Below are 56,267 nucleotides of genomic sequence, written 5' to 3'. Positions count from 1 at the left end.
CTGCAGCAAGGCCGGCAGGCGTTCTGCCACCGCCAGAAGCGCAAGGTCGTCACGGTTGTCCGCTGGCTTTTCACCCGCCTCATCATAGACTGTGACGACGCAGGACATGAGCGCAATCGAAGAAAGGCGGCACGCCTCCCACTCGTTGTCGCGCCATCCCTTCAGGTAGCGGCACACGCGGCGGACCTGCTCGCCGTGGCGCCGAAGTGCCTCCCTGAACCAGTCCTCCAGCTTGCGAGGATCAGAGGGTTTCCATCCCTCCTGACGATGCGCAAGCATAATTTGGTCTTCACGCAGACCACGATAAACGTCTTCAGCGAATTCGATCTGCTCTCGCAATATCACGCCGTCCTGCGCGGTAATAGATTTTGCCAAGATCTCCGCTTCGACTAACTGTCGAAATTCTTCGTCGGGGATCGCGTATAGCGCAAAATCGATGTGGGCGTCGGATGAGATCTCGACCCGCACACAAGATGGTTTGTCGGTGATAAGTCTCCAACTATTCCGATCGCACACGGGAGCGAGTAGTGCCTCAACTGCAGCGAAATAGCCGGAACTGAGCAGAGCCGGATGAACTTGTCCGTTATTTTTGAGATAAGAAATCGGCACAAAGACCCCGTCGTCGAGGTCAATCTCCTGCGGCGGACTTTGGGCGGGGTTGTTCAGGGTGCGATAGGCGAAGCTTCCCTGCATTCTGAACTTCGGTTTCAGTGAACTCGGAGCGCTTCCTGCAATTACTGCTTCAAAAAGCGCCTTGCTCTGGAACTGGCTCTCCCACGCCCGAAGGCCCGACCGAATCGCATTTCGGCAGGCATCCCGCGCGGCTCTCAGTATGTCCTCCCGCCGCTTCTCGAGCGTCAACGCGGCCAGGTAGTGGTCAGCGTCAGCAGGGCCCGTGAAAACGCGATGAGCGTTGAGCGCCATGAACCCGCACCCTTCGAACCTAAGCAGATCAAGCCTACATAAGTGGCCAACGGCCCGCGAACAAGGCGTGAACGGCGAATGTATCAGATCCTTGGCATCAAACGCGCCCTGACGCTCGCAGGATTCCTGTGGGCCGGTGTAACCGCCGTTTGGTTTTGGCTTGCACCTCCCGCGGACCATGCCTCGATCCTCCAGTGGTGGAAGCTGCTGTCTGGCTCAGCGTCCACAACCGCCTTGGTGATCACCCTGATCGGCCAAAGCTTTCTCTTCCCGTTGCTCTGCCGGCTCCCCTTAGTCCGTAGTTGGTTTCCACCTCTTGACGGCGAATGGATCGCTTCGCAGGAATCGAACTGGCCTGCCATCGAGCAGCGATCTAAGCCATTCGCTACACCGGTGCAGTTATCGCCCAAGAAGGCAAAGGTCACAATTATTGCACGTCTATTTTACATCCGCATGAACCTCGTGGCGGACGACCGGTACTCGACGTCGAAAACGATCTTTGTCAGAGCTGTTCGCGACGAAGAAGACGGTTCAATCATGCTGCACTATCTCTATCGAAATACAACGAAGATTCCAGTCGTCACTGACAGTGATTGCCATGATGGAGCTGCCAGCCTCGTGGTCGAGAGAATTGGGTCAGACATTTGGCTTGAAGGTGTATATTGGACCAACCGTAACTGGCATCACGGGCTCAATACCGCTGGAACGGTCACACTTCAGCGCGCCTCAGCGAACTCCGCTAAAACATGACTGATAGAAGCGCATGCAAGGCGGCGAGACAGGGTTGGAAAGCTATCTAATGCAAACACAACTCAATATATTTTTATCTGAATATATCATAGCACCTCCACAGCGGCACGCATCATATCGTCGTTCACGTCGATGTAGCGCTGTGTGGTCGAAAGATGCCGGTGTCCCGCCAGCATCATGATGGCCTTGGGCGAGATACCGGCATGAGCCAGGCGTGTGATGAACCACCGGCGACCGCTATGGCTGGATCCGCCCTCCAAGCCCGCCTGATCATACCATCCGCCCATAAGCTGACACAGGGTGTTCGGGCTGAATGCCGCTCGCTTCTGAGTGACCAGCACTGGCCGCCCGCGGGGAGGGGAGGAGGGTAGGGAGGACCGGAACTGCTCGATCTCGCGTCGTAGCCGTGCATTGAGGAACACCACCCGGGCGTGCCCACCCTTCGTGACGGCCGCGCTGAGCCGCAGCTGTTCACGCACCTTGCCCTCTCCGTCGAGGAGATCGCTCCAACGAAGTGAGGCGATCTCGCCCACCCGGAGCCCCGCCAGATAGCTCAGCATGAGAGCCATCCGATTGCGAGGGCCGTAGCGGCCCTGGCTTACCACTGCAGCGAGGCGCTTAAACTCCGCCTCCGTGGGCACCCTCGCTTGCTTCACCGAAACCTCATACTTCAAGCTGTTTCGCAGCAAAGTATGATATTTCCAGGCGCGAGTGAGGGCGAGCACGTAGGCGCACTCAATGGGATCAAAGGCTTAGCCGCAAATATCATAGAAGCTACATTTTGTGATGTTTTGCGAATGCAGCTGATCCGCCTCCAAGCTCGCACTCCCTCGCCAATGGCTGCACGGCTTCCTCACGTCATGAGCGAGGAGCCCCTTATGCGCCTGATCGATGCTGCCACCCGTGAACTGCTGCTGGCGAATGGCCGTGATCGCGACGGTGATCCCCACCCGGTGCTCAAGCTGTTCAACCCCATGGGACCAGCGACGTGGCTGATCTGCGCAATGGAGGCCGACGGCGACACCCTCTACGGGCTGTGCGATCTTGGCTTCGGCGAGCCCGAACTCGGCTATGTGAGCCTAGCTGAGATTGAAGAGGTGAGTGCGGGTCTCGCAATCGGCCTGGAACGGGATACCTCTTTCCGGCCCACGCATCCGATCTCCGCCTACGCGCGTGCCGCACGCCAAGCCGGTCGGATTGTCGACTTGGATCAGCCCCGCTCAGCATGATCCTGCGAGGGACTGCTTGGCTCGCATCGTTAAACGCGAGGCCCGGGCGGAACTAATAAAGTAGTTGGGGCGCCTTCTAGATCGTATTCTGAACGCATTCTAAATGCGGATCAACAAAGTTTCTAATCCGGCTCTATCGTTAAATTAAGACTTTCGATCTAATCGTTATCGAGATAGTTATGAAGGAAGTGGATTATGATCGCGCGGATGATCGGCATCGTAGCTTTTATCTGTGCCATAGCGATGCTCTTCGGATCTCGTGGAGGTAGCGGGAACGATTTAAGGCTTGCGGAGCAAAACGTAAAAGAATATCGACTTTCGCAACTCCAAAAAATAAAAATTGGCGGATTGACGTGGGAAAAAGGCGGCTTTGGCACTGTTATGATCGCAACATTTTCGGTCATCAATGATAATGAGTTTGATGTAAAAAATGTTACAATCACATGTGGCCACACGTCGAATAGCGGTACACTCATAGACGCCAATTCCAAAATTCTCTACGAGATCGTTTCCGCAAATGGCTATCATTTTGAGCGAGATTTCAATTTTGGCTTCATCGACAGCCAAGCTAATCGCACAAGATGCATCGTTACAGATTTTCAGCGGGCGTGATATTAGATCGTTACTGCTGACCCAGGGGGGCAGGAAGGTTCCCGGTGGGACGCAGCATCTTGCTCCAAGTGTTAGTCGACGAGGCTCTTCAGCGGCACTGGCTCGTTCCGATGGAGATGACGGCAGAGGTGCCGCGGCGGGCCTACCCTCGATTGGTGGCTATATTTGCAACCGCCCACGCATGACGACCGTCCGGGGCCGGTGCTGCCGATGCTCAGTCGAGATCATGCACCTTCGCGATTACTGGCTCAAGCGCGCCGCTTCCTGGCCCATCTCTGCGTGTCAACGTGGAATGGCGTCGGCGCAGCGGCCAGGATCGGCTTCCAGGTCGCGCTCCAGTCTTCGAGGGGGGCGGGATTGGACCTGTGGACGAGGTCGAGGAAGGCGAGCCCTACCTCGGCGGTTGCCCGCTTCACCAAGGGGTTCAGCGGCCCGCCGTTGCGCAGGGAGCGGTCGGTAAAGACGTTGTGCGGACCGCCCTGGAACACAACCAGGGTCTTCCGGGAAGTGGGGATCGCCGTATAGACGTCGATGCGATCCTGAACGGGCGAATAGCGCCCTGGGATGCGGATCGTGTCCTCCGTCGTGGTGACATGGAGCGTTGGGACATCGACCGAAGCGAGCACCGCCGCGAGATCAGTCTCGCCGTAGAAGGGCGGCGCCGAGATCACGATGCTCGCCGTGAACCGCGGGTCCCGGAAGCCCAGGGGCTTCCCGTCGCGGATCACCTGGGCGCCGGTGAGGATCAGCGTCGTGTTCGCCCCGAAGGAGTGCCCCGCCGCGACGATGCGCTTGCGGTCGATGGCGGCGTGGAAGGCGCTGTCACGCTGCAGCAGGCGGTCGAGGCCGAAGCTCACGTCTCGCGTGCGTTCAATGGCCTCGCGCTCGTCCGCCGCGCCGCCGAGGCGGTCGAGGAGCATGAGGGGATTGCCCTGCCACAGCGTCTCGTCGCTGCCGACGTGCTGGATGTGCAGGCTGGCGGTCCCGCGCGCCGACCATCCCTCGCCGAGGTAGCTGTAGCCTTTCCGGGAACCGCCGAGCCCGTGTGAGAAGACGATAAGCGGAACCAGACCTTTCCGGGTCGAGGCGGCCGGCCAATAAAGCCGGGCCGGCACCGCGCGGTCGCGGGCCGCGTCGATCCATTCGAAGTCGATCACCCGGGCCTCGTCGGACGCTGGCAGCGCCAGGGCAGACCGGCGTAGGAGCAGGCTTCCGGCACAGGCCGCCAGCACCATGGCGCCGAAGCGGCGACGGTCGGGGACACGCGAGGCTGCCCCGGTGGAGGTCAGCGGCCGGGATGGAGTGGCGTCGAAGATGGCCATGGATGTCTCGCGGGAGCCCGGCTGAGGGATCGCATCAGCCAAAACCTTGTGGCTACGGTTTGACGTGATTGGGCTCGGCGGGATGTGTTTCCTCGCACGGTCGCGCGCCTGGATCGCGGCCCCTGGAGGACATTCGAGGCGCCGCCGTTGAAGGTCCTGATGAGGTCGGGGGCAGCCACTGAATGCTGCAGGGGGCCAGGGCTGCAGCGGGACTGGCAGGGCTCGATCGGCTACGATCCCGATCATGTGCAACCTCTACAGCAGTTCCCGCTCCCAGGATGAGATCCGGCGCACCTTCGCGGTCGATCGCGACGAGGCCGGCAACCTGCCATCGCTGCCCGGCATCTTTCCGGACCAGCTGGCTCCCGTGGTCCACAGTGGTGACGGTGAGCGGGTGCTGACGATGATGCGCTGGGGCTTTCCACCGCCCCCGAAGCTCGGCACGCAGCCGGTCACCAACGTGCGCAACGTCGCCTCACCCTACTGGAGGCCCTGGCTCAAGCCGGTGCACCGCTGCCTCGTGCCAGTCACCTCGTTCAGCGAGTATGCTGACACCAAGCCCCGTAAAACCCCGGTGTGGTTCGCCCTCGATGAGAGCCGGCCGCTATTCGCCTTCGCCGGGATCTGGCGGCCATGGACCGGTGTGCGTGGCCCGAAACGGGCCGAACCCCTACAGGAGGAGCACCGGCTGTTTTCGTTCCTGACGACGGAGGCCAACGGGATAGTCGGTCCAGTTCACCCCAAGGCGATGCCGGTCTTACTGACGACCCCTGAGGAGTGGCGCACGTGGCTCGAAGCACCAGCGGAGGAGGCACTTCAACTGCAACGCCCCCTGCCGGACGAGATATTGGCCGAGGTTGCTCGGGGCGAGAGGAAGGATGGAGGGTAAGGCGCGGCCCCGAGGCGGCTGGCGGCGGCGGGCTCGCCAGCCTGTTCCCTCATTCCGAGGTCGAGCCGGTGTTCCCCGCTTCCACGGTCGTAGGTACAGGCAAGCCACCCTGCGCGGTGGCGATCTCTACGGCTTCCTGCGCATGAGGACCCACAGGGTGCTGGTGCCGTTCGAGATAGTTTTTCGCCGCCGCCAGCCGATCAAGGGCCGCACTCGGCTTACGATACTGCTCCGCCATGAGATCCTCGGTCACGGCGAAGGCAAGCTCTTCCGCCAGTGCGGCTATGAGCGGAAGGGGGTCCGTGAGGGCAGGTTGCGCGATCATGATGCATCCTCGGTGACCCATCTCAATTCTATTTAGGGCGATCTTCTCTTTCTCAAAGGGATAGATCCACACAGGCGTGCTGCACCGCCACTCATAGCGGGCAGCCGACGGCTGGCACCTGGCTGTTCATGCGTCCAGAGGCAGTTGGCTGCTACTGCTCAGTCAAGATCGTGCAGCTTTGCAATGACTGGCTCAGATGGCACGCCACGGGCCTTCGATCTCCGCCCCAATTGCTGCTCCCGCAGGAAGATAAAGAGGCCACTGGCAACGATGATGCCGGCGCCAGCCATTGTGAGCGGACCGATCATCTCACCGAAGAACACATAGCCGAAGAGCATGCCCCATAGGATCAACGTGTACTGATAGGGCACGACCGTTGTTGCTGGCGCTAGCCGTAGGGATTGGTTCACACATAAATTGCCCAGCAGCGATCCTACGCCCAGCAGCAGCATCAGCGCGAAGTCCGTGGGGCCGGTGGAGGTCCACCCATAAGCAAGCACGAGAGCCGCCCCGAAAATTAGCGACGACACGAGCTGACCCGTCATCAGCACGGTGCCGGGAACAGCCGCCAGCTTGCGGGTGGTGATGAGGAACAGCGCGTAGAAGAAGCTGCCGGCGAGGGCGCACACCGCTCCCACAGACAACGATCCCGGTGAGGGATGGAGGGCAAGGGCGACCCCGCAGAAGCCCACCCCGATGGCGGCCCAGCGTCGCCAGCCCACATGCTCACCGAGCAGCAGGGGCGAGAGGGCGGTCAAGTAGATTGGACCCGCCATGTAGTAGGTCATGACCTCGGCCAGCGGCAGCGTGCTGACCCCCCAGAAAAAGAGTGAGGCTTCGAGCGTCGAGAAGCCCGCCCGCACCAGCTGCAGCCCCGGGCGCGGTGCATCGCGGAACCCGCTGAGCCCGACCCGGTGGATGGCAGGCGCCATCACGCACAGGCCGGAGATGCTGCGCACGAGCATGAGCTGACCCACCGCGTAGGTGCCGAGCAGCCATTTGCCCATCGTGTCGTTCAACGCGAAGAACAGCACGCCAAGCAGCATCATCACGATGCCACCGACGGCGCCCACGGGCACGGCGGCACGCCCCACACTCACAGCCACGGTTTCCTACCCTTCGTCTTTTTGGAGCAGCGGGGGGCAATCAGAGTTCGGTTTCCGATCTGCCGTGGTCATGCGCCCTATCGCTCAGCATCACGCCTACCCGGTTACCTCCAGGATGCATCCTTGCCGCCGGCCCGTTGCCATACCTGGCCGAAGCCACCCACTCCACCGCGATGATCGGTAGCTCCCGCTGCCGGCGCACCCGGGCCTTGATGTGCGTGCAACGGCGGCGAGCAGCGTTGCCATATCTCCACCTGCCACATCCGTGTACCGCTCTCCCCAATCGCCACCGCCAGCCCCCTCGCAGCTGGTTCGATCTGAGAATGGCACCGATGAATTTGCCGCTCCGGCGAGTGTTTCCGCCCATCCTGCTCCCGACATTCGTAGCCGTAGTGGACGGCACCATCATCACAGCGGCGCTGCCTGCGATGGCGAGTGAGTTCGGTGACGTGGAGCGGGTCTCCTGGGTGGTGGCATCCTACTTGGTTGCCAGCACCGTGGCGGCACCCGTCTACGGCCGGCTGGGGGATGCTCTCGGGCGGCGACGCATGCTGCTGCTGGCCCTGGCGCTGTTCGTCACGGCGTCCGTGCTGTGCGCCTTAGCTCATAGCCTCCTGACGCTGGTTGGGGCGCGCATTCTGCAGGGCTTCGGCGGCGGTGGCTTGATGGTGCTGAGCCAGGCGGTGCTCGCCGAGAACGTCGCGCGCCATCAGCTGGGGCGAGCCCAAGGGTTCATGGCCGCGGTGATCGTGGCCTCCTCGACATTCGGTCCGGTGGCAGGCGGGGCACTGACGCAGGCGTTCGGATGGCCGTCGGTCTTCCTGGTGAACCTGCCGCTCGGCCTGCTGGCGATGGTGCTTCTGGTGCGGCTACCCGGCCGCGAGGGCAGCGGCGAGCGCGGGAAATTCGACTGGCCGGGCCTATTCCTGTTTGCCGGATCCGTGGTGCCGCTCTTGTTGGCGCTGGAGCAACTGCAGCGCATCGAACCTACGACGCTGCTCGGGATCGGGATGTCCCTGGTCTGCGTCGTGCTGCTGGGGCGGCAGGAGCGGCGAGCAGCGCACCCGCTGTTCCCGCTGGACCTGCTGCGTCGTCCGGCCATGTGGCGAGCGAACGCCATGGCCGCCTGCTCCGGTGCGTTGCTCGTGAGCGAAGCGACCATCTTGCCGATCCACCTGCGAGCGGTGGACGGGGCCTCGGCCGGAGAGATCGGGCTGATGATGCTGCCTCTGACTGCGACGGTGGGGGTGGGGTCGCTCATCACGGGGCGGCTGGTCTCAAGCACTGGGCGTGTCGCCATCTTCCCCGCAGTGGGTCAGACCGCAGCGGCGTTGGGCTTGCTGCTCGTGGCGTTCGGGATGGGCCCGGTCGGGGCGGTGCTCGGCCCCTGGGGTCTTCCGGCGATGCTGGCGGTCGTGGCGGTGTTTCAGGGCTCGGCCATGCCGGTGGCTCAGATCACCATGCAGTCCCAGGCTCCGCCCGCCATGCTGGGGGCTGCGTCCGCGTCCGTGCAACTGTCGCGCTCGGTGGGCTCGGCCATCGGCGTGACCGTCGCCATGGGGGTGCTGTTTGTGATCCTGGGCCGGAACGCTGCGATTGCTGATGTCTTCGCCGACGCCGTTCGACACGGTCCTGCCGCACTGGCGAGCTTGCCAGAAGCGTCGCGCGCTTCGGCGGTGACACACATTCAAGGCAGCTTCTCAGCCGCCTTCTCGACCATCGCGCTCTTCGCCATGGTAAACGCCGTGCTGGCGTGGACCCTGCCGGTGCGGCGGCTATAGGCCTAGGAGGAGCAAGAGCCGTCCTGGTGCTACAGCAAGGTCGAATGGACGACGCACCGCGCCCCTGTCCGTTGCGCACGACCCGGAGAAGTCCGGCACATTGATTGTGGCGATGGACGCCTGCGATAGCCTGATCGGCCGCGGAGCTGTGGTGTGAGCGCGGGCTGGCTTGGTAGACAAGCGTAGCTGGTCCACCAAGTTTGAGATGCGCTCGCAGCGGTTCACTACCCGGTCGAATGAGGTGCCGAAGGCCACTGCCACGGTACAGTAAGATCGCCCGCGCACCGGCCAGAGGTGGATAGCAGCGCGGGCAATCGCAGTCATACTCCCGGTGTGTATTTAGGCCCGTATTCAATGAGTGCGAGTAGCTGGCCGCTACCCTAAGTTTCATTTAGTCCGAGCTGCCGTTGGTCTCTTTGGATGTTGTGTAGGTCGGCTCGCCCGACTGAAGAGTCGGGTCTCCGTTTAACGGAACGATGCCATACAGTTCCTCGGCATCCACAACGCCGTTCGCATCACAAGTCACAACGCTGGCAGCTTGGGCCAGAACCGATCGTTCAAGCTCCGCAAGGTGCTCCTCGAACCTATTCGTAGGGCGTCGATCGATCCGAGAGCTGAGCGCTGCCGGATCGCACGGCAAGGACCGTGAAAACCCATGCGACGTGTTGCGGCTTGAGCCAGGACCACCAACTCTCTGAGCGGTGGCAGCTGTCGTCTGGGTACGATCGTCATCCGTAAGGGTGCAGGATTTTGCACCCTTAAAAGAAACACCATAATTATCTTCTTGTGCTGCTCTCCGCGCTATCCATGTGTTGATCCACTTGAGCCATTTACTGTCGATGATCGTGATCCGATTAGGTTGCCGAAGACGGACCTGGACGTCGATCAGGCCATCTGCCTGAGCGCGCCTGACCGCCATCTGCACGGTACGCTCGCTTGTCCCGCTCTCCTTGGCAAGCAACGCTACCGTCTTCTCACACTTCCCGGTGTTAATAAACTCCCACACAATTCGAGCTAGTACCGCTTGAATACTAATGGAGTACTGCCCTTCACGCATGATCTCGGCGGGTGAGATGCTTGATTTGGCGAGATAGTGTCTCGTGCCTCTCTTCTCCGCTCGTTCGGCAAGCTGCTCCTCGCTCAGGATCCTGCGCGCAGAAGCGCCGCTCGACTGTTTGAGGGCCAGTCGCATTTGAGCGCGGGAAATACGGTCGTGCACGGTCTCTAATTGCGCTTCCGTCCCTCTAACCGCGCCGCTCGACTGCCAGACCTTTTGGTCCTTGAACTTGATCAGCTCAGCGAGCACTTCATACGCGCCATCGTTAATCAAACCGTTGCCGTGCAATTCGATAAGTTTTACTTGGACGTCGTGCCTCAAATGCTGCCAGTCGGCAGTAGCTGCTCGCTTGATCCGCTCCGCAAGCACCTCCGCAGCCGGAGAGAGCGGACCTGCATTGTCATTCGGGATAATAGAGGTGCCGGATATTGTCTCGGCTGTGATGGCGTACCGCACTGCTCTGCTCCAGTCGCAATCAAGCACCGGCCCACCATCTGGTAGGTCGACAAAGCATCTGCGTCCCGAAGGCACGCAGTATGGTTTGGTGATCGTCATGGACACTGAAGCCCTGGGAGCGACCGAGATGGCCCTTCCGACGACCGGTGCGATTACGCTGAGCAAAGGAACGGCTCTGCGCATTCGTATCTACAATTGGACCACAGGGCGCGCCGAACGGCAAGCGCCGATAGCTGTCATTAACTACTTAGAGACCGCAAGCTCTCGGTGACGGAGACACTGGTCAGGCAGCCTGCTGGCGCTTCTTGGTCGGCATCCATTTTCAGGACGGCAGATCGGCCAGGCGCTTGGCTGAGCGATCGGCGATGCGCGTGAGCACGTCGCGCAGGCAGCCCTCAGGATCGAGCCTGTTCATCTTCGCCATCTAGACCAGCGTGTAGAACGCCGCCGCACGCTCGGCGCCCAAGCCGGATCCGGCAGACAGGTAGTTCTTGCGCCCGAACGCCACACTGGGAAGCGCCCGCTCGGCCGCGTTGTTGTCGCGTGCGACGCGCCCGTCGTCGAAGGCCCGCATGTGCGCCGGCCAGCGCGCCAGCATGTAGCGCCACGCCTTAGCCAGGTCGGAGCGGCCCGGCACTTGGGCCACGCACGTCTTGGCAAACGTCTCCAGCGCCTCGGTCAGCGGCTTCGAGCGCACCGGTCGCTCGCGGGGGCGAGCATTGGACGGCTCGCCCTGCAAGTCGCGCTCGACCCCATAAAGCTCCCCGATCCACTCCAGCGCCACCGCTGCGAGGGCCGAACCCGTCGCGGCATGTACGTTGAAGATCTTGTAGCGCGGATGCGCTCAGCACCCCGCCTCGGTCGGGCGCCGTATGCCCGCCTGGCCAGGTACAGCCCGTTGATGCCGGCGTAGCCGTCGGCCACCAGAACGCCGGCGAAGGCCACAGGGTGCGGGAGCGGGCGGCTCGTCCCAACGGTCGGGCGAGGCGAAGAACATAGCTGCCAGCGGCCGGGCGCCGCCATGGGGACGTTCGCCGCGCACATAGGTCCACAGCCGTCCGATGCTCGTCTTGCCCGTGCCGGGCATCAGCACCGGGATCGGCGTGTCGTCACCGTGGAGGACGTCCGAACCGCCTATCGCCTCCCGTCGCAGAAGCTCGGTCAGCCGCCTTGAGATGGCCGCGGTGCCGACGAGCCAACCAGAGCGCGTCGAGGTGGGCAGAGCCACGCCGTCACCGGCGTATATCGCGGCCTGACGGTAGAGCGGCAGGTTATCGTGGAACTTCGCCACCGCGATGTGGGCGAGCAGTCCGGGTCCAGCTCGCCCGTGGGGAAAGGCGTGGTGGGGCGCAGGCGCCTGCACCACCTGTTCGCAGGAGCGGCAGACCCTGACCCGCCGGGCCTACAGCCCCTTGCAACCAGTATGCCGTCGGCCAGCAGCACGGGGGAGGAGGATGCCAAGTAGGCGAGCGGACGATCACCCCGATGCACAGAAGAAGCGATGGTCATAGCTGTCAACGGCCAGGCGCCGCCGCGGGGGCGTTCGTCGCGAACATTGGTCTACGGCCATCCACGGTTCGCCCGGCCCGGGCCAAGTGCCAGCATCGGTGCGTTATCGGTGTGCAGGACGCTGAAGTGGGCGATCATCACCCTGCACAGTATTTTAAACTGCGAGTACGACAAGGCCGCGGACACGCCCATCAAGCAGCCCGCGGCCAAATTATCATTGCGATACTACGAATGATACAAATTTGATATTAGTGATTTAGATCTCGATCATCAATATCGTTGTTATTATAGTGCTGCAGATAATGTTTTCTGTCGTTTAGATGAGTTATATCTCCTGACTTGAAATAATTATGGATGGCGCGCACTCCTTCTTGGACGTGCCAGGGAACAAGTGATCCGGTTTTCTGATCCATATCGCATAGCAGGTTAGCCTGCTCGATCGCAGCTAATTCCATATACGTCTCATGGTGACTGAGCAGATTGCTGCCGATCTCGTCAAATGCCGGATCAGCCGGGCTTGCCCCGGGCATTAAATCTCCCACTGTGCACAAGTTGCCGATCGGGCTTGCAAACGGAAAATATGAACTTCTATCAACCTGCGCTCCAAACTGAGGAAATTTGAAGGACCGGAAGTCGAATGCATCTGGCGCGCCGCTGTTGCCGCGTATGCCTAACTTCAGACCCGTCGTGACCTGACCGTAGGCCTGCGCTACACGGTAAGCGCGACTGCTATCGAATGTGATCTCGAAATCCTCGCACTTGAGGTACCCGCGAAGTGCTCGCTTCAAAGCAGTTAGCATCACGGCGACGCCAGGCTCTGTAGTCCCTAATACGTGGATATGGCGAATATGATCAAAATAGCCGGCATCAATATATTTTTTGATCTCGCTTACCCAGAACCAAAAATCCAGTCTTGTATGACCTCCGATGGCAAGACCCCATAGTCGTCGCGTCCTCATCACCTCGATCCATCGCCGAGCTTCCTTGTGGTTCCTGCCCTGATAAACAGCTAGCAGCCGAACGTGAGTGGCGGCATTAGAAGCTGAAAAGTCGGTGTTATCGAGTGTTGTGTGTAGACATTTATCGAAGTTCCAGACATTGGGCTGTACGTCTATGGCCCTTGTTGGGATGTCGACGGGAAGTCCTACATCGCAGTTCTTCTCAATCCACCGGAGCGAGCGTTCTCGAAAATCGCTCATGGCCTCCTTGACGGCGCCGCTGATAAGGGAGAAGCCGCCGCTGTCACCCAGCACGAAGGAGTGGCTCCTATCACGATCGCTGATCATCGTAGGGGTCTTGTCGTTGACACCCTCGGCCGCCGTGTAAAGGGCCCAGGGGTAGTGGAACAGACCAGACGTATTAAGGAAGTCCAGCTGCGATGGAGCCAATCCAGCCGGCATGGGCCGCCTTAATGACGTCGCCGACTTCCTCGTAAAGCGAGAAAAGTTCCCATTCACCGCCGGCAGAAAGCGCGCATAGTCGTTCGAACGCTGGTGAAGCGCTATCATCGTAATTCTCATCTTCAGGGAAGGGGAGGGGGTCCAAGTGGACCCCCCAGGTTATGTCAGGCTAGCATTTCAGGCGTCAGAGGAAGGCTCAAGCGAGGCACCTTCGGGCCACTCCTCCTGCGACAGAGGAATGATAGAGAAGTCTCTGCGCTCGCCCTTATGCGACGCGGGGATGAACACCCGATAGGCCGCGCTTGTGGTGCTGAAGCTCAGCACCAAGACACGGTCCCCGATTTCCGACACGAGATCGGAAGTCACCTCCGAAGAGACATCGAGGTAGGCAGACAGGAAAGCCACAAAGTCGTCCAGGCGCACCTGGATGTCGGCTGCCCCCTCGACAAGTTGGGCAGCGACGACCTTTGCCGCGTCGTCAGCCTTGTCGCACTGTGCGGAGAACCCGGTCTCACCGAGGGTAATTTTCACCTCGGGAGCGACCAGCTGAGTGCGGCCACGCTTCTTAGGCGCCTTCGGTACGACCTTGAGGGCATTTGCGGCGTAAGCGCTGGCGAAGCCGTAGAACACCTTACCGCCGATCTCGCACATAGCCCTTCGATCTAGAGATTTCGGATTGATGTCGGTGAAACCATTGCCGGTAAGCCGTTGCAGCAGCGCACTGAATTCGCCTTTGCCGTCTCCAGTTGCGGCTTCTGTACGAACAACGATTTTTCCAACGGCAGACTGCATCTCGGTGGGCGCCACCGCAATGTTGAACAGCATGCGCCTATCAGCGGGCATAATATTAGCTTCGATCCGCTTCCGCATACGTGTTTCCAGCCTCGTATGGCCGAGGACCGGCTGACCGAGAATTAGATGCGGCTCGTGATGACGGCATTCCACGATGACGCTACCCTTCTTGGCTTCTCTAAGGCTCTGTGTGATCCTCCCGTCGAGATGAAAAACGGCTTGACGCTCGTCCGTACGCAGCTCCGTGCGGGTGTCATTGGGATCGCTACCGCGCCGTTTGACCTGGTCGGTGTCGTACGTCAGCACACAGCTCCCCATCTGGAGCATCTCAGCGAATGCCTGGGTGCGCTTAGGCGGCTTAGCTTGCGTGGCGATCACACGGTCAATTTCAGACTGGGGTAGCAATATCTCCTTCGTGGCACCATCGCTGAAGGTAAATATCACACTAACGCTCGGCTTGCCTGGCTGTCCCCCAGTCAAGGCTGCCAAGCCCAGGTTCTTCAAAATCGCGGCTTTGCCTTCCCGATCAAACGCGATTGGCTCGGGGTTGACATCACTGTCATCATTCTTGATGCGCTCCAAGGCGTTCAAACCGCCAGCCTCTTCGATGATGCCGGCCAGCCGCCGGACACTGTCCCGATCAAGGCCAAACGACTTGATGGCCTTCCTCTGGGACGACAAGAGCCGCAATAGACCATCATATTGCGCGCACTTGGAGCTGAGGCGCTTCGATGCGGCATTGTTGTTGCTGGTGTCGCCAACGTTTATTCCAAAAACAACAGAGGCGATCAGAGCAAATTCATGATTGCTGCCAGGCTTTTTGAAGTTTGGGTTGAAAGAGTTGGCGATGTGATGGCTGTCAATGTACTGATAAAGCAGCGCACCCATCACAAATTGAATTCGAGCGGCAACATGAGCGGTCTCGCTCGCTTTTTGCTCGACTTTGCCCATGGATAGAGTAGCCGTCTGCCAATTTTGACAGTCTGCCTGGGAAGGGGAGGTGCTACCTTCTGGGACGTGATCGTCCAACAGCTTGAGATTGGCAGCAAGCTCAGCGGGCGTATCTGGGGCAGGAACGTCGGGAACGATAGCAGGCGCGACGATATTCTGGTCAAGGTGGGACGACATCGATAACTCCAATCACAATCGATCGCCGTGCGGCCAGGATTGGCGGCACGTCAAAACATCCGCCTCTCGGGCGGTGGTTTTGGTGATTGGCCGGCACTTCGCAGCACCATGGTCCTGAGCGAACTCAGACCGCCAACCGCATCGATTGCGAAGGCAAATGATCGGCCCACGCAGTCAGCACTAAACATACCACAGGCAGCGGCGTGGTCAAGTATATTTTCGAGATAAATTTCGTGCCCGTTTAACCCGGTCGAACATGGTTAACGGCGCTTTCCGTTTAACGGAAAGGGAGGCGCCGTCACACCGAGCGCGGATCAGGGCGGATGCGCGAGCGCATCTGTCTGGCGCATTGGTAAAGCCGGAGCTAGGTCACCCAATGGCGGTAGTCGTCTATTTTCCGCCCTTTGAGTGCTTGTCATGGCGAGCGACGTAGCTGGCTCACCGATAGAGAGCTGCTTCGCTGTGGGGCATCGGATGCCGGCCTATGCGTGCAAGCCTGAGCTTGCATCGGCCTAGCCCTAATCCCGTGGCTTCAACGCGTTGCCGCGAATGTACGGACAGGTAGGAAGCACTGGCGAGCAATGGGTTCACTGACATCCAAAGACAAATGGCGCCACACTGTGCAAAATCCCAGATACGCAGCCAAAAGAGGCGGTAATAGAATATAGACGTAAAATGATCGCATAAATTAGTATTGACAATCATTTGCATCAGGAGGATATTGAAATGACAACGAAATTCAACGATCTACGAAGGGCTCTGGTCGAGAGCGCCAGCTGGAATGACAAGAAGAAGATCCGCTGGCTGTATCCGGGCATGGCCGAGCAGCGTACACGGGTTATGAAGGCCATTGGTCCACGACACGACAAGTACGACCGCATGGAAGCATGTGGGACTATGGATGACAACCACAACAACATGCGACTATGCGGGGTGCCGTTGTGCCCGCGTTGCTTCATGCTTCGGCGCAAAACGGAAACGGCAAAAGCGATCCAGAAGCAGTTTGTGGGTGTCACGAACGACCAGATGGCTTTCCTGACGCTGCTGGTATCACCGACATGCGACCTCGGCACGGTAGATCCCTGCATTGATGTTACGGAGACGAGACTTCACAATGTCATCCGCTACAAGAGGAGATCAGATGCTAGGTGGAATGCCGTTCAATACGTGGGGTGGTGGGAGATGGACCGCCATGACGCTAATGACATTCATGACAAGTTGGGTCGCAATAAGCGAATAGCACTGGAAAGCGAATGGCCAGTGCTGGTTCACCGCTTGGACCAGACGGTGTGGCAGCCACACCTGCACGCGATAGTCTGTTTGGGCGATGTACCTGTGGAGGAGTTCAAGCAGGCCATTCGGGTTGGTGGGTATGACAAGCCGTATCAGGTGAACGTGAAGGGCTTTGACAAGAACAAAACTGTGAATATTAACATCAGGGATCTGGTTCGGTATTGCATGAAGTTTCGTATTGAACAGGACTACAAGGTATCAACAGCTCAGCTGATGTGGAATGGCAGTGCGTTTGTGGTGATACGGCAGTGGTGGGATGACAAGGACATCACTGCGTATGTGGGTTGGTTGATGTGCAAGAGAGGTGGCTTTGAGAGACTAAAGACACGTATGGGTCCTCAGCGGGTTCGTGCTGGTGGTAATAGGAAATGTAGTTAACAATTATTCTATACAAGACACTAACTGGCTATAGATGCTCACTCCGACACCACACTCCTACACCCCTTCGTTGTCCCCAACGTGAGCCGGCCGTGGCAGGTGTTTCGCTGGCTTCCTGCAGATGTAGGAGGCCACAATGGCTCGGCCGAGCTTGTTGCTCTGCACGGATCTCGCGAGTGTCGCGGAATGATATCACCAACGTGCCGAACTGCATGAGCCGTCTTGGTGCGGCCCGGCAGCTCGGATGGGGCTTCGGTGGCAGACGATCCGTGATCCGCTTCCGTGCCGACGGTCTGACGCAATCGGTGAATTGACCAGCTATCCACAGTCGGGATCTGCAGAGAAGGCGGACGACAGAGTTCACACAACGGTCACATCAAAGAGCCCGAAATAGCGAAAAATAAGAGCGCAAAATCAAAAGCTTAGGATTGCGCTCTTGGCTGAACAGCGTCCTTGTATGTCGTGATGCATTTTCCCGGCCAATCGCGGAACGGCTAACAGTCTACGATCATCGCGATCTAATCTCAGGTTGAACAGCAGGACAACGGCAGTAGCGTCCCGGACATGAGAGCTGATCGAGCTCAAGCGAAGGACACACACATGTCGGTGCTCAAGACCCTCAAGCTCAGCGCTGCTGCTCCCGCCGTGTCGGCCAACGATCCCCTCGCGCGGGCGCGGGAGAAGCTGCTTGGACAGCTCGCGGAGCAGCGGGAGATGGTCCAGGCGACCCTCGAAGGCCGGGTGTACCAGCCCCCCAAAACCCTTGGCATGCGCAAGGACGCCCAGGGTCAGCGCGTGCGCATGGAGGTCAACCGCCGTGTGCGGCGCGGCTGGTTCCAGGACGAGGCGGGCACCACACACTTCATCCTCCGGATCGGTGGCAAGCCGATGCCGCTGCAGCCGGGCAAGGCCGCCATCGGCATCGGCACCCTCGATAAGCTGCCGGCGATCATCGATGCCTTGATCAACGCGGTGAGGGCAGGGGAGCTGGACGCCCAGATCAAGGAGGCAGCGGTGGCTCGGGGTCTCATGATGGCGGAGCGCCGTAAGAAGGCCGTGTGAGCTACACCGATAGCGGCGTGACGAGCAGCATCGGCAGTCCCGATGCTGCTCGTCGTTTGACGGCAAGCCTCGTTCGCATCCCAAGCAGCTGGCGCGGGGAGGGGGATTGTTCACTCCCAGTCCAGGGGCTCGACGACTCACCTCAGCCAGGATGTTCCACAGGGCGTCCAGGGCAGCGTTCATGGCTGCTGCGCTGCCCGGACACACCCCCGGCGCACTCGCCGGTCCTGAGACGTCCTATACGAAGGACGACACCACCTACAGTGAGGGGCGCGTCATGCCGCGCGTGTAGATCACGAGCGTGGGCATCGGGATCATCACCGCGTAAGCTGCCGGTCTTAACCCGCTCTCGTCATACCTATACGAGTGCATCGTCTTCGGCGGCCTCGCCTATGCCGACGTCGTGCTCATGCCGGTGTTAGGCTCGTGAGCCAGGTTCCTGCTAATAGTTGCGGATGCCATCGGAAGAGCGACAGCGCTTAGTGTGAAACGCCCGAAGGTTTGTTCAACTGAACCTCGAACCGCAGAGCGCGATCGAACAACTCAGACTTGCGATACTGCCGAGCTCTTCGCCATACCGGCAAGTCGTCATCGCCCTCTAGCCGAGTTTCCATGAGGCCAAACCACGTGAGAGGCCGCAACACCCGACTCTCGAAGGCGAAGCCGGCGAAATCAACTGGACCTTCATCAAGCGTGCCGTCCCACACCGTACACGTACGTATCAGGTCTTCGGCCTTGAACCACTCATGTCCGGCAACTGACAGACACCACAGCACGATGCCGATGTGGTTCTGTGGCCAGGCCTCGAGCGGCACCCGGTCGAAATACGCCAGGTTGACCTCCCAGAACGTGGTCACAAACAGCTGCCGAAATAAAGCACCCGCCTGATCCTCTCGGATCAACATTGTGCCAGACTTGCTTGCTAGCAGCCGCTTCTCGCGTTTGCTGAGCAGCTTGACGTCTTGGGCGATCCGACGGGTGATCTCGACGGGCATTACATCAGCCTCGTTGAGCACCTTGTTCATCACCAACACGTTGGCTTTGTCGTAGCCCGGCCACCTCATCTCGTCGAAGAACGTGCGAACATCAGCGCGGCTCAACGCACCCGTCGCAGTCAGCGTGAGCCCGCCGAGCGCCTGAGCACGCTCAATCATGAGGCGTGTGAGAGCCAACAGAGGAGCTTCGGCTACGCTGACTTCGTCGAGGGCGTGCGCGAAGGTGATTGCCGCGGGCATACTGCCGTCGCGGCTGAGTAATGCCTCAAGGCTCGGCAGGGTCAGGAGAGACCAGATAGGCGGCTCAGCCAGCGTCGTCATAGCTGGTATCATGCCACCCAATGGGGGAGGGCGGATAGCGTGATCCACATCGACCTCGCGCGACGTCCCTCACGTTCGACGCACCTCCACGTGCTTCCTGGCTCGCGATCGAGCAGGCGTACGGCTGCGTCCAGATAGCCTCGCGACATGGATCCGCCTGCTTGACTCATTAAGTTAGGAGTCCTAATTATCGTGCATGGATCACGCAGCCGACCCAGATCCCGTTCTAATCCGCCTTCGCGAGGGGTTCGAGCGCGTCGCGCTTGTGCTGCGGGCCGATCTCTGGGCGGCTGCGGGCGACGCCAGCCTCAACCCGGCTCAAGCGCAGGTACTCGCCCTTCTAGCTTCGCGTCCTGCTGGTTTGCGGGCCAAGGAAATCGCAGCGCACCTTGCCGTCTCAGCACCGAGCATGACCGACACCATCGCGGCGCTTGAGCGCAAACGCCTCGTGCAACGGGCGCCTGATCCGGCTGATGCGCGCGCGGTCATCGCTCGCCTGACGGAAGACGGACATGCTCTCGGGCGCACCTTCGCCTCCGCGGCTTCGCAGGTGATGGCGGCCCTGGCGCGGTTGTCGCCGAGTGAACAAGCCCACCTCCTGCTCACGCAGATCAAGCTGATCCGAACCTTGCAGCAAGCCGGGGCCATCCCGATCCAGAGGATGTGCGTCAGCTGCCGCCACTTCCGGCCGAACGTTCACCCGGCCGACGCCCAACCCCATCATTGCGCCTTCGTGAACGCCCCGATCGGGACCCGGGATCTCCGGCTCGATTGCGGCGAGCATGAAGCGGCCGATCCCGACGTTCAGGCTGCCACCTGGACGTCCTTCGCCGACGGATCGCCGCCCCTCCGAGCACAAGCCGAAGACTGAGAAGGATCAGGTGTCATGACGAAGCAGACAGCATGGGGCTCCGGCCTTGTGGCGGCAGCCCTGTGCGCGCTGTCCACCACCGCCCTTGCCGATTCCATTCGCGCACAGCCCAACGAAGCGGTCCTGGCGTCGTTCGACATCGTCGAGACCACGATCGTGACCCGGGGCGACACCGCCGTGTTCACCACCCGGGTCCGCGGCGAGGCCGGCAAGGACAAGCCGGACGCCACAGGCCGGTTCGAGGGCTCCAGCGTCTACGCCTATGTCTGGCCGACGACCCTCGACAGCGGTGCGATCGGCTTCGACAAGGCCCAGGGCATCGTCGCGCTCGCCGTCACCTTCCACCCCGATTTCGACGATGCGGCTAACGGTGGCGTCAACCGGCACGTCTGGCACCCGCACTGGGTCGTGCTTGCCAAGGACAGCGTCTGCGGCGGGGGCCTGAAGGTGGTCGACATCCCGCAGGGTGCCAAGCCCAAGGTCCCGCCCACTTGGCCGAAGGTGCCGCTTCTGATCGATAGCCCGGATTACCCGACGACCTTCCGGGGCGACGCAGTTCAGGTCGAGATCCCGGTTTCGTTGATCACCGGCATCAAGGGCGCCAATTTCGATGGGGTGACCTCCGGCCTCAAGGTCAACGGCAATCTGCACGCACCGCTGCTCTGCGTCAGCGACGTCTTCAAGGTCGCCTCCAGCAACCTGTCGCTGCCGGGCAAGGTGAGCCCGCAGAACTGACACCGCCGCTGAGTAGCGGTCCGGCGACTGCCATCGCCGGACCGCCGAAGGTCCCCCTCCGAGCACCAGAGAAGGAAAGCCGTTCATGGCACATTTCGACCTCGCCGATCCAGGCCCGCTCGGCGTACCGCTCACGCCGTCCGCGGCCACCAACGCCGATGCTCCCGGCGCGGGAGCGACCCTGCACCGGGCGATCGCCATTCCGCTTCTGGGCGCAGCGCTCCTGTCCACCCTGGCTCTGCCGACCGTGGCGATCGCGGCGGATGCTCAGGGCTTGGTGGATGCGCTGAAGATCGTCGCGGGCAAACCGCCCGGCGTGCGTGCGACCTTCGCCAAGGGACAGTGCGTGCGCGGCACCTACACGCCTTCCGCCGACGTCGGCGCCGTTACACGCTCGATCAGCTTCACGCGACCATGGCCGCTGATCGGTCGCTTCTCGGTCGGCGGCGGAAACCCCACCGTACCGGACACCGCCAGGACCGTTCTGCGCGGCTTCTCGATTAAGATCCTGTCGGGCGGGGACGAGACCCATCTCCTGTTCGAGAATGCCCCGGTGCATTTCGCTCGTACACTCGATCAGATGCTGGGCTTTCTGCAGGTCCGCGCCCCGGGAGCCGACGGCAAGCCCAACCAGGAGGCGATCGCCGCCTTCGCAAAAGCTAATCCGGAGACGACCCGCCAAGCCGCTTTCGTGGCAGGCAGGCCGTTGCCCGGGAGCTATGCCGGCGTCACCTATTGGGGCGTCCACACGTTCACGGGCGTGAGTGCCGCCGGACGGGCCGTGCCCTTCAAGTTCAGGATCGCCCCCGAGGCCGGGGAGATCGCTCTGAGCGATGAGGAGGCCAAGGGCAAGCCGCCCCAGTTCCTGAACGCTGAACTCGCGGACCGATTGTCACGCGGCGCCGTGAGGTTCGACGTCATGGCCATGCTGGCCGAGGCTGGCGACGATCTGGCCGCGGACATCACGCTCCGATGGAAGAACGAAGACGACCGCAAGGCGGTGAAGCTCGGCACGATCGCAGTGACAGCCCTCGAGCCGAATGAGACCTGCAACGACGGAATCTTCGATCCAGGCCAGCTGGCGGACGGCATCGAAGCACCGAAGGACGAGATCTTCACGGCGCGTCGTACCGCCTACGGGATCTCCTTCGGCCTACGCGCGAAGTAGCTCCAGACGCCCGGCGCCTGCCGTCGCCGGCCCGCCTCGCATCCACGGCGAGGCCGCTGCCGATGACATCGGGCGCCGGCTTCTCGGCCACGCCTGCGAGATCGCCGCCGTCATCGGTCCGCGCCGGCTCAGGGCCGGCAGTGCACGGCATAGCTCTCGGCCCCGCGAGCTGGGCGCCGGTGTCTTCGTCGCCTGGTTCGCCAATCTCGACCGCCTGTGATCCGGAGGATGCCCATGCCCGCCCTCGCACCCGAACTCGAGGTCTCCCGCTGGTTCAATGCGCCCACGCTGCTCACCCTCGCTGACCTGCGTGGCAAGGTCGTCGTCCTGCACGCCTTCCAGATGCTATGCCCAGGCTGCGTGGCTCACGGCACGCCCCAGGCCGAGAAGCTGCATCGGATGTTCGCGAGAGGTGGCGATGTCGTGGTGATCGGCCTGCACACGGTGTTCGAGCACCACGCGGCCATGACCGAGGTGGCGCTCGAAGCGTTCATTCACGAGTATCGACTGACCCTTCCCATCGGGATCGACCGGCCCGGCGAAGACGATCCGCTTCCCAGGACTATGCGGCGGTACGGCATGCGCGGAACGCCGAGCACCATCGTGATCGACCGTGACGGCGTTGTCCGCGAGCACGCCTTCGGGCAAGTCGACGACCTCGCACTCGGGGTTCTCGTGGGATCGCTGATGGCAGCGTCTTCAAGTGCATGGACGGGTCAGGCAGAGGCAGCAAGCGGGTGTGACAACGCCGGCTGTCCGTTGCCGGCGGTGGCGTCCACATGATCACGCGGATCCAGCCTGTCGTGCTCGCCGGACCCGTCGCGCCGCTCGGGCCTGACGGTCCGCCGAGCGGCATCGCCAAGCGGCCGGTACCGGGGCCATGGAAGATCACCACGACGGGGATCGTAGGGGATGCCCAGGGCGACCTCCGGTACCACGGCGGGCCTGAGAAGGCGCTGCACCACTACCCTCAGGACCACTATCCGATCTGGGCCGACGAAATCGGCGACCATCCACTTCTCTCGGCGCCCGGTGCCTTCGGCGAGAACCTCGCCACCTCGGGATGGACGGAGCACGACGTCTGCGTCGGCGACATCGTCCGGTTCGGGCCGGTGCTGCTTCAGGTGAGCCAGGGGCGCCAGCCCTGCTTCAAGCTGGACCGACGCTTCGGGCATCCCGGCATGGCTCGGGCGGTGCAGGCCACCGGTCGCACGGGCTGGTACTGGCGCGTCCTCGAGGAAGGCTCGGTCGAGCCCGGCGAGGCGCTCGTCCTGCACGAGCGCCTGCAGCCCGATTGGCCGTTGTCGCGGCTCGTCCACCTCTTCTATCGCGACACGCGCAACCGCGGCGATCTCGAAGCCGTCGCCAGGCTGCCCGAACTCGCCGAGAGCTGGCGAGCCCTGGCTCGGCGGCGGTTGGAGAGCGGCAGCGTCGAAGATTGGTCGCGGCGACTGACCGGTGTGGGGAAATCTGACGCGTGACTTACGTACTCTGGGCTTCGCCGGCTCTCGCGGTGATTGCCGCGATCGTCAGTGGCAAGACCGGAACGGTGGGCGCGGCCCTCATCGGGCTCGCCCTCGCGTTGATCGTGGCGCTGTTTGCCGCGCCACACGCATTCCAAGTCGGAGATGCGGCCGTCTTCCTCGCCCGCGGCGCCTGGATCGGATGGATCGTCGTTCCCTACATCCTCGGCGGCCTCTTCTTCTGGCGGATCGCGCTTCGGCCAGGCGGACCGGCGATCCCGGAAAGGTCGCTGTCCGATGCACGCGCGAGGCGGCGGCTCCTCTTTGCGGCCTGCTTCCTGATCGGTCCGTTTGCCGAAGCCGCAACCGGCTTCGGCGTCGGTATCATCGGGACAATGATGCTGGTGCGGCGCCTCGACGTTGCACCCGTCCCGCTGCTGGCGTTCAGCCTGCTGAGCCAGACCATGATCCTATGGGGCGGGATGGGAAGCGGCGCCATCGTGGCTGCCGCCTTCGCCCGTACGGATCCCACCACGCTGGCGGTCAACACCAGCTGGTTCATGGTCGCCTTCAATCTCCTCTGGCTGCCCTTGTTCTGGCGGTTGGCGGAGCGTGCCGGCGTCTCCTGCGGCTGGCGCGAGCGGGTGAACGAGATGCGCTGGCTGTGCGCCGGCTTAGCCGCGGTGATCGCCGCGACGGTGGCCCTCGGCCCTGAGACGGCGATGCTTGCCGCTTATGGTCCCTTGATCGCGCTCCGCTACGTCCTCGACGAACGGCCGAGCCACCGCGAACTTCTCCTCGCCACGCGCAAGGTCGCCCCGTTCGCTACTCTGATCACCTGGCTCCTCCTGACCCGGCTGATCCCGCCGCTGAAGCAGGTCCTCGAACAGGCCGGGCGTCTCCAACCGTTCCCGGGTGCACCGGCGTGGTCTCCGTTATTCCACGCCGGAACGTGGCTCGTCGTTGCCGCCATCGTGACGGGATTGCTGCGAGGGCAGGCATACGCCTTCGTGCAGGAGGCGAGGGGCGCGTGGAGGACAGGGCGGCTGGCCGTTCTGACGATCGTCGCCTTCGCCATGATGGCCGAACTGCTGTCCGGATCCGGCGTCGCCGAAGGGCTGGCACGCGGAATGTTCGAGGCTCTCGGCCGCTGGTCGGTCCTCGTGACGCCCATCATCTCGGCGGTGTTCGGGGCGCTCGCAAATAGCGGCAATGCCGCCAACGGCCTGTTCATGGCCTCGCAGCTCAGCCTCGCAGCGGAGGCTAATCTAAACCTGGCAGCCGTCGCATCGCTTCAGCAGGCTGCGGCGCTCTCGCTGAACATCGTTTCCCCGGTTCGCATGTCGGTTGTGTGCAGCTTGGCTGAAACACCGGGGATGGAACGTCAGGCTTACCGTGCGATGCTGCCGTTCTCAACCGTGGTGATCATCGTACTACTCGCTTCAGCGCTGATGCTATTTGGGGGAATTTTGTGAGTTATTAAGCGACGAAATCAAATGCGATATGATAAGATATAACAAATAGCGCTAAAAACATATATTGCTCGATGGCGATTTTCCGTTAAACGGAAGGGCTCACAAAATGTTCATCATGATCTAACCTGCTCAAGTTGCTACCGAATGGCCGGATACAGTGCAGGCTGGATCCCGGCCGTTAGTTTGACCATATGCCCCGCGCAGGGGAGGAGAGGTCGGCCAGCACTGAAGTTTCGAAGGCGTCATACAGCACGTTCGGGGGGCCATCCTGCTGTCCTGGGATGCTCCCGAGCCGTTCCGTTGGTCCTGGGGCATCCTGATCCAGCACGACAGCTTCGCCCCTGTGGGGCAGCTCTGCCAATGAATGTCGCCGTGGTGCCCAAGCTGTGAAACAAGCGGACCCTCGAACCGCCACGTCGAAGGTCCGCATGGGGGCCATCTTGGACCCTGGCCACTTTCCCCGAAGCGGACGTTCTGCCTCTTCAACTTCGTCGTAGGTACCGATCAGCAGCTGGCATCGATGGCATTAACGGATCAGCTGATCGCCCGCTCACGTGCTGAACCGCATCGAAGGCGTTCCAACGCACCTACGAGGACGGCCTTGCCGCCCTACGGAAGCGGTACGCAGACAGGGGCTGAATGGCAGCAGGGCATGCGCAGCCCCGTCGCGGCACACATTAGCGTGAAGGAAACAGGTAACGGACTCGACACGCAGAACGCCGATCCCGCTGTGCTGACCGGCTACACAGCGGGGTTCGAAGTGACGCTTCACCGTTGCGACAGACCTTGAAGTAAAGCATAAAATTTCTCAGAGAAAATTTCGTAGCATAGAAGAGGCCAATGTTTTTTTAAAAAAGGCGAATCTGATGAGACCTTCAAATGCTAATTACGCTCGCCAGCTACAAGTGGCGGAACAAGTACTCCATCAACTGCAAGGCTCGAAGTAACCGCCTCATCGGATGATGCACGCTCGTAAACGCGCTTCGGCAGGCACCAAACAATAAGGCCCGCTGATAGCGCGCACACGCCAGCGATAGCGTAGAGAGCTGCGTCAGCACTGCCCGTCGTGTCTCTTACTACTCCCACCATGTAGGGTCCGATCACGCCACCGAGCTGGCCGACCGAGTTGATCAGGGCCAATCCACCCGCAGCTGCAACCCCCGTCATCACTCGCGCAGGCAGGATCCAGAACAGCCCGAACGACGCGATGATACCGGTGGCTGCGATGCTGAGGCCGACCACTAGCATGACGGTGCTGTTGCCGAAGATGCCGCACATCACGTAGCCCACGACCCCTGCAAGGGCGCATCCAGCCAAGTGCCACTTCCGCTCGCCTGTCCTGTCCGAGGAGCGGGCGATCAGCGTCACACCCACGAGGGCCACTAGGTAGGGCAGCATTGTGATGAGGCCGATGATGAAGGTATCGTTGGTGCCCGCTGTCTTCACGAGCTGCGGCATCCAAAAAAGGATCCCGTAAATCCCCATGGCGAGCCCAAGATAGATGACCGAGAACACGTAAGTGCTTGGCTGCCGAAGTGCGACGCTGAACGAGTGCGTGCTGCCGGACCGCGGCTCCGCTTCGAGGCTGGCTGTCAGAATACGCTTCTCGTCGTCGTTGAGCCACCGCGCATCCTCGACCCGATCATCGAGCCAGGCCATGACGACGAAGCCGAGCACGACCGACGGGATACCCTCAAGGAGGAAAAGCCACTGCCATCCGTGCATGCCTCCGACGGCGTCCATGTACTTCATGATGGCGCCTGAGATCGGTCCTCCGAGAATTCCGCATAGTGCGATTGACGTGAAAAAGAACGAGTTGATCCGCCCGCGCTGCTTCGCCGGGAACCATTGCGTGAAATAGTAGACTGCTCCCGGCACGAATCCAGCCTCGAACATCCCGAGCAGGAACCGGAGAACGTAGAACCACGCTTCTGTCTTCACGAACATCATCAACGCGGAGGCGATGCCCCAGCTGATCATGATCCGGGCGATCCAGAGCCGGGACCCGACCCTCGCCAAGATCATGTTGCTCGGGATCTCGAAGACGAGATAGCTGATGAAGAAGATGCTCGCACCGAGGCCGTAGGCGGCATCGGACAATCCCAGCTCGCTCTGCATCTGCAGCTTGGCGAAGCTGATGTTGACGCGGTCGAGATAGGCCATCCCGAAGCATGCGACGAAGAGCGGCACGATGCGCCAGCTCGCTTTCCTCAAGACAGAGTCGAGCGTAGGAGCGATAGCTCCGCCGCTCGCTGCAACAGAATTCGATGGCATATCCAGTCTCCACCCGAGATTTTTGTATTTTTTGAAATCACATGACTTGACGCAGCATGCTTTCGTAGTCCGCGGCCAAAGCGTCGCGCGGATTCGTCTTGTGGCTGTGGTCGGCGAGTGCGCCCTTTACGATAGCCGGAATGAGGTCGGCGCCGACGCCCATCTCCGACAGCGTCGTCGGCAGCCCGAGCCGTCGCGTCATGCTCCCGATCGCCGGGCCGACCTCGCTGCCTGCACCGAGCGCCATGGCGCCGGCCAGCCGGTCCATCTTGCGGTTCGCCACCACCGTCTCGGCCGAGGCATTGAATGCGAGCACTGCCGGCAGGAGGATCGCGTTCAGGGTTCCGTGATGGAGCCTGGGATTGAGGCCGCCCAGCGCGTGGCTGAGGCTGTGCACGGAGCCAAGGCCCTTCTGGAAGGCGAGGGCGCCCTGAGTGGACGCGCTCATCATATTGAGCCGCGCGTCGCGGTCGCCGGGGTTCGCCGTCGCGCGCTCGATATGCGCCCAGGCACGCTGGAGACCGTCGAGCGCGATCCCTTCCGCCGGGGGGTTGAAGGACGGCGACAGGAAAGTCTCGATGCAGTGGGCGATGGCGTCCATGCCGGTGGCAGCGGTGAGGATCGGCGGCAGCCCAAGCGTCAATTCGGGATCGCAAATCGCCGATTTCGGCACGACGTGGGGCGACAGGATGCCGACTTTCCGCCCATCGTCCAGGATGATCAGGGAGCCACGGCCGACCTCGCTGCCCGTGCCCGCGGTGGTCGGGATCGCGACCACCGGCGGCGTTCTGGCGGTGATGCGGGCCGCTCCTCCCTCGATCGCCGCGTAATCCTTGAGCGCTCCACCATGTGCGGCAAGCACTGCGACCGCCTTGGCAAGGTCGATGGGAGATCCGCCGCCGAGCGCGACGACGCCATCGCATCCGTGCTCCCGATACAGCTCGAGCGCGTCGCGAACCGAAGCCTCATCCGGGTTGCCGGGCGTGCCGTCGTAGACCGGCACGCCCGCCCGGCCGGGGAGTTGGCTGAGAACCGTGTCGACCAGGCCTGCGGCCCGCACGCCGCGATCCGTGATCAGCAGGGGCCGCGCGACCCCGACCCGCTCGCATTCTGCTGCGAGCGCCGCGAGTGCCCCGAACCCGAAATTGATCTGTGTGATGTAGTTGATGACGTTCATTGTACTCTCACGCTGGTCTGTCTCGCGGCAGCGCCGGAGCGACCACTGTGAAACAGTGGTCGATCTTGGAAACATACTTCAGGCCGGCTGCGCGCCGTCGTAGCCTTCGACGATGATGAGGTCGTTATGGGCGTGGGGGGCCCGGATGGCGACGAGGCGCTGGTACTCGGGGGAATTGTAGCAGGCGACCGCCGTTTCGTAATCATCGAATTCCAGAACGACGGTCCGCGAGCGGGTGCTGCCTTCGGCCTGGATCTGCCTGCCCGCGCGGACGACGAACCGGGCGCCGAACTTCGCGAAGACAGGGCCGTTCTGCTTCGTGTACTCACCGTACCCATCCGGATTGATCAGATCGCCGTGCGCGATCCAGTAGCCTTTGGCCATGACGTGGTTCTCTCCTCGTTGGCGTGTGGCGGACCGCGGAAGCCCGCCCGCGGGAAGGGTCACGGTTGGAAGACGAAACCCGGCTTAATCGCCAAGTCGTCCGGGATCGGCGGGAGGTCCGAGAAGAGCTCCGGGTGCGCCTTCATGACGGCCAGGATCGGCCGCGGATCGACGTGCTTGTTGACGTCGAAGGTCGACTTGATGGTGCCGAGCTTCGCCAGGGTGTCCTCGGCGGTCCAGAGCGCCCGGTAGTTGTTGCGCGACAGCCGCCGGTCGAGCTGCTGCACGTTGAACTGCATCGCCGCCTCCGCGACGTCACGCTTCAGCCCGGGGATCCAGCGGGTGCCGATGCCGGCGGCCTGCTTCGGGTTCTTGCGCATCCACTGATCGGCTTCGGAGGTCGCGGCCAGGAACTTCTCCGCCAGCCCCAGATGCGCATCGACCCAGGAGCGCAGGGCGACGGCAAAGCCGATATAGGAGATCACGTCGCCGCCGCGGATCACCTGGAAGGCGCCGGGAACGTCCTTCTGCGCGATGATCGGCCACGGGTCCCAGCCGGCGAACGCATCGACCCCCTTCGCCAGAAGCGCCACCGTCATGTCCGGGGGCGGCGTGTTCACGAGCGCGACGTCGGCGGGTGTGAGGCCCGCCTTCTGGAGCAGGCCGAGGATGTAGAGGTGGTTGATCGTGCCGAAGGAGGTCGCGATCTTCTTGCCTTTAAGGGTCTTGAGGTCGCCCGCGACGATGCCCGAGCCTTCGCGCGCGACGAGCGCCATCGTGGCATCCGACCCGGCCTTGGTCGTGCTGCCGCTGAAATTGCCGAGCGCGACGAGGTCCATGCCCCGGAGGACCGCGCCGATCATGGGAACGCCGACCTGGACGATGTCCGTTTCGCCCGCTTGAAGCGCATTGAGAGCGTCGACGCCCGTTGGGTAGGGTCTCGCGATCGTGACGTCGAGCCCGTGCTTCTCGAAGAACCCCCGCTCGAGCGCGACGGGAATCGCCAGCATGTCGATCGCGCTCACCATGCCGACGTTCATCTTGACCGGCTCGTCGGCGTGGGCGCAAACGACCGACAGCGCCAGAGCCGCAGCGGTAACAAGTCGTCTTATCATTATTGATCCTCCCTCAGCGGTTCGACCTTCCTGACCCAGAACGGGCGGGCGAGCGACGTCAGATCGCTCGTTCTCACCCCGCGCAGTTCTATCGAGTGCTCATCGGCACCGGCGATGCGCCCGTATCTCTGCACGGCGAGCACGTGGAACCTCTCGGGCGTGAAGGGCAGATCGATCTGGACGTTCACGCGTCCACTCGCCCGGGAGAGGTCGGGCGAGATCTTGCCGGGGGCCGCAACGGTGAGCCAAAGCTGGAAGCCGAGCCAGCACGCCATGACGCCCAGCACGGTGCGGGTCCGCGAGGACCGCAGGAATGCGCGCGCCCGGGTCACGCGAGGCGGACCTGCTGGAGGACCCGCGCCGAGATGGTCTTGAAGCGATCGTCGTGAACGAGACGGTCCCACACGCGGGGCTGCGGAAGGTCGACCGCGATGTCGTCCAGCACGCGCCCCTTCGAGAGCACGACGACGCGTGTCGCCAGGAACACGGCCTCGGGCACGTCGTGCGTGATGAAGATGACGGTCGGCCGCCGTTCCTGCCAGATCCGGGTCAATTCCTCCTGCAGGGTCATGCGCGTCTGCGCATCGACGCTGGCGAAGGGCTCGTCCATGAGCAGCACGTCGGGCTCGTTGGCCAGCGCGCGGATGACGCCGACCCGTTGCTGCATGCCGCCGGAGAGTTCGTTGGGGTAGCGGTTGGCGGCCTCGGCCAACCCGACGAGGGTCAGGTATTCGCGAGCGATCCGGTCCCGCTCGGATTTCGGCACGCCCTTCATCCTGAGCCCGAACCCGACATTGTCGAGGACGGTCTTCCACGGGAACAGGGCGAAGGACTGGAAGACCACGCCGCGATCGGCACCAGGGCCGCTGACGGACTTACCGTTGAGCAGGATGTCTCCGCCCGATCGCGGGATGAATCCGGCGATCATGTTCAGCATCGTGGTCTTGCCGCACCCGGATGGACCGACCACGGAAACGAACTCGCCCCGTTCGACGGTCAAGGACAGGTCGCGGATCACCGTGACATGCGCGTCGGCATACGGGTTGAAGTAAGTTTTCTCCAGGTTCTGGATCGAAAGAGTCATGATGTCACAATCCCCCAGCGTTCACCAGTCGCCTTCTCCAGAGGAGCGAGTATCCAAGCGTCGACAATGTACCATAATGTTCCAAGTATGATCATCCCGAGGATGATTTCGGTCGTCGAGCCGGCGCGTCTGGCATCGAACATCAGGAAGCCGATGCCGCTCGTGCCGACGATGATCTCCACGGCGATCAGCGCCCGCCAGCCGTAGCCGAGCCCATTGCGCAGACCGGTCAGGATGTTTGGCAGAGCCCCTGGCAGGATCACGTGCCACAACACGCTCAGTGAGGACGAACCGAGGCTGCGTGCCGCGCGCGGAAGATCGCGCGGGATGGTCTCCACGCCCAGCACGGTGTTGAGGACGATCGGGAATATCACCGTATAGACGATGACGAACGTCATCGTGCCCAGACCGAACCCGAACCAGATTAACAGAATCGGCAGCCACGCGATGTCGCCGATAGCTTGAAAAAATAGGAGGATCGGCCAGAAGACACGGTGCGCTATTTTGTTGGTCGCGATCAAGAGGCCGAAGGGAATTCCCAACACGATCCCGATCGCCGCGCCCAGGGCGAGGCGCACGAGGCTATCCTGAAGATAGTCCGGCAAAATACCTTTGTAGGTGAGGGTGACGAAGGATTTGACGACGTCGCCCGGGCTGGGAAAGAACGCTGGCGGAAAGACGCCGGCCCAAGCCAGTATTTCCCAGAGCGCCAGGATCGGCAGAAAGGGCACGAGCGTCGCGATGACAGGCCATCGCTCCGTAAGCCTGACGTAGGTGCTCCAGACATGCAGTGCTACGTTCATGATTGCCTCACCATGCCCCAACGCTCGATCGTGGCGCGCTCAAGCGGTACGAGGATCAATCGGTCGATCATGAGCCAAATGGTTCCGATCAAGACCATGCCAAGAACGATCACTTCTGTTCTATAGAAATCACGTGCAACAAACAGCATGTAACCGAGGCCCACGTTTGTTGCGATCATCTCGGCAGCGATCAGCCCGCGCCATGCAAAGCCGAGACCGGTCCGCACACCCATGACGATGTTCGGCAATGCACCCGGAAGGAGCACGTGGAAGAGCAGCGCCCAGCGCCCGGCACCAAGGGAAGATGCAGCGTTCCGGATCGAATGGGGTATCGTCGACACTCCGAGTAGCGTGTTATACGCGACAACGAAGAATACGGCATTGAATATAACGAAGATGATCGCACCGAAGCCGTACCCGAACCACAGCGTCGCGATCGGGATCCACGCGATACCCGCCAGGACCGAGAAAAATCGGAACAGCGGCGTCAAGAACATCGCCGTGGCGCGACTGACACCCATCGCGATTCCGAGAGGCACGGCCGTGACGACACCGAGCAATGTGCCAAGGGCGACACGGAGAAGGCTTGCCCCGACATGGGCCGGAAGGGATCCGTCGCGCAGTGATTCGAGCCCTGCTCGTGCCACAGCACCAAGAGACGGAAAGGTCCGTGGGCTGATGTCGAACAACGGAACGACGATCGCCCAGATCACGACCAGCCCGATGAGGGGCGCAACAAATAAAATGCCGTCGACAATCCCGTTCATTCGTCGGAAAAGTCGTGTCGAGCGCGCACCGCGAGATGCAAGCAGCACATCATCCTCCCCGCGATCAATCTGACTGATCGCAATCCCGAGCCTTCATTGGCTTCTCAATGTTCGACTTACAGAATAATCGATCGGCCCGAGAGCTCAACCGACCCAACCTCCATCAACCGCACGCCCAACTCGGCAACTAGATTATCCTATGACGTGGCAGATATTGTCCGTCGAAGAACTGATAAAAAATCAAAGATTTACAGCAGCATCCGATATCAACGCGAGCGGCCAAGTCTTCAGCGTGCCCTCTTCCGCTGCTCGAGTCTGTCGCCCGTGAACGCCAGAACCTGCTTCATCGCTATCCGCGCGCCATCCGGGTCTCTCTGGCGAATGGCGCGTGCAGCCGTCGCATGGTTCGGAAGATTTTCCTCGAACCAGCCTGAAGTACCTACCGCCACGAAGAACACTGCGCTGAGAATCGCATTGATGGCACCGCTGAACCCCTGAAGCACAGGATTGTGCGTGGCGTGCAGGATCGCGAGGTGGAAAGCCTTATCGGCAGCGGTCGCGCTCTTGGAATCATGCGACGTTTCCATTGCGGCGAGAGCGGCGTCGATTCTCTGAAGGTCGCTCTCTGACCCTCGTTCCGCAGCGAGTGCTGCGGCTTCAGGTTCGATGATCGATCGAACCTCTTGTATGGCGAGCAACAGGTTCAGATCTGCAGCTGGTCGTTCGACCAGCCATCCGAGCACATCCCGATCCAGCAGGCTCCAGTTCTCGACCGAGAGGACGCGCGTGCCGTGACGAGGTCGCACTTCTATCAGGCCCTTCGCGGCCAAGATCTTCACAGCCTCCCGGACGACACCTCGGCTGACTTCGAAGCGCTGTTCGAGCTCTGGCTCAGGCGCAACCAAAGCGCCTACAGGTGTGATGCCTTGAACGATCTCACGGCCGAGCGTTGCGACCACGTGGTCAATTCGGCGAGGCTTCGTTCGACGAGTGAAAGATTCCAATTGCGCATCGTTCAAGAGCGCCCTCCCAAGGCGGGTGAACGTCCGTCGCCCTTGCCTCTATCGTCAGATGTTAAACGTCGGATGTTCGGTGTCAACTCAACTCACTGCGTCAATGATGGAAAAAAATGCTTCTCATCCAGTCGCCTGTTTACCAAGTGGCAGAGGGCCATATTACCAGACCATATCATCATGCGCGATATTATGCTGTCCAAATTACGCAGATAACTTACATAAAATGTGTAGAACATAACAAATATTTCTGCACCAGTGTGTACGCACAAGAATTTACCGTAATGAGCATGATACCGGTCTTGTGCGTTACCTCAGCGAGCAGCAGTTAGGATTTTCTCGGGCGTTGGTGCAAAAGTCCGCCTGCAAGCTGATTGAATGGGTGGGCCGACATTCTCGGAGTCGTTTTCCCCGATCTATGATTTTATTCTAGATGCAAAATCGTATAAAATCGATGTCTGCGCGGAGTTAGACGGGCATTATTGATCTAGATGCGATCTATTTTTCAACATAGTGCTGATCGCAACAAACTGATTGTTTGATCGCTACAATTCCGTTAAACGGAAATGGCAAGCAGCGAGCATGTTGACCTGGCCGTTCAACCGCTCGTGATCGCCGGTGGGACTTGCAAGTTAATTCAGTGATCCGTTCTCTCACGAGAGGTGCAGCGTTGCCATCGACTGCGTCGAGAATGGCGGCTGCCAGCTTGGTCCAGTCGAAGGACTTGAATCGGTCATTGTGTTCGGAGATGTAGCACTTAATCAACACTTGCAGTCCGATGATCCCGCTGAATTTGCTCGGCTTCAGCTTGTGATGTACTAAGAATGAGAAGTCAGTTCGATGAGCGTAGGCTGATCGATCGTGCTTACTGCCTTATCGTTGGTCGGCGGATCCGCGGAGCTTCGGGAGACGTTGCGTCGATGATGTTCGATTATGCGCGCGTTGGATTTAACACCCTGGTTGCGTCCGGCCTCGACGTCGATGTTTCGAGGATATCTGACGAACGCCGCCATGATCGGCCGGGCCGCAAGCTCAGGTTTACGAGCCCAGTCGCCGCGGGATCAGACTCTTCGGTCGGATGCGTGCTGGGCGGCAAGATCTACGTCCGAATGTGCTCCCACACCTTCGAGATGACGACCGATCCCTCGCCAACCGAGGCCGCCACTCGCTTGACGGAGCTGGCGCGAACGTCCCCGACCGCGAAGATTCCCGGATGCGACGTCGCATAAGGCGAACGCGCGCCGATCGCGTCGCCAGTCAGAACAAAGCCGTGGCCATCGAGCTCGACGAGTCCCGAAAGCCAGCCGGTATTCGGGGCGGCGCCCACCATGACGAACACGGCACAGGTTGAGATCATGCGCGTCGTTCCGTCGGTGAGGGTGCGGATTGTCACCGCGTCGAGACGGGCGTCCCCGTGCAGGGCGGTGACTTCGGCCCCGTACTCGATGGTGATCGCCGGGTCTGCCTCCAGCCGGCTCGACAGGTATCTTGACATGGATGTCGCGAGCGATTGCCCGCGGACCAAGAGGCGCACGTGTCGCGCCGAGCGGCTGAGATACATCGCGGCCTGGCCCGCAGAGTTGCCGCCGCCGATGACGATCGCCTCGGCATTCCGGCAGTAGCGCGCCTCGATCTCCGTCGCAGCGTAGTAGATGCCTGCGCCCTCGACGCTTCGAGGCGTTCGATTGGCAATCTCCGGTACTGGACGCCGGTCGCGACGACGACGGCCTGTCCCCGGACGCGCCGACCGTTGTCGAACGCCGCACAGAACGAACCGTCCCTAAGCCGCTCCAACTTCACCACGCGCCGCGGCATCGCGAAGCGCGTGCCGAACTTCATCGCCTGGATCTCACCGCGCCACACAAGATCGGCGCCTGAGATCCCGGTCGGGAAGCCCATGTAATTCTCGATCCGGCTCGATGTGCCAGCTTGGCCGCCGATCGCAACATCCTCGATGACCAGCGCGCGCAGCCCCTCCGCACCTGCATAGACGCCCGCCGCCACCCCGGCCGGACCGCCGCCCACGATGAGGACGTCGAAGGCCTCGTCGTCGACGAGGTTGTAGTCGAGGCCGAGCAGCCGTGCGACTTTGGCGGGCGTCGGTTCGGTCACGACCACGTCCCGGCCGAAGATGACCGCCGGTCGGTGAGCCGAAATCGAGCAGGCCGTGGCGACGCTCGCCGCCTCCGGGCTGCCCAGCGAATAGGTCCTGTAGGGAAGCCGGTTGCGGCTCGCGAACTCGGCGATCCGCCGTACGCTTCGGTCGTCGTCCTCGCCGAGGAGCACGAGCGTGCCGTCGTGCGAATCGAGCTGCCGTCGCCGCCTAGCGGCGAGGACCGTGATGATAATGTCCGACATCTCCGGGATCTCGGACATCAGCCGCAGCATCCCGGGGCGCGGCACCTCGATGACGACCGTATCCGCGCTCGCCCGCATGGGCATCGACCAGACGCCGCCGTTCAGGAACGAGATCTCGGCCATGAACTGGCTCGGTCCGAGGGTGGACGGAAGATGGCGCTTGCCCGTGAAGGGGTTGACCACTTCGATCTCGCCGACCTCGACATAGACAAAGCGGTCGGCTGGGTCGCCGGCACGGACGAGAATGGCACCGCTCGGGTAGTGCTTCTCAGCTCCGATGGCTCGAAGCGCGGCGACGTGCGATGCGGCGAGAGGAATGCGCTGCATCTCGCGCAGGTCACGGCCGATCGTTTCCATAGGTCGTCCTCGTCGCAGATCATCCGCATCTGCGCAGCATCGATGTGTCAGCTTTGGTAGGCAAGACCCCCGGCGGGGGCGATCGTTTGATCGAAGCTGGTGGCCTGAAAAGGATTACGCAGGACTTGCAACCCAGACCAGAGCCGCCGTCTGATTGAATGGTACCAACGATGAACAATAAATTATCGAGATGGTACGCAAAGCCGGATGTTCGCTCTTAGGCTGAAGGCGGAGGTCAGATTGTGGCGCGGAGCGGTACGAACCGATGTGTGAACTCCGGCATTCTGCGGGCGTTTCAGCCAATGCCTCCAAAGGACTACAACGGATTCATGCTCCCGTTCAGCGGCGACATTGTCACGGCCTGCGCGCGGCGGCTGGATTCGCGCCGGCGCAGGGGAGGGCCCGAAGACGATGAGAGGATCCGGCGGATCATGACCTTAGTGCACCTCATAAAACTCCCGCTGCGCTGACGCCGCCAAAGCGAGAGACGACGGTGATCGGGAGTTTTGTGAGAGACACTTAAGCGGACACTCGAACCGCCACCTCTGAACGGCCGCATGGGCTGGGAAGCGGATCCTACCCCTCTGCTCGAGAGCGGACGTTTCGCTTTCGATCCATGTCGGTCGTCAATCAACCTGCTCGGCCCGCTTGGAAGCGGATGTAGATACTCTCGGCTGGAAGATGATCCGCTTTATGAGAGAATGCGCGTCGCATGTCACAACCGTGCAGGTCGGTTCGTCATAGCTTCGAACGTCGATCTCCGACGCTCCGAGCACAAGGATGAGACATGAGCGAGATCAAGCGACTGGTCTGGAACGAAGTGGCCCCGCAGGGGGCTATAGCGCTCTATGGCATTCACCATTACATCACCACTGGCACTGATCTACCCCATGAACTGATCCATCTTGTATTCCTGCGAGTATCGCAGATCAACGGCTGCGCGCACTGCATCGACTTGCACACCCGGGATCTCCTTAAAACGATGCCGTTCGAGAAGGTCGCCCTGGTTCCGGTCTGGGCCGAGGTGCCCCACCTGTTTCCTGACCAGTACCGCGCCGCGCTCGCGTGGGCGGAGGAAGTCACGCTGGTCAGCGAGACGCACGCTTCCGATGAGGCCTATGCGGCCGCAAGCGCAGCCTTCGCGCCCAAGGATCTAGTGGACCTCACAATCACCATCGCGGCAATGAACGCGTTCAACCGCCTCGGCGCACCCTTCCGCCTCCCGGTCCAGGCGAAAATTTAGTCGCTTCTGCGCTCTGTCAGGGGCGGTGCCAGCGCCGTCCCATTCCCGCGGATATCAATCAATCCTCGGCGGCAGTTCCACGTCCCATGTCGATGACTTTTTTCCGGGGCATGTCACATCGGGCCCATCCCGCCTCGTCATTTGTTCGACGGACGCCTGAAAGCGGCAAGGAGCCGCCCTGTCCGTTCTCGACCAAGGAGACGGGTACCATGAGGATCGTGGTGATTGGCGGAAGCGGCCTCATCGGCAGGCATCTGACGGCCGAACTGTCGCGACAAGGACATGAGGCCATTGCGGCCTCGCCGAGCAGCGGGGTGAATGCGCTGACGGGCGAAGGCTTGGCCAGGGTTCTTGCCGGAGCTGACGTCGTCGTTGACGTGTCGAACTCTCCGTCCTTCGAGGACGCGGCGGTTCTCGACTTCTTCGAGCGCTCAAGTCGCAACCTCCTCGCCGCGGAGCGCGAGGCGGGTGTGAAACATCACGTCGCCCTATCCATCGTCGGCACGGACCGCCTGGTGGGGAACGGATACTTCCTCGCGAAGGTCGCGCAGGAGCGATTGATCGCGGCTTCTAGCCTTCCCTACACCATCGTCCGGGCGACGCAATTCTTCGAGTTCGTCGCGACGATCGGCCAGGCTTCCGTTGCAGGCGACCGCATCGTTGTTCCCGATGCCGACTTCCAGCCGATCGCCGCCGCCGATGTAGCCGCAGCGCTCGCCGATGTCGCGCTTGCTCCCGCACGCAACGTGACGATCGAGATCGCCGGGCCGGACCGCCTGCCGTTCCGCGACTTCATCGCCCACTCGATCGCATCCACCGGCGATCGTCGGGAGGTCCTAGCCGACAGGGCGGCGCGCTACTTCGGCGCCGCGCTCGATAAGGGGTCGCTTGTCCCCGAGCATGCGGAAGCGGCGCGGCTCGGGCCGACGCGGTTCGAGAACTGGCTCGCTGCTGCCTGAACCGCTGCGCTTCTCCCCATCCACGAAGAAAGACCCCTTCCATGTTCAAAGCATTTCTGCTGGGCGCCCTCGTTGCCGTCTCCGCCGTTCCTGCGATGGCGGCCGATGTTGTGAGGGGCAAGGCCCGCGTCACGACGATCTTCGACCATCCGCTACCTTCGGTTCCCGGCAAGAGCCTGCGCGGCGTCCTCGTCGAGTACGGTCCAGGCGGATCCTCACCGTCCCACACCCACGCCGCATCTGCCTTCATCACGGCAACTGTGATCAAGGGCGCGGTGCGCAGCCGGATCAACGACGGCCCGGAGAAGGTCTTCCGCGTCGGCGAAAGCTTTGTCGAAATGCCCGGTGATCACCACAGTGTTAGCGCTAACGCCAGCGACGTCGAGCCCTCCAAACTCCTCGCCGTCTTCGTCGTGGATACAGCTGACCGGGTATTGACGACGCCGGACCGGCACTAGCAGCGGCGGCGGCGCGGGAACTCAGCTGTTCAAGGCGGCAAGGATACGTGATGGTCGTCCACATTCGCTCAACCGGCTTCGTTTACGAGGAACGGTCCATGTCGCAGGCCGAAATCGCCACGGCGATCTTCGAGTCCCATCGCACGCGGCTATTGCGCATCGCCTACCGCATGCTTGGCTCGCGCAGCGAAGCGGAGGATGTCGTGCAGAATGCCTGGCTGCGCTGGGTGGCGGTGGACCAGACGAAGGTCTCTGCTCCCTATCCGTTCCTCGCGCGCATCGTTACGCGCCTCTGCCTCGACGAGATGAAGTCGGCCCGCGCCCGCCGGGAGACCTACGTCGGCGCTTGGCTGCCCGAGCCGCTCGTCGAGGACGAGGAGGATGGGCTGGACAAAGATGACCTGACGCTGACGCTGATGATGGCGCTGGAGCGCCTGTCGCCGCTCGAGAGGGCGGCATTTCTCCTCCACGACGTTTTCGGCGTGCCGCTCAGCGAGGTGGCGGATGCGCTCGATCGGGAGGCGGCGGCCGTGCGCCAACTCGCCGTCCGGGCACGGCGGAACGTGGAGGCTGCGCGTCCACGCTTCCCCGTAGAGCGCGAAGAGGGCGAGCGGATCGCACAGGCCTTCTTCGCGGCATCCACCAGCGGCGATACCGCAGCGCTGCGTACTCTTCTCGCCGAAAACGCGGTGCTGCGCTCCGATGGCGGCGGCAAGGTTTTGGCCTTCATCAACCCCATTACCGGATTGGACCGCCTCCTGCGCATGTTCGAGGGTGTGCGGCGCAAATGGGGTCGAGGCTGGGCGCAGATGCTCGAACCCGTCTGGATCGACGGCTTGCCCGGTTATATCAGTCGCGAACGCGGCGACGTTCTCCAAACCACTGCGCTCGCCATTGAGGATGGCCGGATCACCGCGATCTACATAACCCGCAATCCCGACAAGCTTCGCCACGTCGCGCAGGCTCTCGCGTTGGCATCGGATCCTAGCTCGCGGACACACTAATCAGACTGCGGGCGCACCCGAGTCGCCCTACCCGACATGGTGTGCCCCTGCAGATGGAAGCTGTTGGCAATAACCGCCGAGGCCGCGGTTGATTATCCCTTGGTCTTCGGGCGACAGTAGGAAGCAGGCGCGGCGCGATGTCCGCTATTGTGTGCTGCCGACCGAAGGCGGAGCAGCGGGAACCCACCCAACGCAGTCGTCGACCTCTGCCGCGTCAACAGCCTGGAAGCGGACCCTCTCGGGGACCGCAGCGGGTCGGTTGCGGTTTTCGTTGGCGGATCCAGCATGGCTGGTTTCAATCGCGTCCCGTATACGATGGTGGGGAAGATCCGGAGAGGCGGCGTAGATACCGTTCGGAGCTTCGAAGAGTAAGCGCTCGGTGAAGGCCGCCTTGTGCCTGTAGTGCTTTGCTCTGGATACAGTGTCTGGCGTCAGATGGCGCTGTATCGGCCCTGTGTCTGGACCTATGACCAACTCTCCTCACGTCGTCGTTGCGGGCACCCGCCGCGTCTGGTCGCTCGAGCAGAAGCGCGCCATCCTGGCCGAGGCGGACAATCCCGCCACGACCGCCTCGGAGGTAGCCCGTCGGCACGGCCTGCACTCCAGTCTGCTGTTCCGATGGCGGCGCGCCTTGCTGGCCGAACAGCAGGCCTCGGCTGCCCCGCCGAGCTTCATCCCGCTCGCCCTGCCGCCCCCGGCCACGACGGCAGACGACGTGCCGGCCAGGTCGGGCTTGATCGAGATCGAGCTGTCGGGCGGGCATCGTGTGCGGGCCGCAGCCGGAGCGGACCTGACGCTCCTGCAGGGCGCGATCGCCGCGCTGCTCGGCCGATGATCCCCGTCCCGTCCGGCTCGCGCGTCTGGCTGGCCACCGGGCACACCGACATGCGCAAGGGCTTCGATGGGCTGGCCGCCCTCGTCCAGGACCATCTGGCGCGCGATCCGTTCTCGGGCCAGGCCTTCGTGTTCCGCGGGCGCCAGGGCCACCTGATCAAGGTGCTGTGGTGGGACGGCCAGGGCCTGTGCCTGTTCGCCAAGCGCCTGGAGAAGGGCCGCTTCGTCTGGCCGTCCACCGCCGGTGCCGCTGCTGCATTGACGCCGGCCCAACTCGCCATGCTGCTGGAGGGGATCGACTGGCGCGCACCTTTGCGCACCGACCGGCCGACGATCGCGGGCTGAAGGCGGCAGACTACCGAGGTGGCCACGTCCGTGGTCAGGACCTGTGGCGACGGCCCCTGGCAAGGGCTAAGCTGTTGGCATGGCTCTCGATCCTGCCTCGCTGCCCGACGACGTCGACGCGCTCAAGCGCCTGATCGTCGGCCTGACGCGCGAGGCCGTCCACGCCAGCACCCTGATCGAGAAGCTGCGCGGCGAGCTCGCCCGGTTGAAGCGGGCGCGGTTCGGCACCTCATCCGAGAAGTTCGGCCCGCGCCTCGAGCAACTCGAACTGGCCATCGAGGCGCTGGAGGTCGACGAGGCCGAGCGCTTGGCCGGCACGCCGGTCGTCGCCGAGGCGAGGGAGGCCGCACGGCTCAAGCCCGCCCGGCGAGACCTGCCGGCGCACCTGCCGCGCGAGAGCGTGGTCCACGCCGGTCCCTGCGCCTGCCCGGCCTGCGGCGGGAGCTTGCGCCGGATCGGCGAGGACGTCACCGAGAGCCTCGACTACGTGCCGGGCCGGTTCAAGGTCGTGCGCCACGTGCGCGAGGCGTTCGCCTGCCGTGCCTGCGAGCAGGTGGTGCAGGCACCGGCTCCCCACCATGCGGTTCCCCGCGGGCGGGCCGGTCCCGGGCTCCTGGCCCACATCGCGGTGGCGAAGTTCGACGACCATCTTCCGCTGTATCGCCAGGCCGAGATCTACGCGCGCGACGGCGTCGATCTGGCGACCTCGACGCTCTCGGGCTGGCTCGGCGCGACTGCGGCCACGCTGCAGCCGCTGACCGAGCTTCTGCGCCGGGAGGTGATCGGCGGCTCGGACGTCCTGCACGGCGACGACACGCCGATCCCGGTGCTGGCGCCCGGCACGGGCAAGACGAGCATCGGGCGGCTGTGGACCTACGTGCGGGATGAGCGTCCCCATGGCGGCGCCCGTCCGCCGGCGGCCGTGTTCTTCGCCTCGCCCGACCGCCGGGGTGAGCGCCCGCTCGCGCACCTGGCGGCCTTCTCCGGCGTGCTGGTGGCCGACGGCTATGCCGGCTTCAACGGGCTGTACGAAGCCAGGCGTGCGGGCGGTGCCCTGACCGAGGCAGGGTGCTGGGCGCATGTACGCCGCAAGATCTTCGACGTGCACGCCGCGACGGGCTCGGCGCTTGCGGCGGAGGCGCTGGAGCGGATCGGGGCGCTCTACGGGGTCGAGCGCGACCTGCACGGCAAGCCGCCCGATGCGCGCACCCGCGAGCGACAGACCCGCTCGAAGCCGCTGGCCGAGGCGCTGAAGGCGTTTGCCGAGACGAGCCTGCCCCAGGTGCCGGGCCGGTCCGACCTGGCCAAGGCGTTGCGCTACATGCTGGCACGCTGGCCGGCGCTCATGCGGGCCTTCGACGACGGGCGTCTCGCCCTCGACAACAACGCAGCCGAGCGGGCGCTACGTAGCGTGGCGGTCGGGCGCAAGAACTACCTGTTCGCGGGATCCGAGCTGGGCGCCGAGCGGGCGGCGGCGTTCTACACGCTGATCGAGACGGCCAAGATGAACGGGCTCGATCCCGAGGGCTACCTGCGCGACGTGCTCACGCGCATCGCCGATCACCCGGCCAAGCGACTGGCCGATCTGCTGCCTTGGAACTGGGTGCCGACAGGCGGGGCCCAGTAGGCCGCCTGACAAGCTGCTCCGTCACCGAGCGCTTACTTCGAAGACGCCGGCAGCCCAGCGTCAAACGACCGGGCCAGGGCCAAGGCCTTGCAGCCTTGAGGCCGGAGTCAGGCCCCGGTCACACGCCAGACCACGTTGCCGACGTCGTCAGCCATCAGCAGCGACTTATCCGGGCCGAGCGTGACGCCAACCGGCCTGCCATAAGAGACACTCTCGTCCGGCGCCAGGAAGCCGGACAGGATGTCGCGAGCCGGGCCGGAAGGGCGTCCGTTCTCGAACGGCACGAAGACCAACTTGTAGCCGCTCAATGTACTGCGGTTCCAGGAGCCGTGCTGCCCGATCGCCATACCATCCGGGAAGCCAGGCAGCGTTCCTGCCGGCACCCAGCAAAGACCCAGTGATGCAGTATGGCCGCCCAGCGCATAGTCCGGTGTGATCGCGCGGGCGACGGCGGCGGCGTCCTGCGGCACGCGGTCGTCTACGGTTTGCCCCCAATACGAGTACGGCCAGCCATAGAACCCGCCATCCTGCACGGACGTGAGATAATCCGGCGGCGTCTCGTCGCCCAACCCATCGCGCTCGTTGACCACCGTCCACAGCACGTTCGTGCTCGGTTCCCAAGCGAGGCCGACAGGATTGCGCAGTCCCGAGGCGAAGATGCGGCTCGTGCCGCTGGCGAGGTCGAGTTCGTAGACGGCCGCGCGGCCCTCTTCGACCGCCTTGCCATCGTCGCCGATGTTGCTCAGCGAGCCGACGCCGGCATACAGCTTCGTCCCGTCCGCGCTGACCAGCAAGCTGCGTGTCCAATGGCCGCCCGGCTTGAAATCGACCAGCTTGCAGCCCGGCCCGGCGATCCTGGTGGTGCCCTCGGCGTAGGGAAATACGACGATGCCGTCGGTGTTGCCGACGTAGAACTTGTCCTTCACGAGGGCCATGCCGAATGGCTGCCTGAGGCTCGTGAGGAACGGCTCGCACGTCTCCGCCACGCCGTCACCATCCGTGTCGCGCAGCAGCGTGATGCGGTTTGCACTCACCCCTGCGGCGCGGGCGCGCTTCATGGTCGCGGTCATGGCGTGGTCGAACAGATGTCGCATGACCTTGCGCGGCTCGCCGGATGATTCGGCGACCAGCACATCCCCGTTCGGCAGCACATGAAGCCAGCGTGGGTGATCCAGCCCGGTGGCGAAGGCATTGACCTTCAGGCCGGGGGCAGCGACCGGAAGCTGCCCCGGCGACCACCCGCGTGCCGTGGGCATCTTCAGCGTCATGATCCGGCCCTGCGGCTTCGCGGTCGGAATGGTGGGCGCATGGCCCCAGGCAGGTTCGTAGCTGCCATCGCGAAATCGCCGCAGCCTGGACGCGGCTCCACCGATCAACGAAACACCACGCGCGAATGCGTTCGACAAGCTCAACGACCCTCTCCCAACGATTGTCGCCTGATCGGCTGGAGGCACCTGGGCTGGGTACAGCCGCCAGAACCGGTGCTAGACGTGCGCCGCTGAGGCAGTGGAATTGCGCCGGCGGCACGACCGTGGTTCCAGGATCATGGTCTGCATCGCCCTTGCAAGAGCCTGATTGATACCGCGCATGGTCAAGCCGACCACGGGCGGATGAACGCGGGAGGGTTGTCGGCGCACGGATGACAGGCAGCGCCGTCACCCTGCGTGGGGGAGTGCACCCAGCCCTGAGGTGTTAGGAGCGTCGTAGAGCGCGTTCGGGGGGCGTCCTGCCGCTGGGCTGCTGCTACGTCGCTCAGACGGTCCTGGAACATTCTGAGTCCAGCACGACAGCTTCGCCTCTGTGGGGCAGCTCCGCCAGGAGCGTGCCTCGTGGGCCCAGCCGGATGTGACCCCTTGCAGACCTTCAAGCCTGCGAGCCCAGAACTCCGCTTGGTAGGAAGAAGCGGACCTATGAGCGGCGGCCACGACATCAGCAGCTACGGGCATATTAGCGACCGACGGGTAGCAGGCATGTCAGTGCGGTTCACTACGTGGTGGAAGACTATGGGTCCGGCTCTCGACGCGCACCGGCCTCGCAACCGACCTCCACCGTTGCACCTTCCGCTGCGCGCCCCGGTCGAGTTCGATAATTCCATCGAGGGACACGACCGGCGCGCGGAACGCGCGATTAATCAGCGAGTACGTTCCCGCTGAACATGCCACCGCGGAAAACCGGTGCGCCCTGATCGGTCACGAAGAGGACGAGGTCGGCGTCGGAGCCGGCCAGCACCCTCCCGCCGTCCCCCTTGAGGTACGCCGTATCACCCGCCCGCAGCGTCAAGCCGCCGACCTCGACGTCGCCGCCGAAGACGTGGAGCAGGCGAACCGCATCGGGCGCCGGAAGCGGCGGCAGGGACAACGCTGCCCTGGCCGCAACATGCGCGTCGGAGACCCATGCCTGGGCTCGGACCTCCAGCGGCGCGCCCTCGGGCCCGGCGATGAGGCGCCACTTGCCGTGGCTCAACACCTCCCCGAAGTCGTGGAACTGGACCTTGGGTCCGAGGTCGTCCGCCCGCGGCCGCAGGAAGATCTGCAGTGCCTCGACCGGGCCGTGGTCCAGCATGCGCTCCTCGTGCTGGAAGGTGTGGCCGGCGTTCATCATCATCAGGCGCGTCGCCGTGATCTCCTCCGCGTTTCCGACCGTGTCCCGGTGGAGCATCCGTCCGGCCCGGACGTAGGTCAGGATTTCGTCGTCGCGGTGCGGGTGCATCCCGATGACGTGCCCGGGCGCCACGGTGGCGCGGTCGATCCGGCCGATGGCGCCTAGGCCGCTATCTCCGCCGCCGAGGCTCAGCCCGGGACGGATGATCTCGACGGCGAAGCCACGGGTTGGGTCACCCATGCGGTCGCCGCGTCTGAGCTTGGTCACGTCCATGGTCGTCGTCCTTTCTCGGTGGGCATCTCCTCCATGGAACGTAGCGTCGTCGTACCAGGGACGGTATCGTCCGATCCGGGCAAGCTCCGTCCCGGGAAGCGGAACGCGATGGACGTGGACGACCTGAGGACCTTCGTGGAAGTCGCCGACGCGGGAGGGCTCTCGGCCGCCTCACGCCGCCTCAACTTGGCGAAGTCGATTGTCAGCCGGCGGCTTCTGCGGCTGGAGGCCGAGCTCGGAACACAACTCCTCGCCCGTACTACCCGGGGCGCGGCCCTGACCGAGGCGGGCACGACGTTCCGGGAACATGCGGCACGGATCTGCACGGAGGTAGACGCCGCGCTGGAGGCGGTCGCGGTTGGCGGCGAGCTCCGCGGCCTCCTGCGGGTTGCCGTACCCTCCACGTTCGGCCCGACGCACTTCGCGCCGGCCATCGCGGAGCTGACCCGTCGCCATCCCCAACTGCATATCAACTGCCGCTACAGCGACCGCTATGTCGATCTCGTCACCGAGGGCTTCGATTGCGGCATCCGGGTCGGCTACCTGGCGGATTCGAACCTGGTCGCGCGCCGCATCGGATCCTTCTCCGTGCGGCTGTTCGCAAGCCCGGACTATGTCGCCACGTACGGCGCCCCCGAGACGCCCGAGGACGTGCCCGGCCATCCCGCCGTGATGATCGCGACGGAAACCTGGACGTTCAGCGCCGGGGGCAAGCCGTTCCCGGTCCGCCCGACGGGCCGCTTCCGGGCCGACAGCGCGGTGGCCATCGCGGAGGCGACGGCCGCGGGTGCGGGTATCGCCGCGCTGCCCGATGTCATCGCGGAACCCTACGTCGCAGCCGGGACCCTGATACCGGTCATGCCGCGCTATGCGCTTCCCTCCATCGGGATGTTCGTCGTGCGCCCACCGGGGCAGCACTCCTCGCGCAAGGTTCAGGCGCTCACCGACCTGCTGATCGAGCGGTTCGGCCGATAAGGCCCCCTTGCAGCGACAGGTGCCGCCCTGGCAAGCGTTCCGGCGGCGTTCCGGTTTCAGGGACGCAGAGTGCCGGAAGTGGCGGCTAGTGACCCTTCTCATGGAACGGCATCTTCATCGTGCCGGATGGCTCCGAAGCGGGACCATCCCCACCGAAGGAGAGCACCATGTCCTACGAGAGATTGACCGCCGAGAACGCCGCCGTCCTGTTCGTCGACCACCAGACCGGTCTTGCCAACGGCGTGCAGACCCAGACGCCCGCGGACTTCCTGAACAACGTGAAGGCGCTCGTCACCATCGCCCAGATCTACAAGCTGCCGGCCATCGTCACCACCAGCGCGGCCGACGGCCCGAACGGGCCGGTCTTGCCGGTCGTCGCCCAGGGCCTGCCCGACGCGACCGTCGTGCACCGGCCGGGCGAGATCAACGCCTTCGACAACGCCGACTTCGCCGCCGCCGTGAAGGCGACCGGTCGGAAGAAGCTCCTAATCGCCGGCATTTCGACGGAGGTTTGCGTGGCCTTCGCCGCGCTCGCGGCCCGCGAGGCGGGCTACGACGTCTACGCGGTGCTGGATGCATCGGGCACCTGGAGCAAGCTCGTCGAGGAAGCGGCCGTCGCCCGCATGGTGCAGGCAGGCGTCGTGCCGATCACCTGGGTCGCGGTCGGCGCCGAGCTTCTTGGCCACTGGCAATCGGCCACCGGCGAGGCGCACGCCAGGCTGATGGGCGACCACCTGCCCTTCGCCGGCAACATCTACGCGAGCTTTCTGGCCGCCAAAGGTCAGGCGTGACCCGTTTCGAGGGACCCGGCCGTGCATCCCGCACCGGCCGGGCCAGTCGAGATGGATTGTTCCGCTCGCGACAACAATGAACTGCGGAGGTCGAGCATTCTCCCGACCCCCTGATCGCGTCACCTTGCCAATGTGGTTCGGGCTTCACCCGGACAGAAAGCAGGGAACGCGGTCATGAAGCTCTACCATCATCCCCTCTCGGGCCACGCGCATCGGGCCCGCCTGTTCCTCTCGTTGCTCGGCGTGCCGCACGAGGCGATTGAGGTCGACCTCAAGGCAGGCGCCCACAAGCGGCCCGAGTTCCTTGCCCTCAATCCGTTCGGCCAGGTGCCGGTCCTCGACGACGACGGAACCGTCGTCTCCGACTCGAACGCCATCCTCGTCTACGTGGCGCGCAAGCTGGGGCGGACCGATTGGCTGCCGGAGAATGCCGAGGGTGAGGCCGCCGTGCAGCGTTGGCTGTCGGTGGCGGCCGGCGAACTGGCCTACGGCCCGGCCGCCGCGCGCCTCGTCACCGTTTTCGGTGCCAATTTCCGGCCCGAGGAGGTGATCGGGCGGGCGCACACGCTGCTGGGCCGCCTGGAGGCGCATCTGACGGGCCGGGAATGGCTGGTTGGCGAGCGGCCCACCGTCGCGGACGTGGCGCTCTACAGCTACCTGGCGCGTGCACCCGAGGGCAACGTCGACCTCTCAAGCTACGTCAACGTCAACGCCTTCCTCCGCCGCATCGAGGCCTTGCCGGGCTTCGTCCCCTTCGTCCAGACGCCGGCCGGCCTCACGGCCGCGGCGTGACCCCGCTTGTTCGGGCGCGCCGGTGCGCGCGCCCGACCGAACCGGACGGGAGAGTATCATGAGCGACGGTCCGACCATCACGAAGTCCTCGCCCTGGCATCCGGGCGAGAAGGCCATCCAGCAGCAGGTCGGCGTGGCCGAGCGGATGGAGCAGGTCGGGCGCCGCGTGGTGCGGGACTTCATGCCCGACCAACACCGCGCGTTCTACGAACAGATCCCGTTCATCGTGGCCGGCAGCGTCGACGGTCGGGGCGACGCCTGGGCGACGCTGGTCGCCGGCGGTCCCGGGTTCATCGCCTCGCCGACGCCGACGACACTCGACATCGCGGTGCGGCCGGATCCGAGCGACCCGGCGAGCGCGGGCTTGCGCGACGGGGAGGCCATCGGGCTCCTCGGGATCGAGCTGCACACCCGCCGACGCAACCGCGTCAACGGCCTCATCCGCGCCGCGGCGGACGGCGTTCTGAACTTCGCCGTCGACCAGAGCTTCGGCAACTGCCCGCAGTACATCCAGCTGCGCGACTTCGCCTTCGTCCGCGACCCGCGTGAGCCCTTTTCTGGAACCGTCGAGGAGAACGCCGGCCTCGACGCGGACGCGCGCGCCATCGTCGAGGGTGCCGACACGTTCTTCGTCGCCTCCTACGCCGAGCGCGACGGCCGCCGCCAGGTCGACGTCTCGCACCGCGGCGGCAAGGCCGGCTTCGTTCGCGTCGCCGAGGACGGGACGCTCACGGTCCCCGACTTCGCCGGCAACCTGTTCTTCGCCACGCTCGGCAACATCCTCCTGAACGGCCGGGCCGGCCTCGTCTTCGCCGACTTCGAGACCGGCGACCTCCTGCAGATGACGGGCGACTCCGAGGTCGTCCTGTCCTCCCCCGAGATCGCCGCCTTCCAAGGCGCTGAACGGCTGTGGACGTTCCGGCCCCGCCGGGTCGTGCGGCGGCGGGGCGCGCTGCCCCTGCGCTGGACGTTTCAGGCGGACGGCTGGTCGCCGAACTCCCTGATGACCGGTGACTGGCACGCGGCCGCCGACCGGCTCCGGGCCGCCGACCTCGCGACGCAATGGCGCCCGTTCACGGTCACGAAGATCGTCGACGAGAGCCGCACGATCCGCTCCTTCCACCTCCAGCCTGCGGACGGGTCCGGGCTGATCCCGCACCAGGCGGGGCAGCACCTGCCCATCCGTGTGCCGCTCCCCGGCGCGGACAAGCTGGTCATCCGCACCTACACGCTCTCGGTCGCGCCCTCGGACGCGGTCTACCGGATCAGCGTCAAGCGCGATGGCACTGTGTCCGGGCACCTCCACGACACGCTGCGGGTCGGCGACTTGGTCGAGGCGCGGGCGCCGGCCGGCGGCTTCATCATCGACGCCCATGCCAAGCGGCCGGCCGTGCTGCTCGCCGGCGGCATCGGCATCACGCCGCTGCTGGCGATGCTGCGCCACCTCGTCTACGAGGGCCTGCGCACCCGGGGCATCCGGCCGACCACACTGGTCCAGGCGGCCCGCTCCAAGGAGGAGCGTCCCTTCGATAGGGAGGTGGCCGAGCTCGCCGCCGCGGCCGGGAGCGCGGTGAGGGTCGTGCGGGTGCTGAGCGCGCCCGGGGATGCGGTGGCGGGTGTCGACTACGATGTCGCTGGCCGGATCGACATGGCGCTGCTCGCCCGCGTGCTGCCGTTCGGCGATTACGACTTCTACCTCTGCGGTCCGGCGGCCTTCACGCAGGCGCTCTACGACGGGCTGCGGGACCTGAACGTCGCCGACGACCGCATCCACGCCGAGACCTTCGGTCCCTCGTCCCTGGTCCGGAGTATACCGGCGGATGCCGGGGCGGCCGCGCTGCCGCCCGCGTCGACGGAGCCGGTTCCGGTCGCCTTCCTGAACTCGTCGAAGGAGGCGCGCTGGACGCCGGACGCTGGAACGCTGCTCGAACTCGCCGAGGCCCGCGGCCTCAGCCCGGAGTTCAGTTGCCGGACCGGGACCTGCGGCACCTGCAGGACCAAGCTCCTGAAAGGTGCGGTCACCTACGCGAAGGCGCCCACCGCTCCCCACGCGGCCGACGAGGTGCTGATCTGCTCGGCCACCCCGGCCGCGGGGAGCGACCCCGTTCATCTCGCCCTCTGACCGAGGGCGATGGCCGAGGGTCCCGTCCCGCCGGCCTGCCGACCGACCTCCCGACACGCGTCCACCCCGAAAACCCCGAGGAGAAGCCGATGTCCCGTCCCCCGCTGCCGCCGTTCACCGAGGAGAGCGCCATCGAGAAGGTCCGCCTCGCCGAGGACGGCTGGAACAGCCGTGATCCGGCCAAGGTCGCCCTGGCCTACACGACTGACACCCGCTGGCGGAACAGGGCCGAGTTCGTCACGAACCGGGAGGAGGCCCAGGCCTTCCTCACCCGCAAGTGGAACCGCGAGCTCGACTACCGCCTGATCAAGGAGCTCTGGGCCTTCACCGGCAACCGCATCGCGGTGCGTTATGCCTACGAGTACCGCGACGACAGCGGCCAGTGGTTCCGGGCCTACGGCAACGAGAACTGGGAGTTCGCCGAGGACGGGCTGATGCGGGCCCGCCACGCCAGCATCAACGAACACCCGATCAGCGAGGCCGAGCGCCGGTTCCGCTGGCCGCTGGGGCGCCGGCCCGACGACCATCCGGGTCTCAGCCACTTCGGCTTCTGAACCGACCCTCGAAGCGTGGAAATGCGGCCATGTCTTCCTTCACCCTGGACGGGCGCGTGCGCCTGTCCGTCGCGCTCGCCCTGGCCGAGGACGGCCGCGACCCGCCCGTTTCTCCAGGGCGGGAAGCGGAGGCCCGCGGGCTCGGGATGTGCGGCGCCGAGGTCGACGCCGCGCGTCGCGGCCGGAGCTTCGACGCGCGCACGTCGCGGGCGCTGGTCCTAGCCCTGGCGGCGGCCTCCCGGGACGGCGGGCGCCTTCACGAGGCGCGTGCGCGGGCGGTCTGGTCAGGCATCCCCGCCGAGGTCTGCCGCGAGATCGAGAGCCTCGCCGTCGAGCTCGCTGGCGACGGAGCGGCGCCGGACCCGGATCCCGCGGTCGCCCGCGAAGGCTAGGCGGCCTGGCCCGGCATGCCGTTCACCATGGTGCGACGGCTTGGCGGCGCGCATGCTCGAACAGCTGTATTCGTCAAGGCCACGATGGCCGGGCCGCTGGGGACGGGGGAGCAGGGACATGGACCGCTGGCAGGCCATGCGGATCTTCGCGAAGGTCGCGGAGACGGCGAGCTTCGCGGAGACCGCGCGCCTGATGCACATGAGCCCGCCGGCCGTGACGCGGGCCGTCGCCGCGCTGGAAGAGACCATCGGCGCCCGGCTGTTCGTGCGCACCACGCGCTCGGTGAAGCTCACGGAGGCCGGTGGCCGCTACTACGAGGATTGCCGGCGAATCCTTTCCGACATCGTCGAGGCCGAGGCCGCCGCCGCAGGTTCCTACGCGACGCCGTCCGGAACCCTCGCGGTGACAGCATCGGTCCTGTTCGGCCACATGCACGTGCTGCCCATCGTGACCGATTACCTCGACGCCTACTCGACCATGGCGGCACGGACGCTGTTCGTCGACCGGCAGGTGAACATCGTCGAGGAAGGCATCGACGTCGCCGTGCGCATCGGCCACCTCTCGGATTCTGGCCTTACAGCCGCGCGAGTCGGGTCGGTGCGCCGCGTCGTCTGCGGCTCACCGGCTTACTTCGAGCGGCACGGCGTCCCGCAGAGCCCGCAGGACCTGAGGGACCACCGCGTCGCCATGTCCACGGGCGCCTGGGCCTCGACGGAGTGGCGGTTCGCGCAGGATCAGCGCGTGACGGTCCATCCCGCCCTGATGAGCAACACGAACGAGGCCGGCATCGCCGCGGCGCTCGCGGGCTGGGGCCTGACCCGGGTGCTGCACTACCAGATCGGCTCCGCCTTGCTGGGAGGCCGCCTGCAGGTCGTGCTCGCCGACTACGAGGAGGAGCCGCTGCCCATCCATGTGGTCTACCCCGAGGGGCGGCAGGCGCCGGCCAAGGTGAGGACCTTCGTCGACCTGGCCGTGGCGCGGCTGCGGGCCAACCGCCTGCTCAACTGAGCGGGCGCAGGGTCGACGCGAGGCGTCGGTCCGGGTCGGTTCGACTTAGCCGAGGTCATCGGAACCAAGCGATACTATCTATTCCGCAGGCGACAACAATGCCTTCCACACGACGCCGATTAACGCCTGCAAGCTGAACACCGATGATGTCTCCATGAGGCGGCGAGGTCCTCGACGCCCCCGCGAAAGGAGACACCGATGAAACACCTTCTGCTTGCCCTGATGCTCACGACGGCCGGCACCGTCCTTCCCCCTCATGCCAAGGCAGAGCAGGCCCTGGTCGCCGCCCAGACACCGGCGACGGTCCACTACCGTTCCGCGACGGTCGACGGCGTGAAGGTCTTCTACCGCGAGGCCGGCCCGGCCGACGGCCCGGTCGTGCTGCTCCTGCACGGATTCCCGACCTCCTCGCATATGTTCCGCAACCTGATCCCGACGCTCGCGGACCGCTACCACGTCATCGCGCCCGATTACCCCGGCTTCGGCCAGAGCGACACGCCCGACCACACCCAGTTCGCCTACACCTTCGGCCACTACGCCGACCTTGTGGACGGCCTGCTCGGCCAACTCGGCGCCAAGTCCTACGCGATGTACGTGATGGATTACGGCGCGCCGGTCGGCTACCGCCTCGCCCTCAAGCACCCCGACCGGGTGACCGGCCTGATCGTCCAGAACGGCAACGCCTACGACGAGGGGTTGCGCGAGTTCTGGGATCCGATCAAGGCCTACTGGGCCGACGGCTCGGCCAAGAGCCGCGAGGCACTGTCGGGTCTGGTGACCCTCCCCACAACGATCTTCCAGTACACCGACGGCGTGCGGGACGTCTCCAGGATCAGCCCGGACAACTGGGTCCACGACCAGGCCCTGCTCGACCGGCCCGGCAACAAGGACATCCAACTCGACCTATTCTACGATTACCGCACGAACGTGCCGCTCTACCCGCAATTCCAGGCATTCTTCCGCGAGCGCAAGCCGCCGACGCTGATCGTCTGGGGCAAGAACGACAAGATCTTCCCCGAGGAAGGGGCGCACCCCTACCTGAAGGACTTGCCGGACGCGGAGCTGCACATCCTCGACACTGGCCACTTCGCGCTAGAGGACAAGCTGGATGAGATGGCGCCCCTCATCCGCGGCTTCCTCGACAAGCAGGTGGCGAAGCGCTGACCCTTCTGAGGGGCCTGGCTGGTAGGCGCGACGCGGACCGCGCCCCCTTCATGGGGGTGCGGTCCTTGGCATTCCTGCCGCGTTTCGGTGATCGTGAGAGCGGGGCATCTGCGGGGGAGACCTGGCGTCAAGGTTGGAAGTCGGTCGAGAGGCTGAGCTCGCGCCAGGCACGCAACTCGGCCAGCCGCGCCTCGTCGCCGGCCTCGGCCCGCGCGTAGGCGTCGCTACCCAGCACCAGACGCAGCGGCGGGGCCTTCGCCGAGACCACGGTCATCATCGCCCGGGCGGCGCGCTCTGGGTCGCCGGGCTGTTTGCCGTCGTAGGCCCGCTGCATGGCGGCGACCTGGCCGACGGTCTCGGCGTAAGCCGGACTGCCTTCGGCGATGCGCGTCGACGATCCCGCGAAGTCCGTCCGGAAGCCGCCGGGCTCCACGATGGTGACGTGCACGCCGAAGGGCTTCATCTCGATGGCGAGAACCTCGGAAAACCCCTCCACGCCGAACTTCGCGGCCGAGTACGGGCCGCGACCGGTCGCGCCGGTTCGCCCCCCGATGGAGGAGACCTGCAGAAAGTGGCCACGGCGCTGCGTCCGAAAGAGGGGAATGGCCGCCTTGGTCACGTTGACGACCCCGAACAGGTTCGTCTCGACCTGCGCCCGGAACGAGGCGAGGTCGGTGTCCTCGATGGGCGCGACGTCGCCGTACCCGGCGTTGTTGACGACGACGTCGACGCGTCCGAACCGCTCTACGGCAGCCTCGACTACCCGATGCGCCGCCTCCTCGTCGGTGACGTCGAGGGGCAACGCGAGCACGCGCTCGCCGCCGGCCTCGACGAGGTCCACGAGCGCGGCAGGGTCGCGCGCCGTCGCGCAGAGCCGCTCGCCCGCCGCGACGACGGCCTGGGCCAAGGCCCGGCCGAGGCCACGCGACGAGCCCGTGACGAACCAGGTCCTATCCATCTTCACCACCGCTTCTTCATGTTTCGAAGACGCCGAGATCGGTGGCTGAGCGGCTGCCCTCAAGCATCGCGTCGCGAACCTCTCCATTGCCGAGAGAGGAATAAAGATCGGGGCCGTCGTCCATTATCATCCTTGTCGAGAAGCGGTGGGCGCAGCGCCCGACCGACAACATCCCGACCTCACAGGAGAACGGTCATGACCACGGTCTCTATCGTCGCCGGCCCACGCCTCCACCTCGCGCAGCGCATTAGGGAAGTCGCCGCGAACACGCCGGCCGCCTACTTCGGCATCGTCCTGGGGCTATCCGGCCTGGGCGGGGCCTGGCGCGCGGCCGCGCTCGCCTGGCACCTGCCCACGGTCGTCGGGGAGGCGGTCTACGTACTCGCCGGCGCAGTCTGGGCCGTGCTCGTCGTCCTCTATGCCCTCAAGGCCGTCCTCACCCCGGACAAGCTGGCGGTCGAGGCGGCCCATGCGGTCCAGTGCTGCTTCATCGGCCTCGCCGGAGTGGCGACCATGCTCGTCGCGAGCGGGCTCATCCCTTACTGGGCCGGATCCGCAACCGTCCTGTTCGGCCTCGGCTTCCTATTTACGCTCGGCTTCGCGGTCTGGCGGACGGGCGGCCTCTGGCAAGGCGGCCGGGACCACGGCACCACCACCGCGGTGCTGTACCTGCCGACCGTGGCCGGAAGCTTCGTCTCGGCGACCGGGGCGTCGGCCCTGGGCTACCAGGATTGGGGTCAGCTCGCCTTCGGCGCCGGCCTGTTCTCCTGGCTCGCGATGGAATCGGTTCTGCTCCACCGCCTGCTGACCGGGCCTGAGAAGCCCGTCGCGTTGCGCCCGACCCTGGGCATCCAGCTGGCGCCCGCGCCGGTGGGGGCCGTGGCCTACCTCTCGGTCGGGGGCGGAGCGCCGGACCTCTTCGCGCATGCCTTGATCGGCTACGGTCTGCTCCAGGTTCTGGTTCTGGCCCGGCTCTCGCCGTGGATCGCGAAGGCCGGCGCTGTCCCTGGGCTCTGGGCCTTCAGCTTCGGCGCGACTGCCATGGCAACGGCCCCGGTTCGCCTGGTTGCCCATGGCGATGCCGGAGTGGTCGCCGTCCTCGCCCCGGTCCTTTTCCTGGCAGCGAACGGCCTCGTCGTCGGCCTTACCATCATGACCGTGGCTTTACTGCTCCAGGGCAAGATGTTTGCTGCACCGACGGCATCGAGCCAAGCACGGACGTGACCGTACCCGCGGTCATCTCGCCAAGTAATCCGAGGACTGCTTTCAAGCGGTTGTTGAGTGCCTTGCTGTTGGACCAACCACCGATCACGGTGGAGCGTTCTTGTTCGTGTTGCTTCGGCAGCGGTTCGTTGCCGAGGACGGTTATGGTGGTCGGAGCAACCATTCCATCTCAACGGCAGCTGTTGGCCTCCGAGCGGCCATTTCAGTGCCTTCGGTCGGAGGTCCGCTGATGGCGCATAGCCGACATGTAAGGCTTGATAGCATTGACAAAAGCGAACTGAGGCAATTCCGTTTAACGGAAAATTGTACAGATCTTGACGTATGCTGCCCGCTCAACGGTCATGAAGCCCTCAGGGGTCCTGGCAGGCAGTCGCTGTTTTTCGCGAGCCGGGCCGGCAAGGGCATCCTTCAGCTGCTGCGCTGATCGACGTGGACGATAGCAGCAGGATCGTGTCCCCTGGCGTGGTGTAGCTGAGTGTGGTCCACCACGATGACCGGCAGGGCCGGACTGGTCAGACTGCGAGGTTTGGCAGGCTGACGAGAGGATCATCGCCGATCGGGGCGATGCT

At 63.8% G+C, this 56,267-nt stretch carries 52 protein-coding genes and 2 pseudogenes (1 of these 54 running past the window's edge); 30 read left to right on the top strand and 24 right to left on the bottom strand.

Annotated features, from left to right (window positions below):
- Positions 1-924, bottom strand: the 5' portion of a protein-coding gene (locus ACS5PV_RS12170; protein ID WP_455395588.1) for a CBASS cGAMP synthase. The gene continues 330 nt to the left of window position 1, outside the view; only the first 924 of its 1,254 coding nucleotides appear in the window; its start codon is at positions 922-924; its stop codon lies beyond the left edge, outside the window.
- A 78-nt stretch (positions 925-1,002) separates the two neighbouring features.
- On the opposite strand from ACS5PV_RS12170, the gene ACS5PV_RS12165 reads away from it, so the two are divergent.
- Positions 1,003-1,674, top strand: a complete 672-nt coding sequence (locus ACS5PV_RS12165; RefSeq protein ID WP_455395587.1) for a hypothetical protein — start codon at positions 1,003-1,005, stop codon at positions 1,672-1,674.
- Positions 1,675-1,760: 86 nt separating this feature from the next.
- Here ACS5PV_RS12165 and ACS5PV_RS12160 read toward each other — a convergent pair whose 3' ends face one another.
- Positions 1,761-2,315 (bottom strand): tyrosine-type recombinase/integrase, encoded by a 555-nt coding sequence (locus tag ACS5PV_RS12160; RefSeq protein ID WP_455395881.1) that lies wholly within the window; start codon positions 2,313-2,315, stop codon positions 1,761-1,763.
- A gap of 237 nt (positions 2,316-2,552) precedes the next feature.
- Here ACS5PV_RS12160 and ACS5PV_RS12155 point away from each other — a divergent pair, with 237 nt between their 5' ends.
- Both ACS5PV_RS12155 and ACS5PV_RS12150 read left to right on the top strand, forming a co-directional pair.
- Positions 2,553-2,903 carry a DUF2958 domain-containing protein gene (locus ACS5PV_RS12155; RefSeq protein ID WP_455395586.1) on the top strand — a complete coding sequence of 117 codons (351 nt, stop codon included), beginning with the start codon at positions 2,553-2,555 and terminating at the stop codon, positions 2,901-2,903.
- Positions 2,904-3,098: 195 nt separating this feature from the next.
- Positions 3,099-3,515, top strand: a complete 417-nt coding sequence (locus tag ACS5PV_RS12150) for a hypothetical protein (protein WP_455395585.1) — start codon at positions 3,099-3,101, stop codon at positions 3,513-3,515.
- Between the two features lie 248 nt (positions 3,516-3,763).
- On the opposite strand, the gene ACS5PV_RS12145 is transcribed toward ACS5PV_RS12150, so the two are convergent.
- Positions 3,764-4,837 (bottom strand): alpha/beta hydrolase family protein, encoded by a 1,074-nt coding sequence (locus tag ACS5PV_RS12145; RefSeq protein ID WP_455395584.1) that lies wholly within the window; start codon positions 4,835-4,837, stop codon positions 3,764-3,766.
- 244 nt (positions 4,838-5,081) lie between these two features.
- Between ACS5PV_RS12145 and ACS5PV_RS12140 the strand changes: the two genes are divergently transcribed.
- Positions 5,082-5,726 carry an SOS response-associated peptidase gene (locus ACS5PV_RS12140; RefSeq protein ID WP_455395583.1) on the top strand — a complete coding sequence of 215 codons (645 nt, stop codon included), beginning with the start codon at positions 5,082-5,084 and terminating at the stop codon, positions 5,724-5,726.
- A 49-nt stretch (positions 5,727-5,775) separates the two neighbouring features.
- Here ACS5PV_RS12140 and ACS5PV_RS12135 read toward each other — a convergent pair whose 3' ends face one another.
- Entirely contained in the window at positions 5,776-6,051 is a 276-nt protein-coding gene (locus ACS5PV_RS12135) for a hypothetical protein (RefSeq protein ID WP_455395582.1), read from the bottom strand.
- A 158-nt stretch (positions 6,052-6,209) separates the two neighbouring features.
- On the bottom strand, positions 6,210-7,100 hold the full coding sequence (locus ACS5PV_RS12130; protein ID WP_455395581.1) for a DMT family transporter: 891 nt from the start codon (positions 7,098-7,100) through the stop codon (positions 6,210-6,212).
- Between the two features lie 389 nt (positions 7,101-7,489).
- Here ACS5PV_RS12130 and ACS5PV_RS12125 point away from each other — a divergent pair, with 389 nt between their 5' ends.
- Together ACS5PV_RS12125 and ACS5PV_RS12120 are read left to right on the top strand one after the other, a co-directional pair.
- Entirely contained in the window at positions 7,490-8,938 is a 1,449-nt protein-coding gene (locus ACS5PV_RS12125) for an MFS transporter (protein ID WP_455395580.1), read from the top strand.
- Between the two features lie 169 nt (positions 8,939-9,107).
- The gene (locus ACS5PV_RS12120; protein WP_455395579.1) at positions 9,108-9,209 is read left to right on the top strand and encodes a DUF4113 domain-containing protein; all 102 of its coding nucleotides are present in this window, start codon (positions 9,108-9,110) and stop codon (positions 9,207-9,209) included.
- Between the two features lie 120 nt (positions 9,210-9,329).
- Here ACS5PV_RS12120 and ACS5PV_RS12115 read toward each other — a convergent pair whose 3' ends face one another.
- From ACS5PV_RS12115 to ACS5PV_RS12095, 5 genes and pseudogenes are all read right to left on the bottom strand, one after another.
- On the bottom strand, positions 9,330-10,550 hold the full coding sequence (locus tag ACS5PV_RS12115) for a hypothetical protein (protein WP_455395578.1): 1,221 nt from the start codon (positions 10,548-10,550) through the stop codon (positions 9,330-9,332).
- A 223-nt stretch (positions 10,551-10,773) separates the two neighbouring features.
- Positions 10,774-10,875 carry a transposase domain-containing protein gene (locus tag ACS5PV_RS12110; protein ID WP_455395577.1) on the bottom strand — a complete coding sequence of 34 codons (102 nt, stop codon included), beginning with the start codon at positions 10,873-10,875 and terminating at the stop codon, positions 10,774-10,776.
- A pseudogene (gene tnpC, locus ACS5PV_RS12105) lies at positions 10,876-11,814 on the bottom strand (IS66 family transposase).
- 394 nt (positions 11,815-12,208) lie between these two features.
- A complete protein-coding gene (locus ACS5PV_RS12100; RefSeq protein ID WP_455395576.1) occupies positions 12,209-13,468 on the bottom strand; it encodes a hypothetical protein in 1,260 nt (419 codons plus the stop codon).
- Between the two features lie 69 nt (positions 13,469-13,537).
- On the bottom strand, positions 13,538-15,280 hold the full coding sequence (locus tag ACS5PV_RS12095; protein WP_455395575.1) for a hypothetical protein: 1,743 nt from the start codon (positions 15,278-15,280) through the stop codon (positions 13,538-13,540).
- Between the two features lie 726 nt (positions 15,281-16,006).
- Between ACS5PV_RS12095 and ACS5PV_RS12090 the strand changes: the two genes are divergently transcribed.
- A complete protein-coding gene (locus ACS5PV_RS12090; RefSeq protein ID WP_455395574.1) occupies positions 16,007-16,951 on the top strand; it encodes a hypothetical protein in 945 nt (314 codons plus the stop codon).
- Positions 16,952-17,551: 600 nt separating this feature from the next.
- Complete coding sequence (locus tag ACS5PV_RS12085) at positions 17,552-18,013, top strand: DUF6641 family protein (RefSeq protein ID WP_455395573.1); 462 nt, start codon at positions 17,552-17,554, stop codon at positions 18,011-18,013.
- Positions 18,014-18,492: 479 nt separating this feature from the next.
- Here ACS5PV_RS12085 and ACS5PV_RS12080 read toward each other — a convergent pair whose 3' ends face one another.
- The gene (locus ACS5PV_RS12080) at positions 18,493-19,329 is read right to left on the bottom strand and encodes a hypothetical protein (protein ID WP_455395572.1); all 837 of its coding nucleotides are present in this window, start codon (positions 19,327-19,329) and stop codon (positions 18,493-18,495) included.
- Between the two features lie 196 nt (positions 19,330-19,525).
- On the opposite strand from ACS5PV_RS12080, the gene ACS5PV_RS12075 reads away from it, so the two are divergent.
- The 6 genes from ACS5PV_RS12075 (at position 19,526) to ACS5PV_RS12050 (ending at position 25,041) form a co-directional block, all read left to right on the top strand.
- Positions 19,526-20,200 (top strand): MarR family winged helix-turn-helix transcriptional regulator, encoded by a 675-nt coding sequence (locus tag ACS5PV_RS12075; protein WP_455395571.1) that lies wholly within the window; start codon positions 19,526-19,528, stop codon positions 20,198-20,200.
- A gap of 15 nt (positions 20,201-20,215) precedes the next feature.
- Complete coding sequence (locus ACS5PV_RS12070; RefSeq protein ID WP_455395570.1) at positions 20,216-20,935, top strand: hypothetical protein; 720 nt, start codon at positions 20,216-20,218, stop codon at positions 20,933-20,935.
- 85 nt (positions 20,936-21,020) lie between these two features.
- Positions 21,021-22,103 carry a catalase family peroxidase gene (locus ACS5PV_RS12065; protein WP_455395569.1) on the top strand — a complete coding sequence of 361 codons (1,083 nt, stop codon included), beginning with the start codon at positions 21,021-21,023 and terminating at the stop codon, positions 22,101-22,103.
- A gap of 234 nt (positions 22,104-22,337) precedes the next feature.
- Complete coding sequence (locus tag ACS5PV_RS12060; RefSeq protein WP_455395568.1) at positions 22,338-22,886, top strand: peroxiredoxin family protein; 549 nt, start codon at positions 22,338-22,340, stop codon at positions 22,884-22,886.
- Positions 22,883-23,584 carry an MOSC domain-containing protein gene (locus ACS5PV_RS12055; protein WP_455395567.1) on the top strand — a complete coding sequence of 234 codons (702 nt, stop codon included), beginning with the start codon at positions 22,883-22,885 and terminating at the stop codon, positions 23,582-23,584. Before ACS5PV_RS12060 ends, ACS5PV_RS12055 begins: the two co-directional genes overlap by 4 nt.
- Positions 23,581-25,041, top strand: coding sequence for an L-lactate permease (locus tag ACS5PV_RS12050; protein ID WP_455395566.1), 1,461 nt, complete (start codon positions 23,581-23,583; stop codon positions 25,039-25,041). The genes ACS5PV_RS12055 and ACS5PV_RS12050 overlap by 4 nt, the downstream gene beginning before the upstream one ends.
- Before the next feature lie 882 nt (positions 25,042-25,923).
- On the opposite strand, the gene ACS5PV_RS12045 is transcribed toward ACS5PV_RS12050, so the two are convergent.
- The 10 genes and pseudogenes from ACS5PV_RS12045 to ACS5PV_RS12000 all read right to left on the bottom strand — a co-directional run bounded on the left by ACS5PV_RS12045 (position 25,924) and on the right by ACS5PV_RS12000 (position 36,373).
- A complete protein-coding gene (locus ACS5PV_RS12045) occupies positions 25,924-27,231 on the bottom strand; it encodes an MFS transporter (RefSeq protein WP_197093178.1) in 1,308 nt (435 codons plus the stop codon).
- Between the two features lie 121 nt (positions 27,232-27,352).
- Positions 27,353-28,492: an iron-containing alcohol dehydrogenase gene (locus ACS5PV_RS12040; protein ID WP_455395565.1), complete on the bottom strand. Its 1,140-nt coding sequence runs from the start codon at positions 28,490-28,492 to the stop codon at positions 27,353-27,355.
- A 78-nt stretch (positions 28,493-28,570) separates the two neighbouring features.
- Positions 28,571-28,876, bottom strand: coding sequence for a DUF1330 domain-containing protein (locus tag ACS5PV_RS12035; RefSeq protein WP_048463654.1), 306 nt, complete (start codon positions 28,874-28,876; stop codon positions 28,571-28,573).
- Between the two features lie 59 nt (positions 28,877-28,935).
- On the bottom strand, positions 28,936-29,991 hold the full coding sequence (locus tag ACS5PV_RS12030; protein ID WP_455395564.1) for an ABC transporter substrate-binding protein: 1,056 nt from the start codon (positions 29,989-29,991) through the stop codon (positions 28,936-28,938).
- Positions 29,991-30,278, bottom strand: coding sequence for a hypothetical protein (locus tag ACS5PV_RS12025; RefSeq protein WP_238193741.1), 288 nt, complete (start codon positions 30,276-30,278; stop codon positions 29,991-29,993). Before ACS5PV_RS12025 ends, ACS5PV_RS12030 begins: the two co-directional genes overlap by 1 nt.
- Positions 30,279-30,319: 41 nt before the next feature.
- Positions 30,320-31,078: an ABC transporter ATP-binding protein gene (locus ACS5PV_RS12020; protein WP_053081675.1), complete on the bottom strand. Its 759-nt coding sequence runs from the start codon at positions 31,076-31,078 to the stop codon at positions 30,320-30,322.
- Complete coding sequence (locus tag ACS5PV_RS12015) at positions 31,072-31,878, bottom strand: ABC transporter permease (RefSeq protein WP_455395563.1); 807 nt, start codon at positions 31,876-31,878, stop codon at positions 31,072-31,074. Before ACS5PV_RS12015 ends, ACS5PV_RS12020 begins: the two co-directional genes overlap by 7 nt.
- Positions 31,875-32,645 carry an ABC transporter permease gene (locus ACS5PV_RS12010; protein ID WP_455395562.1) on the bottom strand — a complete coding sequence of 257 codons (771 nt, stop codon included), beginning with the start codon at positions 32,643-32,645 and terminating at the stop codon, positions 31,875-31,877. The genes ACS5PV_RS12015 and ACS5PV_RS12010 overlap by 4 nt, the downstream gene beginning before the upstream one ends.
- A 287-nt stretch (positions 32,646-32,932) precedes the next feature.
- Positions 32,933-33,664 carry a FadR/GntR family transcriptional regulator gene (locus tag ACS5PV_RS12005; protein WP_455395561.1) on the bottom strand — a complete coding sequence of 244 codons (732 nt, stop codon included), beginning with the start codon at positions 33,662-33,664 and terminating at the stop codon, positions 32,933-32,935.
- A gap of 1,093 nt (positions 33,665-34,757) precedes the next feature.
- A pseudogene (locus ACS5PV_RS12000) lies at positions 34,758-36,373 on the bottom strand (FAD-dependent oxidoreductase).
- Positions 36,374-37,160: 787 nt separating this feature from the next.
- Here ACS5PV_RS12000 and ACS5PV_RS11995 point away from each other — a divergent pair.
- From ACS5PV_RS11995 to tnpC (ACS5PV_RS11965), 7 genes are all read left to right on the top strand, one after another.
- Positions 37,161-37,616, top strand: a complete 456-nt coding sequence (locus tag ACS5PV_RS11995) for a carboxymuconolactone decarboxylase family protein (RefSeq protein WP_455395560.1) — start codon at positions 37,161-37,163, stop codon at positions 37,614-37,616.
- 209 nt (positions 37,617-37,825) lie between these two features.
- Positions 37,826-38,575: an SDR family oxidoreductase gene (locus ACS5PV_RS11990; RefSeq protein ID WP_455395559.1), complete on the top strand. Its 750-nt coding sequence runs from the start codon at positions 37,826-37,828 to the stop codon at positions 38,573-38,575.
- 41 nt (positions 38,576-38,616) lie between these two features.
- Positions 38,617-39,033, top strand: a complete 417-nt coding sequence (locus ACS5PV_RS11985; protein ID WP_455395558.1) for a cupin domain-containing protein — start codon at positions 38,617-38,619, stop codon at positions 39,031-39,033.
- A gap of 98 nt (positions 39,034-39,131) precedes the next feature.
- Positions 39,132-40,037, top strand: a complete 906-nt coding sequence (locus tag ACS5PV_RS11980; protein ID WP_455395880.1) for a sigma-70 family RNA polymerase sigma factor — start codon at positions 39,132-39,134, stop codon at positions 40,035-40,037.
- 466 nt (positions 40,038-40,503) lie between these two features.
- On the top strand, positions 40,504-40,872 hold the full coding sequence (tnpA, locus tag ACS5PV_RS11975; protein WP_455395557.1) for an IS66-like element accessory protein TnpA: 369 nt from the start codon (positions 40,504-40,506) through the stop codon (positions 40,870-40,872).
- Complete coding sequence (tnpB, locus tag ACS5PV_RS11970; RefSeq protein ID WP_165091459.1) at positions 40,869-41,216, top strand: IS66 family insertion sequence element accessory protein TnpB; 348 nt, start codon at positions 40,869-40,871, stop codon at positions 41,214-41,216. The genes tnpA and tnpB overlap by 4 nt, the downstream gene beginning before the upstream one ends.
- Before the next feature lie 79 nt (positions 41,217-41,295).
- Positions 41,296-42,843 carry an IS66 family transposase gene (tnpC, locus tag ACS5PV_RS11965; RefSeq protein ID WP_455395556.1) on the top strand — a complete coding sequence of 516 codons (1,548 nt, stop codon included), beginning with the start codon at positions 41,296-41,298 and terminating at the stop codon, positions 42,841-42,843.
- Positions 42,844-42,950: 107 nt separating this feature from the next.
- Here the strand turns inward: tnpC (ACS5PV_RS11965) and ACS5PV_RS11960 are convergent, their stop codons facing one another.
- Together ACS5PV_RS11960 and ACS5PV_RS11955 are read right to left on the bottom strand one after the other, a co-directional pair.
- Complete coding sequence (locus tag ACS5PV_RS11960) at positions 42,951-44,255, bottom strand: PQQ-dependent sugar dehydrogenase (protein WP_455395555.1); 1,305 nt, start codon at positions 44,253-44,255, stop codon at positions 42,951-42,953.
- Between the two features lie 715 nt (positions 44,256-44,970).
- Complete coding sequence (locus tag ACS5PV_RS11955; protein ID WP_455395554.1) at positions 44,971-45,717, bottom strand: pirin family protein; 747 nt, start codon at positions 45,715-45,717, stop codon at positions 44,971-44,973.
- A 108-nt stretch (positions 45,718-45,825) separates the two neighbouring features.
- Here ACS5PV_RS11955 and ACS5PV_RS11950 point away from each other — a divergent pair, with 108 nt between their 5' ends.
- From ACS5PV_RS11950 to ACS5PV_RS11915, 8 genes are all read left to right on the top strand, one after another.
- Positions 45,826-46,692, top strand: a complete 867-nt coding sequence (locus tag ACS5PV_RS11950) for a LysR family transcriptional regulator (protein ID WP_455395553.1) — start codon at positions 45,826-45,828, stop codon at positions 46,690-46,692.
- A 167-nt stretch (positions 46,693-46,859) separates the two neighbouring features.
- The gene (locus ACS5PV_RS11945; RefSeq protein ID WP_012321606.1) at positions 46,860-47,483 is read left to right on the top strand and encodes an isochorismatase family protein; all 624 of its coding nucleotides are present in this window, start codon (positions 46,860-46,862) and stop codon (positions 47,481-47,483) included.
- Between the two features lie 174 nt (positions 47,484-47,657).
- Positions 47,658-48,275, top strand: a complete 618-nt coding sequence (locus tag ACS5PV_RS11940; protein ID WP_017482944.1) for a glutathione S-transferase family protein — start codon at positions 47,658-47,660, stop codon at positions 48,273-48,275.
- A 58-nt stretch (positions 48,276-48,333) separates the two neighbouring features.
- Positions 48,334-50,397 (top strand): 2Fe-2S iron-sulfur cluster-binding protein, encoded by a 2,064-nt coding sequence (locus ACS5PV_RS11935; RefSeq protein ID WP_455395552.1) that lies wholly within the window; start codon positions 48,334-48,336, stop codon positions 50,395-50,397.
- Positions 50,398-50,486: 89 nt separating this feature from the next.
- Positions 50,487-50,951: a nuclear transport factor 2 family protein gene (locus ACS5PV_RS11930; RefSeq protein WP_017482942.1), complete on the top strand. Its 465-nt coding sequence runs from the start codon at positions 50,487-50,489 to the stop codon at positions 50,949-50,951.
- Positions 50,952-50,980: 29 nt separating this feature from the next.
- Complete coding sequence (locus tag ACS5PV_RS11925; RefSeq protein WP_455395551.1) at positions 50,981-51,343, top strand: hypothetical protein; 363 nt, start codon at positions 50,981-50,983, stop codon at positions 51,341-51,343.
- A gap of 118 nt (positions 51,344-51,461) precedes the next feature.
- Positions 51,462-52,352: a LysR family transcriptional regulator gene (locus ACS5PV_RS11920; RefSeq protein WP_135419824.1), complete on the top strand. Its 891-nt coding sequence runs from the start codon at positions 51,462-51,464 to the stop codon at positions 52,350-52,352.
- A 198-nt stretch (positions 52,353-52,550) separates the two neighbouring features.
- Positions 52,551-53,516 (top strand): alpha/beta fold hydrolase, encoded by a 966-nt coding sequence (locus tag ACS5PV_RS11915; RefSeq protein WP_455395550.1) that lies wholly within the window; start codon positions 52,551-52,553, stop codon positions 53,514-53,516.
- A 127-nt stretch (positions 53,517-53,643) separates the two neighbouring features.
- Here ACS5PV_RS11915 and ACS5PV_RS11910 read toward each other — a convergent pair whose 3' ends face one another.
- Entirely contained in the window at positions 53,644-54,474 is an 831-nt protein-coding gene (locus tag ACS5PV_RS11910) for an oxidoreductase (protein WP_135419827.1), read from the bottom strand.
- Positions 54,475-54,669: 195 nt separating this feature from the next.
- Between ACS5PV_RS11910 and tehA the strand changes: the two genes are divergently transcribed.
- Complete coding sequence (gene tehA, locus ACS5PV_RS11905) at positions 54,670-55,698, top strand: dicarboxylate transporter/tellurite-resistance protein TehA (protein ID WP_455395549.1); 1,029 nt, start codon at positions 54,670-54,672, stop codon at positions 55,696-55,698.
- Positions 55,699-56,267: the final 569 nt, after the last annotated feature.

It is taken from the genome of Methylobacterium sp. Gmos1, assembly GCF_053764715.1.
This window is presented reverse-complemented; position numbering and strand designations above follow the sequence as displayed.

Excerpts from the sequence above, each read along its gene's own strand:
- ACS5PV_RS12090 (WP_455395574.1), top strand. The coding sequence starts at position 16,007 with ATGACAACGAAATTCAACGATCTACGAAGGGCTCTGGTCGAGAGCGCC.
- ACS5PV_RS12110 (WP_455395577.1), bottom strand. The coding sequence starts at position 10,875 with ATGGCGAAGATGAACAGGCTCGATCCTGAGGGCTGCCTGCGCGACGTG.
- ACS5PV_RS11980 (WP_455395880.1), top strand. The coding sequence starts at position 39,132 with ATGTCGCAGGCCGAAATCGCCACGGCGATCTTCGAGTCCCATCGCACG.
- ACS5PV_RS12075 (WP_455395571.1), top strand. The coding sequence starts at position 19,526 with ATGGATCACGCAGCCGACCCAGATCCCGTTCTAATCCGCCTTCGCGAG.
- ACS5PV_RS12130 (WP_455395581.1), bottom strand. The coding sequence starts at position 7,100 with ATGATGCTGCTTGGCGTGCTGTTCTTCGCGTTGAACGACACGATGGGC.
- ACS5PV_RS11910 (WP_135419827.1), bottom strand. The coding sequence starts at position 54,474 with ATGGATAGGACCTGGTTCGTCACGGGCTCGTCGCGTGGCCTCGGCCGG.
- ACS5PV_RS12060 (WP_455395568.1), top strand. The coding sequence starts at position 22,338 with ATGCCCGCCCTCGCACCCGAACTCGAGGTCTCCCGCTGGTTCAATGCG.
- ACS5PV_RS12150 (WP_455395585.1), top strand. The coding sequence starts at position 3,099 with ATGATCGCGCGGATGATCGGCATCGTAGCTTTTATCTGTGCCATAGCG.
- ACS5PV_RS11915 (WP_455395550.1), top strand. The coding sequence starts at position 52,551 with ATGAAACACCTTCTGCTTGCCCTGATGCTCACGACGGCCGGCACCGTC.
- ACS5PV_RS12100 (WP_455395576.1), bottom strand. The coding sequence starts at position 13,468 with ATGATAGCGCTTCACCAGCGTTCGAACGACTATGCGCGCTTTCTGCCG.
- tnpA (WP_455395557.1), top strand. The coding sequence starts at position 40,504 with ATGACCAACTCTCCTCACGTCGTCGTTGCGGGCACCCGCCGCGTCTGG.
- ACS5PV_RS12125 (WP_455395580.1), top strand. The coding sequence starts at position 7,490 with ATGAATTTGCCGCTCCGGCGAGTGTTTCCGCCCATCCTGCTCCCGACA.
- ACS5PV_RS12055 (WP_455395567.1), top strand. The coding sequence starts at position 22,883 with ATGATCACGCGGATCCAGCCTGTCGTGCTCGCCGGACCCGTCGCGCCG.
- ACS5PV_RS12085 (WP_455395573.1), top strand. The coding sequence starts at position 17,552 with ATGTCGGTGCTCAAGACCCTCAAGCTCAGCGCTGCTGCTCCCGCCGTG.
- ACS5PV_RS11990 (WP_455395559.1), top strand. The coding sequence starts at position 37,826 with ATGAGGATCGTGGTGATTGGCGGAAGCGGCCTCATCGGCAGGCATCTG.
- ACS5PV_RS12080 (WP_455395572.1), bottom strand. The coding sequence starts at position 19,329 with ATGACGACGCTGGCTGAGCCGCCTATCTGGTCTCTCCTGACCCTGCCG.
- ACS5PV_RS12095 (WP_455395575.1), bottom strand. The coding sequence starts at position 15,280 with ATGTCGTCCCACCTTGACCAGAATATCGTCGCGCCTGCTATCGTTCCC.
- ACS5PV_RS12015 (WP_455395563.1), bottom strand. The coding sequence starts at position 31,878 with ATGAACGTAGCACTGCATGTCTGGAGCACCTACGTCAGGCTTACGGAG.
- ACS5PV_RS11985 (WP_455395558.1), top strand. The coding sequence starts at position 38,617 with ATGTTCAAAGCATTTCTGCTGGGCGCCCTCGTTGCCGTCTCCGCCGTT.
- ACS5PV_RS11935 (WP_455395552.1), top strand. The coding sequence starts at position 48,334 with ATGAGCGACGGTCCGACCATCACGAAGTCCTCGCCCTGGCATCCGGGC.
- ACS5PV_RS12145 (WP_455395584.1), bottom strand. The coding sequence starts at position 4,837 with ATGGCCATCTTCGACGCCACTCCATCCCGGCCGCTGACCTCCACCGGG.
- ACS5PV_RS11995 (WP_455395560.1), top strand. The coding sequence starts at position 37,161 with ATGAGCGAGATCAAGCGACTGGTCTGGAACGAAGTGGCCCCGCAGGGG.
- ACS5PV_RS12040 (WP_455395565.1), bottom strand. The coding sequence starts at position 28,492 with ATGAACGTCATCAACTACATCACACAGATCAATTTCGGGTTCGGGGCA.
- ACS5PV_RS11955 (WP_455395554.1), bottom strand. The coding sequence starts at position 45,717 with ATGGACGTGACCAAGCTCAGACGCGGCGACCGCATGGGTGACCCAACC.
- ACS5PV_RS11925 (WP_455395551.1), top strand. The coding sequence starts at position 50,981 with ATGTCTTCCTTCACCCTGGACGGGCGCGTGCGCCTGTCCGTCGCGCTC.
- ACS5PV_RS11950 (WP_455395553.1), top strand. The coding sequence starts at position 45,826 with ATGGACGTGGACGACCTGAGGACCTTCGTGGAAGTCGCCGACGCGGGA.
- ACS5PV_RS11945 (WP_012321606.1), top strand. The coding sequence starts at position 46,860 with ATGTCCTACGAGAGATTGACCGCCGAGAACGCCGCCGTCCTGTTCGTC.
- tehA (WP_455395549.1), top strand. The coding sequence starts at position 54,670 with ATGACCACGGTCTCTATCGTCGCCGGCCCACGCCTCCACCTCGCGCAG.
- ACS5PV_RS12140 (WP_455395583.1), top strand. The coding sequence starts at position 5,082 with ATGTGCAACCTCTACAGCAGTTCCCGCTCCCAGGATGAGATCCGGCGC.
- ACS5PV_RS12135 (WP_455395582.1), bottom strand. The coding sequence starts at position 6,051 with ATGATCGCGCAACCTGCCCTCACGGACCCCCTTCCGCTCATAGCCGCA.
- ACS5PV_RS12035 (WP_048463654.1), bottom strand. The coding sequence starts at position 28,876 with ATGGCCAAAGGCTACTGGATCGCGCACGGCGATCTGATCAATCCGGAT.
- tnpC (WP_455395556.1), top strand. The coding sequence starts at position 41,296 with ATGGCTCTCGATCCTGCCTCGCTGCCCGACGACGTCGACGCGCTCAAG.
- ACS5PV_RS12030 (WP_455395564.1), bottom strand. The coding sequence starts at position 29,991 with ATGATAAGACGACTTGTTACCGCTGCGGCTCTGGCGCTGTCGGTCGTT.
- ACS5PV_RS12010 (WP_455395562.1), bottom strand. The coding sequence starts at position 32,645 with ATGAACGGGATTGTCGACGGCATTTTATTTGTTGCGCCCCTCATCGGG.
- tnpB (WP_165091459.1), top strand. The coding sequence starts at position 40,869 with ATGATCCCCGTCCCGTCCGGCTCGCGCGTCTGGCTGGCCACCGGGCAC.
- ACS5PV_RS12070 (WP_455395570.1), top strand. The coding sequence starts at position 20,216 with ATGACGAAGCAGACAGCATGGGGCTCCGGCCTTGTGGCGGCAGCCCTG.
- ACS5PV_RS12115 (WP_455395578.1), bottom strand. The coding sequence starts at position 10,550 with ATGACGATCACCAAACCATACTGCGTGCCTTCGGGACGCAGATGCTTT.
- ACS5PV_RS12155 (WP_455395586.1), top strand. The coding sequence starts at position 2,553 with ATGCGCCTGATCGATGCTGCCACCCGTGAACTGCTGCTGGCGAATGGC.
- ACS5PV_RS11930 (WP_017482942.1), top strand. The coding sequence starts at position 50,487 with ATGTCCCGTCCCCCGCTGCCGCCGTTCACCGAGGAGAGCGCCATCGAG.
- ACS5PV_RS11920 (WP_135419824.1), top strand. The coding sequence starts at position 51,462 with ATGGACCGCTGGCAGGCCATGCGGATCTTCGCGAAGGTCGCGGAGACG.
- ACS5PV_RS11940 (WP_017482944.1), top strand. The coding sequence starts at position 47,658 with ATGAAGCTCTACCATCATCCCCTCTCGGGCCACGCGCATCGGGCCCGC.
- ACS5PV_RS12165 (WP_455395587.1), top strand. The coding sequence starts at position 1,003 with ATGTATCAGATCCTTGGCATCAAACGCGCCCTGACGCTCGCAGGATTC.
- ACS5PV_RS12065 (WP_455395569.1), top strand. The coding sequence starts at position 21,021 with ATGGCACATTTCGACCTCGCCGATCCAGGCCCGCTCGGCGTACCGCTC.